The 55,840-nt window shown below is 67.2% G+C and carries 53 protein-coding genes and 1 tRNA gene (1 of these 54 only partly in view); 24 read left to right on the forward strand and 30 right to left on the reverse strand.

Features of this window, described 5'->3' with window-relative positions:
* Positions 1-254 precede the first annotated feature (254 nt).
* The 6 genes from RH90_RS13840 to RH90_RS13865 form a co-directional block, all read right to left on the reverse strand.
* A tRNA-Lys gene (locus tag RH90_RS13840) sits at positions 255-330 on the reverse strand.
* A 111-nt stretch (positions 331-441) separates the two neighbouring features.
* Positions 442-1,560 carry a rod shape-determining protein RodA gene (rodA, locus tag RH90_RS13845; RefSeq protein WP_010186322.1) on the reverse strand — a complete coding sequence of 373 codons (1,119 nt, stop codon included), beginning with the start codon at positions 1,558-1,560 and terminating at the stop codon, positions 442-444.
* Complete coding sequence (gene mrdA, locus RH90_RS13850) at positions 1,557-3,581, reverse strand: penicillin-binding protein 2 (protein ID WP_086011222.1); 2,025 nt, start codon at positions 3,579-3,581, stop codon at positions 1,557-1,559. Before mrdA ends, rodA begins: the two co-directional genes overlap by 4 nt.
* An 80-nt stretch (positions 3,582-3,661) precedes the next feature.
* Positions 3,662-4,171 (reverse strand): rod shape-determining protein MreD, encoded by a 510-nt coding sequence (mreD, locus tag RH90_RS13855; protein ID WP_010186324.1) that lies wholly within the window; start codon positions 4,169-4,171, stop codon positions 3,662-3,664.
* A gap of 7 nt (positions 4,172-4,178) precedes the next feature.
* Complete coding sequence (gene mreC / locus RH90_RS13860) at positions 4,179-5,096, reverse strand: rod shape-determining protein MreC (protein ID WP_010186325.1); 918 nt, start codon at positions 5,094-5,096, stop codon at positions 4,179-4,181.
* A 119-nt stretch (positions 5,097-5,215) separates the two neighbouring features.
* A complete protein-coding gene (locus RH90_RS13865) occupies positions 5,216-6,262 on the reverse strand; it encodes a rod shape-determining protein (RefSeq protein WP_010186326.1) in 1,047 nt (348 codons plus the stop codon).
* 157 nt (positions 6,263-6,419) lie between these two features.
* Between RH90_RS13865 and mutL the strand changes: the two genes are divergently transcribed.
* Complete coding sequence (mutL, locus tag RH90_RS13870; protein WP_010186327.1) at positions 6,420-8,258, forward strand: DNA mismatch repair endonuclease MutL; 1,839 nt, start codon at positions 6,420-6,422, stop codon at positions 8,256-8,258.
* An 18-nt stretch (positions 8,259-8,276) separates the two neighbouring features.
* On the opposite strand, the gene RH90_RS13875 is transcribed toward mutL, so the two are convergent.
* The 5 genes from RH90_RS13875 to RH90_RS13895 form a co-directional block, all read right to left on the reverse strand.
* The gene (locus RH90_RS13875; RefSeq protein ID WP_010186329.1) at positions 8,277-9,110 is read right to left on the reverse strand and encodes a hypothetical protein; all 834 of its coding nucleotides are present in this window, start codon (positions 9,108-9,110) and stop codon (positions 8,277-8,279) included.
* Positions 9,111-9,543: 433 nt separating this feature from the next.
* Positions 9,544-10,143 carry a 50S ribosomal protein L9 gene (rplI, locus tag RH90_RS13880; protein WP_010186330.1) on the reverse strand — a complete coding sequence of 200 codons (600 nt, stop codon included), beginning with the start codon at positions 10,141-10,143 and terminating at the stop codon, positions 9,544-9,546.
* Between the two features lie 12 nt (positions 10,144-10,155).
* Complete coding sequence (gene rpsR, locus RH90_RS13885) at positions 10,156-10,380, reverse strand: 30S ribosomal protein S18 (RefSeq protein WP_010186331.1); 225 nt, start codon at positions 10,378-10,380, stop codon at positions 10,156-10,158.
* 14 nt (positions 10,381-10,394) lie between these two features.
* Positions 10,395-10,829 carry a 30S ribosomal protein S6 gene (rpsF, locus tag RH90_RS13890; RefSeq protein ID WP_010186332.1) on the reverse strand — a complete coding sequence of 145 codons (435 nt, stop codon included), beginning with the start codon at positions 10,827-10,829 and terminating at the stop codon, positions 10,395-10,397.
* A gap of 310 nt (positions 10,830-11,139) precedes the next feature.
* Positions 11,140-11,511, reverse strand: coding sequence for an RcnB family protein (locus RH90_RS13895; RefSeq protein WP_010186333.1), 372 nt, complete (start codon positions 11,509-11,511; stop codon positions 11,140-11,142).
* Positions 11,512-11,716: 205 nt separating this feature from the next.
* Between RH90_RS13895 and fabD the strand changes: the two genes are divergently transcribed.
* The 6 genes from fabD (at position 11,717) to mltG (ending at position 16,638) form a co-directional block, all read left to right on the forward strand.
* On the forward strand, positions 11,717-12,652 hold the full coding sequence (gene fabD, locus RH90_RS13900) for an ACP S-malonyltransferase (protein WP_010186334.1): 936 nt from the start codon (positions 11,717-11,719) through the stop codon (positions 12,650-12,652).
* Between the two features lie 45 nt (positions 12,653-12,697).
* Positions 12,698-13,126: a GxxExxY protein gene (locus RH90_RS13905; protein WP_010186336.1), complete on the forward strand. Its 429-nt coding sequence runs from the start codon at positions 12,698-12,700 to the stop codon at positions 13,124-13,126.
* 3 nt (positions 13,127-13,129) lie between these two features.
* Complete coding sequence (gene fabG / locus RH90_RS13910; RefSeq protein ID WP_010186337.1) at positions 13,130-13,870, forward strand: 3-oxoacyl-[acyl-carrier-protein] reductase; 741 nt, start codon at positions 13,130-13,132, stop codon at positions 13,868-13,870.
* A 105-nt stretch (positions 13,871-13,975) separates the two neighbouring features.
* Positions 13,976-14,212 carry an acyl carrier protein gene (locus RH90_RS13915; protein ID WP_010186338.1) on the forward strand — a complete coding sequence of 79 codons (237 nt, stop codon included), beginning with the start codon at positions 13,976-13,978 and terminating at the stop codon, positions 14,210-14,212.
* 125 nt (positions 14,213-14,337) lie between these two features.
* Positions 14,338-15,597 (forward strand): beta-ketoacyl-ACP synthase II, encoded by a 1,260-nt coding sequence (fabF, locus tag RH90_RS13920; RefSeq protein ID WP_010186342.1) that lies wholly within the window; start codon positions 14,338-14,340, stop codon positions 15,595-15,597.
* A gap of 75 nt (positions 15,598-15,672) precedes the next feature.
* Positions 15,673-16,638, forward strand: a complete 966-nt coding sequence (mltG, locus tag RH90_RS13925) for an endolytic transglycosylase MltG (protein ID WP_010186343.1) — start codon at positions 15,673-15,675, stop codon at positions 16,636-16,638.
* 80 nt (positions 16,639-16,718) lie between these two features.
* On the opposite strand, the gene RH90_RS13930 is transcribed toward mltG, so the two are convergent.
* The 9 genes from RH90_RS13930 to RH90_RS13970 all read right to left on the reverse strand — a co-directional run bounded on the left by RH90_RS13930 (position 16,719) and on the right by RH90_RS13970 (position 24,640).
* Positions 16,719-16,928 (reverse strand): hypothetical protein, encoded by a 210-nt coding sequence (locus RH90_RS13930; RefSeq protein ID WP_010186344.1) that lies wholly within the window; start codon positions 16,926-16,928, stop codon positions 16,719-16,721.
* Between the two features lie 131 nt (positions 16,929-17,059).
* Positions 17,060-17,683, reverse strand: a complete 624-nt coding sequence (gene eda / locus RH90_RS13935) for a bifunctional 4-hydroxy-2-oxoglutarate aldolase/2-dehydro-3-deoxy-phosphogluconate aldolase (protein ID WP_010186345.1) — start codon at positions 17,681-17,683, stop codon at positions 17,060-17,062.
* The gene (glk, locus tag RH90_RS13940) at positions 17,680-18,648 is read right to left on the reverse strand and encodes a glucokinase (protein ID WP_010186346.1); all 969 of its coding nucleotides are present in this window, start codon (positions 18,646-18,648) and stop codon (positions 17,680-17,682) included. Before glk ends, eda begins: the two co-directional genes overlap by 4 nt.
* Positions 18,649-18,817: 169 nt before the next feature.
* Positions 18,818-20,638: a phosphogluconate dehydratase gene (gene edd, locus RH90_RS13945; protein ID WP_010186347.1), complete on the reverse strand. Its 1,821-nt coding sequence runs from the start codon at positions 20,636-20,638 to the stop codon at positions 18,818-18,820.
* Between the two features lie 28 nt (positions 20,639-20,666).
* The gene (gene pgl, locus RH90_RS13950; RefSeq protein ID WP_010186348.1) at positions 20,667-21,383 is read right to left on the reverse strand and encodes a 6-phosphogluconolactonase; all 717 of its coding nucleotides are present in this window, start codon (positions 21,381-21,383) and stop codon (positions 20,667-20,669) included.
* 145 nt (positions 21,384-21,528) lie between these two features.
* Complete coding sequence (gene zwf / locus RH90_RS13955; RefSeq protein WP_010186349.1) at positions 21,529-22,995, reverse strand: glucose-6-phosphate dehydrogenase; 1,467 nt, start codon at positions 22,993-22,995, stop codon at positions 21,529-21,531.
* Positions 22,996-23,065: 70 nt separating this feature from the next.
* Positions 23,066-23,995, reverse strand: a complete 930-nt coding sequence (gene argC, locus RH90_RS13960; RefSeq protein ID WP_010186350.1) for an N-acetyl-gamma-glutamyl-phosphate reductase — start codon at positions 23,993-23,995, stop codon at positions 23,066-23,068.
* Positions 23,992-24,252, reverse strand: coding sequence for an SH3 domain-containing protein (locus tag RH90_RS13965; RefSeq protein WP_010186352.1), 261 nt, complete (start codon positions 24,250-24,252; stop codon positions 23,992-23,994). Before RH90_RS13965 ends, argC begins: the two co-directional genes overlap by 4 nt.
* A gap of 52 nt (positions 24,253-24,304) precedes the next feature.
* Entirely contained in the window at positions 24,305-24,640 is a 336-nt protein-coding gene (locus tag RH90_RS13970; RefSeq protein ID WP_029625324.1) for a MarR family transcriptional regulator, read from the reverse strand.
* Positions 24,641-24,887: 247 nt separating this feature from the next.
* On the opposite strand from RH90_RS13970, the gene secG reads away from it, so the two are divergent.
* Entirely contained in the window at positions 24,888-25,292 is a 405-nt protein-coding gene (gene secG / locus RH90_RS13975; RefSeq protein WP_010186354.1) for a preprotein translocase subunit SecG, read from the forward strand.
* Positions 25,293-25,398: 106 nt separating this feature from the next.
* Complete coding sequence (locus RH90_RS13980; protein WP_010186355.1) at positions 25,399-27,033, forward strand: CTP synthase; 1,635 nt, start codon at positions 25,399-25,401, stop codon at positions 27,031-27,033.
* A 24-nt stretch (positions 27,034-27,057) separates the two neighbouring features.
* Here the strand turns inward: RH90_RS13980 and RH90_RS13985 are convergent, their stop codons facing one another.
* Both RH90_RS13985 and RH90_RS13990 read right to left on the reverse strand, forming a co-directional pair.
* A complete protein-coding gene (locus RH90_RS13985; protein WP_010186356.1) occupies positions 27,058-28,206 on the reverse strand; it encodes an aspartyl/asparaginyl beta-hydroxylase domain-containing protein in 1,149 nt (382 codons plus the stop codon).
* 156 nt (positions 28,207-28,362) lie between these two features.
* A complete protein-coding gene (locus tag RH90_RS13990) occupies positions 28,363-28,833 on the reverse strand; it encodes an Hsp20 family protein (protein ID WP_010186357.1) in 471 nt (156 codons plus the stop codon).
* 263 nt (positions 28,834-29,096) lie between these two features.
* On the opposite strand from RH90_RS13990, the gene RH90_RS13995 reads away from it, so the two are divergent.
* From RH90_RS13995 to RH90_RS14015, 5 genes are all read left to right on the forward strand, one after another.
* The gene (locus tag RH90_RS13995; protein WP_010186358.1) at positions 29,097-31,568 is read left to right on the forward strand and encodes a TonB-dependent receptor; all 2,472 of its coding nucleotides are present in this window, start codon (positions 29,097-29,099) and stop codon (positions 31,566-31,568) included.
* A gap of 489 nt (positions 31,569-32,057) precedes the next feature.
* A complete protein-coding gene (locus tag RH90_RS14000) occupies positions 32,058-33,308 on the forward strand; it encodes a lipoprotein-releasing ABC transporter permease subunit (RefSeq protein ID WP_010186359.1) in 1,251 nt (416 codons plus the stop codon).
* Positions 33,301-33,975 carry an ABC transporter ATP-binding protein gene (locus RH90_RS14005; RefSeq protein ID WP_010186361.1) on the forward strand — a complete coding sequence of 225 codons (675 nt, stop codon included), beginning with the start codon at positions 33,301-33,303 and terminating at the stop codon, positions 33,973-33,975. Before RH90_RS14000 ends, RH90_RS14005 begins: the two co-directional genes overlap by 8 nt.
* Before the next feature lie 20 nt (positions 33,976-33,995).
* A complete protein-coding gene (locus RH90_RS14010) occupies positions 33,996-34,571 on the forward strand; it encodes a GNAT family N-acetyltransferase (protein ID WP_037493467.1) in 576 nt (191 codons plus the stop codon).
* Positions 34,568-35,047, forward strand: a complete 480-nt coding sequence (locus tag RH90_RS14015; RefSeq protein ID WP_010186364.1) for a glutathione peroxidase — start codon at positions 34,568-34,570, stop codon at positions 35,045-35,047. Before RH90_RS14010 ends, RH90_RS14015 begins: the two co-directional genes overlap by 4 nt.
* 6 nt (positions 35,048-35,053) lie before the next feature.
* On the opposite strand, the gene RH90_RS14020 is transcribed toward RH90_RS14015, so the two are convergent.
* Positions 35,054-36,049: an SDR family NAD(P)-dependent oxidoreductase gene (locus RH90_RS14020; protein WP_010186365.1), complete on the reverse strand. Its 996-nt coding sequence runs from the start codon at positions 36,047-36,049 to the stop codon at positions 35,054-35,056.
* A gap of 230 nt (positions 36,050-36,279) precedes the next feature.
* Here RH90_RS14020 and dnaE point away from each other — a divergent pair, with 230 nt between their 5' ends.
* Both dnaE and RH90_RS14030 read left to right on the forward strand, forming a co-directional pair.
* Positions 36,280-39,894 carry a DNA polymerase III subunit alpha gene (gene dnaE / locus RH90_RS14025; protein ID WP_010186366.1) on the forward strand — a complete coding sequence of 1,205 codons (3,615 nt, stop codon included), beginning with the start codon at positions 36,280-36,282 and terminating at the stop codon, positions 39,892-39,894.
* Between the two features lie 135 nt (positions 39,895-40,029).
* Complete coding sequence (locus RH90_RS14030; RefSeq protein ID WP_029625326.1) at positions 40,030-41,610, forward strand: long-chain fatty acid--CoA ligase; 1,581 nt, start codon at positions 40,030-40,032, stop codon at positions 41,608-41,610.
* 163 nt (positions 41,611-41,773) lie between these two features.
* On the opposite strand, the gene RH90_RS14035 is transcribed toward RH90_RS14030, so the two are convergent.
* Together RH90_RS14035 and RH90_RS14040 are read right to left on the reverse strand one after the other, a co-directional pair.
* A complete protein-coding gene (locus RH90_RS14035) occupies positions 41,774-42,067 on the reverse strand; it encodes a DUF167 domain-containing protein (protein ID WP_010186368.1) in 294 nt (97 codons plus the stop codon).
* Positions 42,064-43,137 carry a PA0069 family radical SAM protein gene (locus tag RH90_RS14040; RefSeq protein ID WP_010186369.1) on the reverse strand — a complete coding sequence of 358 codons (1,074 nt, stop codon included), beginning with the start codon at positions 43,135-43,137 and terminating at the stop codon, positions 42,064-42,066. The genes RH90_RS14035 and RH90_RS14040 overlap by 4 nt, the downstream gene beginning before the upstream one ends.
* A 55-nt stretch (positions 43,138-43,192) precedes the next feature.
* On the opposite strand from RH90_RS14040, the gene RH90_RS14045 reads away from it, so the two are divergent.
* Positions 43,193-43,531, forward strand: a complete 339-nt coding sequence (locus RH90_RS14045) for a VOC family protein (RefSeq protein ID WP_010186370.1) — start codon at positions 43,193-43,195, stop codon at positions 43,529-43,531.
* A 9-nt stretch (positions 43,532-43,540) separates the two neighbouring features.
* On the opposite strand, the gene RH90_RS14050 is transcribed toward RH90_RS14045, so the two are convergent.
* From RH90_RS14050 to RH90_RS14065, 4 genes are read right to left on the reverse strand one after another with little or no spacing between them, the layout of a single operon-like run.
* A complete protein-coding gene (locus RH90_RS14050; RefSeq protein WP_010186372.1) occupies positions 43,541-43,867 on the reverse strand; it encodes a hypothetical protein in 327 nt (108 codons plus the stop codon).
* A 2-nt stretch (positions 43,868-43,869) separates the two neighbouring features.
* Complete coding sequence (gene moaB / locus RH90_RS14055; RefSeq protein WP_010186373.1) at positions 43,870-44,397, reverse strand: molybdenum cofactor biosynthesis protein B; 528 nt, start codon at positions 44,395-44,397, stop codon at positions 43,870-43,872.
* Positions 44,387-46,189 carry a lytic transglycosylase domain-containing protein gene (locus RH90_RS14060; protein ID WP_029625327.1) on the reverse strand — a complete coding sequence of 601 codons (1,803 nt, stop codon included), beginning with the start codon at positions 46,187-46,189 and terminating at the stop codon, positions 44,387-44,389. Before RH90_RS14060 ends, moaB begins: the two co-directional genes overlap by 11 nt.
* Positions 46,186-46,938, reverse strand: coding sequence for a uracil-DNA glycosylase (locus RH90_RS14065; RefSeq protein WP_029625328.1), 753 nt, complete (start codon positions 46,936-46,938; stop codon positions 46,186-46,188). The genes RH90_RS14060 and RH90_RS14065 overlap by 4 nt, the downstream gene beginning before the upstream one ends.
* A gap of 147 nt (positions 46,939-47,085) precedes the next feature.
* Between RH90_RS14065 and RH90_RS14070 the strand changes: the two genes are divergently transcribed.
* The 7 genes from RH90_RS14070 (at position 47,086) to RH90_RS14100 (ending at position 55,376) form a co-directional block, all read left to right on the forward strand.
* Positions 47,086-48,729, forward strand: a complete 1,644-nt coding sequence (locus RH90_RS14070; protein ID WP_010186376.1) for an electron transfer flavoprotein-ubiquinone oxidoreductase — start codon at positions 47,086-47,088, stop codon at positions 48,727-48,729.
* A 132-nt stretch (positions 48,730-48,861) separates the two neighbouring features.
* Positions 48,862-49,701 carry a 4-(cytidine 5'-diphospho)-2-C-methyl-D-erythritol kinase gene (locus RH90_RS14075; RefSeq protein WP_010186378.1) on the forward strand — a complete coding sequence of 280 codons (840 nt, stop codon included), beginning with the start codon at positions 48,862-48,864 and terminating at the stop codon, positions 49,699-49,701.
* Between the two features lie 205 nt (positions 49,702-49,906).
* Complete coding sequence (locus tag RH90_RS14080) at positions 49,907-50,647, forward strand: N-formylglutamate amidohydrolase (protein WP_037492808.1); 741 nt, start codon at positions 49,907-49,909, stop codon at positions 50,645-50,647.
* Positions 50,648-50,655: 8 nt separating this feature from the next.
* Positions 50,656-52,377 carry a dihydroxy-acid dehydratase gene (ilvD, locus tag RH90_RS14085; protein WP_010186380.1) on the forward strand — a complete coding sequence of 574 codons (1,722 nt, stop codon included), beginning with the start codon at positions 50,656-50,658 and terminating at the stop codon, positions 52,375-52,377.
* Positions 52,364-52,759, forward strand: a complete 396-nt coding sequence (locus tag RH90_RS14090; RefSeq protein WP_332306566.1) for a hypothetical protein — start codon at positions 52,364-52,366, stop codon at positions 52,757-52,759. Before ilvD ends, RH90_RS14090 begins: the two co-directional genes overlap by 14 nt.
* The gene (locus RH90_RS14095) at positions 52,756-54,180 is read left to right on the forward strand and encodes an NAD(P)H-hydrate epimerase (RefSeq protein ID WP_010186382.1); all 1,425 of its coding nucleotides are present in this window, start codon (positions 52,756-52,758) and stop codon (positions 54,178-54,180) included. The genes RH90_RS14090 and RH90_RS14095 overlap by 4 nt, the downstream gene beginning before the upstream one ends.
* Positions 54,177-55,376: a class I SAM-dependent RNA methyltransferase gene (locus RH90_RS14100; protein WP_010186384.1), complete on the forward strand. Its 1,200-nt coding sequence runs from the start codon at positions 54,177-54,179 to the stop codon at positions 55,374-55,376. The genes RH90_RS14095 and RH90_RS14100 overlap by 4 nt, the downstream gene beginning before the upstream one ends.
* Here RH90_RS14100 and truA read toward each other — a convergent pair.
* On the reverse strand, positions 55,367-55,840 hold the 3' portion of the coding sequence (truA, locus tag RH90_RS14105; RefSeq protein WP_010186385.1) for a tRNA pseudouridine(38-40) synthase TruA. It continues 267 nt past the right edge of the window; 474 of the gene's 741 nt are visible here — the last part of the coding sequence; its start codon lies off the right edge, out of view; it ends in the stop codon at positions 55,367-55,369. The genes RH90_RS14100 and truA overlap by 10 nt on opposite strands.

Genomic DNA, 55,840 nt, shown 5'->3' on the forward strand with positions numbered 1-55,840 from the left:
TAAAAGTGGACGGCTCACTCAATCTATCTGCGGCGCCCCATCGCTGAGCCAGGCCTCTGCTGCTTTGAAGATAGACATGAACGGATGTCCGAATCTGGGAAGCAGGCAGTGGGCTTTGAATGACCGATTGTGGGTCCAACTGGTGTTCAGCCACCGCAATCGCAGCCGACAGACCTGGACACCTAACTGTTACCCGTGGCGTTACCCCGCAAGGTAAATCAACACCACCAGATCGCGCTAACGTATTGAAAATATGGTGGACGCACTTGGGCTCGAACCAAGGACCCGCTGATTAAGAGTCAGCTGCTCTACCAACTGAGCTATGCGTCCAAAGTCCCGGCGATTTCAAGGGCGCTTGGTGGCGCCGCCGCTGCGGGAGGCGGTCGATTAGCAGCGTCGCCGGACGATGCAAACCCTTTTTGTGCGCAGCTTACGAAAAAATCACCAGCGCACCGGTGACCGCCGATTGCTGCGGTCGATCGACATCAGAATGCCAAGACACAACATGAAGGTCATCTGACTCGATCCGCCATTGCTGATCAGCGGCAGCGGCACGCCGACCACCGGCGCCATCCCCATCACCATCGCCATGTTGATCGACACGTAATAGAAGATCGTCGCCGCCAGCCCCGCCGCGGTCAGCTTGGCGAAGCGCGTCTGCGCCTGCAGCGCCGCCGACAGCCCCCATTGCACGATCAGCAGGAAGGCAAGGATCAGCAGCACGCCGCCAACCAGACCCCATTCCTCCATCATCGTCGCGAGCGCGAAATCGGTATGGCCTTCCGGGAGATAGTCGAGATGGCTTTGCGTGCCGTTGAGGAAGCCCTTGCCGAAGATCCCGCCCGAGCCGATCGCGATCTTCGACTGGCTGATGTGGTAGCCGATCCCGAGCGGATCGCTTTCGGGGTCGAGGAACACCAGGATGCGGTTGCGCTGATAGCCATGGAGCACGAAATTGACCGCCAGCGGTATCGCCGCACTCAGCCCCAGCGCGCCGCCGATGAACAACCGCAACGGAACGCCCGCTAGGAACATCACCGTCACTCCGCCGATCACGATCATCAGCGCGGTGCCGAGATCGGGCTGTTTCATCACCAGCGCCGCAGGCACCAGGATCAGCAGCGCCGCGGGCCAGATCGCGCCGAAGCGGCGCGTCTCGTTGGGCGGCAGCATGTCGTAGAATTTGGCGCAGGTCAGCACGATGCACGGCTTCATCAGCTCGGACGGCTGCAGCCGGAAGCCGATCCCGAGATCAAGCCAGCGCTGCCCGCCGCCGCGGATCGCGCCGACCAGTTCGACCAGCACGAGCATCACGCACAATACGCCGTACGCCGGCAGCGCGATGTTGCTCCATATGCGTTCGGGGATGCGCGACAGGATCATCGCGCCGGTCAGGAACACGAAGAAGCGGATGCCCTGCGACAGCGCCCATGGCCGGATGCTGCCGCCCGCCGCAGAATAGAGCACGAGCAGATCGAAACAGCCGATCGCCAGCACGAGCAGCAGGATTTTCCACGGCAATTGCGCGAGCGGCGCGGGGACGAAGCTGAGGCCGCTCATGGCGCGTCGCGCTCGGTCGTGCCGTCCTCGGCGACGGTGTTGCCGTGCGCCGCGGTGTTGGCGAGCTCCTCGGCGGTCGCGACGTCCGCGTCGGCGGCGGCGCGGACGGCCGGCGCATCGGTCGGCGCGCTGGCGTTGAACTCGGTCTGCGCGCCGACCGCGATCGGCGGGGCGCTGGCGGCGGCGCGGTAGGCCGCGGTCTCCGCCGCCATCCGCGTGCGGATGTCGCCGCCCCAGGTCTTTTCGCCCTCGAGCAGCGACGCCATCGCGCGGTCGCGGTCGAACAGATAGGTCATCACGTCGCGCGCGATCGCCGGCGTATCGAGGTTGCGGACGGTGTGGCCGCCATGTTCGAGCACCACGGCGATCGCATAGCGCGGCTTGTCGTGCGGCGCGAAGCCCTGGAACAGCGCGTGATCGCGCATCTTGAAGGGGAGCGACCCGTTCTTGAGCACGCCCCCGGCGCGCTCGGCCATGGTGATGCGGCGGACCTGCGCGGTACCGGTCTTGCCGGCGAGCGCGACGCCCGGGATCAGCATCCGCGCGGCGCCACCGGTGCCGCCGCCATTAACCACGCCCCACATCGCCTCGTGGACGGTCTGGAGATGGTCGGGCGCGAACGGAAGCGGCGGGGCGTCATGGCGGACGTCGGCGGCGAGAATGGTCGGCTGGAGCGCGCGGCCCGAAGCAAGCCGCGACGCCATCACCGCGAGTTGCAACGGGTTCGACAGGACATAGCCCTGGCCGATCGACGCGTTGAGCGAATCGGCGACGGTCCAGGGCTGCTTGTAGCGGCGCAGCTTCCACGCCGGGTCGGGAACGGTGCCGTAGCGCTGGCTGTTGAACGGCAGCACGAACTTCTGCCCGAGCCCGAGCGTGCGCGCGACCGGCGCCACGTGGTCGTAGCCGAGCCGCCGCACCATCTCGTAGAAATAGATATCGCAGCTCTGCATGATCGCGTTCTTGAGATCGAGCGCGCCGTGCCCGCTCTTCTTGTGGCAGTGGAAGATGCCGGTGCCGACGCGCAGCGCGCCCGAGCACACGACGCGATCGGACGCCGGGACGCCCGCGCCGAGCAAGGCCATCCCGTTCATCGGCTTGACCGTCGAGCCGGGTGGATAGAGCCCTTGCAGCACCTTGTTCATGAGGGGTACGTGATCGTTCTCCGACAGCATCTTCCATTCGAGATGGCTGATCCCGTCGGAGAAATTGTTGGGGTCGTACGCCGGCATCGATACCATCGCGAGCATCTCGCCGGTCAGGCAGTCGATCACCACGACCGAGCCGGACTGCGTGCCGAGCCGGCGCGCGGCATAGTCCTGCAGCCCCGCGTCGATCGTCAGGCGCGCATTGGCGCCGGGCTGGTCGGGCCTGGTGGCGAGCTCGGCGACCAGCTTGCCCCGCGCGGTGACCTCGACGCGCTTCTGCCCGGCGACGCCGCGCAACTGCTTTTCGAGCGTCTTTTCAAGCCCGTCCTTGCCGAGCTTGAAACCCGGTGTGACCATCAATTGATCGTGCGTCTGCTTGTACTGCTCGGCGGACGCTGCACCGACATAGCCGGTGAGATGCGCGACCGCCGCGCCGGCCGGATAGCTGCGCGAAAAGCCGCGCGTCGGGGCGACGCCGGGCAGTTCGGGCAGCCGCACGCTGACCGCGGCGAAACGCTCCCAGTCGAGATTCTCGGCGACCTGAACCGGCTGGAACCCCGCGGCGTGCTCGAGATCGGCAACGAGCCGATCCATCTCCTCGGGCGGCAGCTTGAGCAGATCGCGCAGCAGCGCGAGGACATGGTCCTTGTTCTCGAGCCGGTCGGGGATGATGTCGACGCGGAAATCGGTGCGGTTGTTGGCGATCGGCGCGCCGTGGCGATCGACGATCCAACCGCGGCGCGGCGGCACCAGCGTCATGTTGACGCGGTTGCTCTCGGATTTGAGCGTATATTGCTCGTTCTCGACCACCGCGAGCCACGTCATCCGTCCGGCAAGCGCCAAGCCAAACACGCCCTGCGCCGCGCCGAGCATCACGGTGCGGCGCGAAAAGCTGTAGCTTTGCGCGGCCTCGGTCGCGGCGCGTCCGCTAGGACGGAAGGTCGCGCCGCCGCTCACGTCTCCTCCTCATCGTCGCTGATCAGCCTGCAGATCCGCACCACCAGCGGGAAGAGCAGGATCGACACCGCGATCTGCAGCATCAGCGCGGTATCGACATGCGCGCCGATCGGCGACGCAACAAGCCGCCCAAGGATCAGGCAGAAAGCGATCCCGCCCCCCGCGATCAGCCAATCCTGCCAGAAATCGCGGTAGACGATACGCTGGTCGATCAAGTCGATCATGAAGAGGCACAACGTCCAGAACAGCATCGCGTTGCCGAGCGGCTGTCCGCTGACGAGATCGTCGAAGAAGCCGAGCGGAAGCGGAGCCCAAATGCGCAGGCTTTCGGGCTTGGTCAGCCGCCAGCCGAGCAGCATCAGCAGCCCGAACGGCGGCAGCACCGGGAAGCTCGCGACCATCGGCCATAGCGTCAGCGCCGAGCCGATCGCGACGGTGATCGCGGGCACGAAGCGCCGGAAGCTCTGGTCGGGGACCTCGTCGAACGGGCCGCGGGCTTGCCTCATCGCCGGCTCACGGCTTCTTCTTGAGCGGACGCGGCGCGGCCGCGGGCTTGGGCGCGGGGATCGGCACCGGGATCGGCGGGGCAGGGGGCATGAAGGCGCGCTGGACGAGCGCATAGTCGATCGTGTCGGCCTGGGTGAAGGCGCGCGAGATCGACGTATCGCGGCCGCGCCGCAACACCCGCGCGACGGGCACGTCGGGCGGATAGATGCCGCCGATACCCGAGGTCACGAACACGTCGCCCGGCGCGAAATCGGTCGCGGCGGTCGCGACCGACTTCACGTCGATCAGCCCGTCGCCGCGTCCCGTCGCGAGCGCGGGAACGCCGTCGCGCGTCCGCCGCACCGGCACGACGCTCTCGGGATCGGTGAGCAGCAGCACGCGCGCGCTGTTCGGGCCGGTTTCGAGCACGCGGCCGATCAGCCCTTCGGGACCGCGGACCGGCTGGCCGCTCGCGACGCCCTGCCACGACCCGGCGTTGAGCACCGCGACGCGGCGCGTGCTTGACGCCGACGAACTGACGAGGCGCGCGGTGACGACGGGCTCCGAAATCCGCTCGCGGACCTGGAGCAGAGCGAGCAGGCGGCGGTTCTCATACGAAAGCGAGCGCGCGCGCAGGAACAAGGCATGCTGCGCGGCGAGTTGCTTGCGGAGCGCCGCATTCTGGTCGTGCACCGCGAAATAGTCGCCGATTCCGCCCGGAACCGACCCGATCCCGCGTCCGATCGCCGACAGTCCCGAGGACAGCGGCGTGCTCACTTCGGCGACGCTCGCGCGAAGGGCTGCAAAGGCGACAGGGTCCAAAGTCGACAAGGCAAGCAGCACCGCCCCGACGAGCGACCCCGCTACGGCGACGACATATCCTGCAAAAAGGCTGTATTGCGCCCGCCGCGAAAACCCCGGACGCCGATTGCGAGGCGGCGCCATCATACCCCCATCAAAAAGCCCGAGGGCCAGTAAAACCTTGGATCGCCTTACGCCAAGCGCCGCGGCGTGAGTAGGGTCAATCCCTCGACCCGGGCCGCGTCAGCGCTCGCTTCGTCGCGTCACGCGCTGTGCAGCACGCCGCGATAGACCGGATCCTCGAGCGCGCGCCCGGTGCCGAGCGCGACGCAGGTGAGCGGGTCGTCGGCGATCGTGACGGGCAGGCCGGTTTCGTCGCGCAGCACCTCGTCGATGCCCTTGAGCAACGCGCCGCCGCCCGTGAGGACGATGCCCTGGTCGACGATGTCGGCGGCGAGTTCCGGCGCGGTGTTCTCGAGCGCGATGCGGACGCCCTCGACGATCTGGCCGACGGGCTCGGAGAGCGCTTCGGCGATCTGGCCCTGGTTGATCTGGATCTCCTTGGGAACGCCGTTGACGAGATCGCGGCCCTTGACGTGGATCGTCAAGCCGATGCCGTCCGCGGGCGGCTTGGCGACGCCGACTTCCTGCTTGATCCGCTCGGCGGTCGCATCGCCGATCAGGAGGTTGTGGTTGCGGCGGACGTAGGAGACGATCGCCTCGTCCATCTTGTCGCCGCCGACGCGCACGGAAGTGGTGTAGGCGAGACCGCGCAGCGAGAGCACCGCGACTTCGGTCGTGCCGCCGCCGATATCGACCACCATCGAACCGATCGGCTCGGTCACGGGCATGTCGGCGCCGATCGCGGCGGCCATCGGCTCTTCGATCAGCCAGACCTGCGAGGCACCGGCGTTCGACGCGGCATCGCGGATCGCGCGGCGCTCGACCGAGGTCGATCCCGACGGCACGCAGATCACGATCTGCGGCCAGCGCATGAAGCGGCGCTGCCCGCCATGCACCTTGTGGATGAAGTGCTTGATCATCTGCTCGGCGACGTCGATGTCGGCGATGACGCCGTCGCGCAATGGGCGGATCGCCTGAATGCTGTCGGGGGTCTTGCCCATCATCAGCTTGGCGTCGTCGCCGACCGCCTTGACGCGCTTGACGCCGTTGAGCGTCTCGACCGCGACGACCGACGGTTCGTTGAGCACGATGCCCTTGCCGCGCAGATAGACCACCGTGTTGGCGGTCCCCAGATCGATCGCCATGTCATGGGAGGAAAAGCGGAAGAGATTCGAGAAAAAGCCCATGGATCGTTCCGTTTCACGCCGGACTGAGTATCTGCCGACAGGTCGCACAAGGTCAGGACGCCGCTTGCAACCGGGGCTTTCAGAGCGATGCGCTTTGCTCTGAAGGTTGGTTGAATGCGGGTCGCGGGAGGCCTGCGATTGGGCTAGACGATTGTGCATGTCAATACGCCGCCTGCCCGAACATCTCGTCAATCGTATCGCTGCCGGTGAAGTGGTCGAAAGGCCCGCCAGCGCGTTGAAGGAACTCGTCGAAAACGCGGTCGACGCAGGGGCGACGCGCATCGCTGTACGCTTGGGCGGCGGGGGCACAGACCTGGTCGAAGTGACCGACGACGGCTGTGGGATGGCGCCCGCCGACATGGCACTGGCGCTCGAGCGGCATGCCACCTCGAAGCTTCCCGACGAGGCGATCGAAAACGTCAGCACGCTCGGCTTTCGCGGCGAGGCGTTGCCCTCGATCGCGAGCGTCGCGCGGATGACGCTCGAGAGCCGAGTGCGCGGGAGCGAGGGCTGGTCGCGCGTGGTCGATAACGGTGTGGTCGTGTCCGAAGGCCCCGCCGCGATTCCCCCGGGTACGCGCGTACGGGTCGAGGCTTTGTTCGAGCGCGTGCCCGCGCGGCGCAAGTTCCTGCGCTCGCCGCGCAGCGAGTTCGCGGCGTGCCTCGACGTGGTCAAGCGGCTCGCGATGGCGCGGCCCGATATCGGCTTCTCGGTCGAGCATGACGGACGGCGCTCGCTCGGCGTGACCGGCGGCGAAACGCTCCCCGACCGGGTGGCGGCGCTGACCGATCGTGGGTTGGTCGATAACGGCGTGGGGATCGACTTCGTCCGCGAAGGGATCGGGCTCGGCGGGATCGCCGGCCTGCCGACCTTCAACCGCGGCGTGGCGGATCATCAATATCTGTTCGTCAACGGGCGGCCGGTGAAGGATCGGCTGCTGATCGGCGCGATCCGCGGCGCCTATGCCGAGATGATGCCGCGGGACCGGCATGCCGTGGTGGCGCTGTTCCTCGATGTCCCGCCCGATGCGGTCGATGTGAACGTCCATCCCGCGAAGACCGAGGTGCGCTTTCGCGATCCGGCGATGGTGCGCGGGTTGATCGTCAGCGGATTGCGGCGGGCGTTGGACGAGGCGGGGCACCGTAGCCAGTCGGCGCCGCAAAGTTCGCTGGCGGCGTGGACACAAGAACCCGACCGTCATCCCCGCGAAAGCGGGGATCCCGCTTCTTCCGTCTTCGGGATGTCGCCCGGTCTGGAGACCCCCGCTTTCGCGGGGGTGACGAAAATGGGGGCGGGCGGCCTGGCGGGATTGGGGGCGGGGGCCGGGTACCAACTCAACGAGCGCCGCAGCTTCTTCACCCCGCCGCCGCAAGCCCGCGCCGAACCCGCCTACGCGCCCCCGCCCGAAACGATCGACTTCCCGCTCGGCGTCGCCCGCGGTCAGGTCGCGAAAACCTATATCGTTGCCGAGAGCCCCGACGGGCTGATCCTCGTCGATCAGCACGCCGCGCATGAACGGCTCGTGCTCGAACGGATGCGCAAGGCGATGGCGAGCGGCGGCGTCGCCAGCCAGGCGCTGCTCCTCCCCGAAGTGATCGAACTCGACGAACCCGCCTGCGACCGGCTCGAGGCGCGCGCCGCCGAGCTGAGCGAGTTCGGCCTCGACCTCGACCGCTTCGGCCCGCACGCGATGCTCGTGCGCGGCGTGCCCGCGATGCTCGGGCAGAGCGACGTGACCGGCCTCGTCACCGATCTCGCCGACGAGCTCGCCGCGTTCGACGAGGCGCTGTCGCTGCGCGAACGCCTCGACCATGTCGCCGCGACGATGGCGTGCCACGGCTCGGTCCGCGCCGGGCGGATCCTGTCGGTCGCCGAGATGAACGCGCTGCTGCGCGAGATGGAGGTTACGCCGCATTCGGGGCAGTGCAACCACGGCCGCCCGACCTGGGTGAAGCTCGCGCACGGCGATATCGAACGGTTGTTCGGGCGCAAATAGCGCTCGGTCGGTCGCGCGTTACTTGGGGAGAGCGATCGATGCGAGATAGGCGCGCAGCGCGAGCCAGTGGTTCGCGCCGGCTTCCACCAGCACCACGGTTCCCGGCTTGGCAGTCGCGTCGATCTGCGCGGCGAGCAACTGGGTTCGCCGGACGCTTTCCGCTTTGACGATCGCGCTGGCAACGCCGGTGCCGCACGGCGTTACAGCGGCCGGGTCGAAGGTCGGGCCGTAAGCCGCGCGATACCAGGCGGCGTAATCGAAGCGTTCGGGGCGACGCGCAGCCGGCACTGCGGCCAGCTCGCTGTCGAGCGCGGCGGGGGCGGGGGCGCCGAACGGATCGACGTGCGCGCGGAGCAGATGCGCGCCGATCGCGTCGCGGAAATCGAATCCGGCGGCGATGTCGCCGACATATTCGTCGTTCGGACTCAAATCCCAGCCGCGGTAGCGGACGTGGCGCTCGCGGGCGAGCGTCACCGCGTACAGATTTTCCTGGATATGCCCGTCCGCCAATTGCCGTTCCGCGCGGGTGGCGAGGAACGCGAGATACGCATCGCTGGCGCTCTTGTCGGCGGATGCCGCTTCGACCAGTATCGTGTCCGGCGTGTATTGCGCCACGGCCGTCTTGATCTGCGCGTGCGTTGCCGATCGCGGATCTTTCGTGTGGAGCGTGGCGACGAACACCAGCGTGGCGCCGTTGCGCAGATGATAGAGTCGCGTGAAGGGCGGCGCCCAGTCGCGCGGCGGAGTGCAAAGATCGCCGACGCTCGCGATTGCGTCGGGCGAGGGGCGAGCGAGCGAGGCATCGGCAAGCAGGCCGGCCAGCATGGCGAATGCGAGCGTAAATCCGGGCATCGTCTTGCCTCCGAGTCGAGCTGATGCCTCTCGAAATCACAAAGAATTTCGTCCGAAATGCGACCTTTAATCCCCAATTGCGGTGCATTCGGGAGCGGCCGGATTGCGGTAAGAGACTTTCGACTTGAATCGATCGTAATTCGGCTCCTGAAGAAAAGCTTACAGAAAGCTGAACCTTTCGCAGCGTTGCGCATTTTACTCGGCAAGACGCGCGATGGCGCTCCTACTGAAGAAGCGATCTGATCATGACCAAAGTTCTCCCCGTCGTGCTTGCCCTGATCCCGTTCGCCGCGCTCGTCGGCGCCTGCGCGGTCACGGGCTAACCGCCTCCGCCCCAGCATCCCCCCAATCCCCCCCGCTGGGGCGGAGACACACGGAAAGGGCCGCCCGGATCACTCCGGACGGCCCTTTCTTTTGCCATACGGCCCGAAGCTTACGCCTGAGCAGGCGCTTCCGGCTCGTCGTTCGACACTTCGGCGGTCGCACCAGGTTCGGCGTTGGGATCGTAATCCTCGACGAAACCAGCCTCGTCCTTCTCGAACATCGCTTCCATGACGTTGACGCCATCGGCCTGCATCTTCGCCTCTTCGGGCGAGCGGGCGATGTTGATCTTGATCGTTACCGACACTTCCGGGTGGAGCGAAACCTTGACCTCATAGAGGCCGATCGCCTTGATCGGCTTGTTGAGCACGATCGCCGACTTCGGCACCTTGTGGCCTTCAGCCTCGAGCCCGTCGATCAGATCGCGAACCGCGACCGAACCGTAGAGCTGACCGGTGTTCGACGACTGGCGGATCAGCGTCAGCGTGATGCCGTCGATCGTCTTGGCTTCGGCTTCGGCCTCGGTGCGCTTCACGGCGTTGTCGGCGACGATCTTCTCGCGGTTCTTCTCGAAGACCTTGCGGTTGGCTTCGTTCGAACGGAGCGCCTTCTTGTTCGGCAGCAGGAAGTTGCGGGCGAACCCGTCCTTCACCTTGACGACGTCGCCGATGTTGCCGAGCTTCTCGACACGTTCCAGCAGGATGATATCCATCTGTTGGGCCCCTTACTTAACGATGTAGGGCAGCAGGCCCAGATGGCGCGAACGCTTGATCGCCTGGGCGAGCTCACGCTGCTTCTTGCCGCTCACCGAGGTGATGCGGCTGGGGACGATCTTGCCACGCTCGGACACGAAGCCCTGGAGCAACCGGACGTCCTTATAGTCGATCCGGGGGGCATCCTTGGCCGAGAACGGGCAGGACTTGCGGCGGCGGAAAAATGGGCGTGCCATTGTCTATACCTTCCTTATTCGCCGTCGAAGCTGCGGCGGGGGCGATCTTCACGATCACCACGGTCCGGGCGATCGCCACGGCCTTCACGGCCGCCTTCGCGATCACCACGACGCTCACGGTCGCGGTCCGACTTGCGCATCATGACGCTGGGGCCTTCCTCGGCCGCATCGATCTTGACGGTCATGTAGCGGATGATGTCTTCGTTGATCTGCGTCTGGCGCTCCAACTCGGCGATCACATTGCCCGGGGCATCGATCTCGAGCATGACATAATGCGCCTTGCGGTTCTTCGCGATCTTGTACGCGAGGCTACGCAGACCCCAGCTCTCGGTCTTGATGACCCGGCCTTCGTTGTCGTTCACGATCTTGGTGGCGATTTCCGCCAGAGCGTCCACCTGCGCCTGTGCCAGATCCTGGCGCGCAAGGAACACGTGCTCGTATAGAGCCATGTGTCTCGTCTTTCATTCTTGGCCGATCGCTGACGCCCGCACCATGCGAAACGCCCCTCCGGCTATCGTCTTCAATAGCAACCGGGGCGGAAAGCTGTGCTCTCCACCCCGATCGGTGTGCCATAGCGAAATCGGCGCGGAAGGCAAGTGCGTTCCCAAGGTGCGCGGCGTTCCCGATCCTCCCCCGCCAGGGGAAGGTGGCAGGCGCAGCCTGACGGAGGGGGCGGTAAGAGGAACGTTCGTTGCGCTTCCTCCCCCTCCGTCGCCTTCGGCGCCACCTCCCCCTGGCGGGGGAGGATTTGCGCTAGGCTCAGTTGAACGCGCCGCCGAGCACCGCGCCGATCAGGCCGCCGCTGAGCGCGACGAGCACCGCGTCGTTACCCGAGCGCACCCAGTGATAACCGCGTGGCGGGGCGTAGAGGCGACGGCCGCGATACTGCTGCCAGTTGCCGATTTCCTGATAGTTGCTGGCATAGCGGCGATCGAAACGCTGGCCGCGCGCCCAGCGGCGGTTCTGCTGCGGGCGCACAACGCGACGCTCGGTGACGACGGTACGGCCATTGGGCTGCTGGCGGATGACCGTTGTGCGGCGTTCGTCGCGCTGCTGGGCCGACGCGCCGGTCGCGGCGAGCGGGCTTAGGATCGACGATGCCGCCAATGCGGCGATGATGAACTTCTTCATGATGAAACTCCTGTTTCTGACGGCGCCTTAACTCCCGGCGTCGAAGACTATCTAGGAAGCGTTTGTCGCGCATCCGCGACGATCAGAACCCGAAATGGTCGCAAAGTGTCCCGGCCGGACCGGCCGCGTTCAGCTTCGCGCCGCCGCGCCGTTCTTGACGCGGGTTTGACCGAGCGCCTAACCGCGCGGGCAAAGGAGTATCATGATGCGCGCGTTTATCTTCCCGGGGCAGGGCAGCCAGTCGGTCGGCATGGGCAAGGCGCTCGCCGAAGCGAGCGCGGTCGCGCGCGCGGTGTTTCAGGAGGTCGATGAGGCGCTCGGCCAGCATCTCTTCCGGCTGATGACCGACGGCCCCGAGGACCAGTTGCAGCTGACCGAGAACGCGCAGCCCGCGATCATGGCCAATGCGATCGCGACGCTCCGCGTGCTCGAGGAGGAGGGCGGTGTCCGCCTCGCCGACAAGGCGGATTATGTCGCGGGGCATTCGCTCGGCGAATATAGCGCGCTGTGCGCGGCGGGTGCGATCGATCTGGCGACGACCGCCAAGCTGCTCAAGCTGCGCGGGCAGGCGATGCAGGCGGCGGTGCCCGTCGGCATCGGCGCGATGGCGGCGCTGCTCGGCGCCGATGTCGAGAAGGCGCGCGCGATCGCCGAGGCGGCGGCTGAGGGCGAGGTGTGCACCGTCGCCAACGACAATGATCCGTCGCAGGTGGTGATCTCGGGGCATCGCGGGGCGATCGAGCGTGCGGTCGCGCTCGCAAAGGAAATGGGCGCCAAGCGCGCGGTTTTGCTGCCGGTGTCGGCGCCGTTCCACTGTGTTTTGATGCAGCCTGCCGCCGATGCGATGGAAACGGCGCTGGCCGAGGCGCGGATCCACGCGCCGCTGGTGCCTTTGTTCGCCAATGTCACGGCGGCGGCGGTCGGCGATGCCGACACGATCCGGCGGCTGCTGGTCGAGCAGGTGACGGGCATGGTGCGCTGGCGCGAATCGGTGCTGGCGCTGCAGGTGGCGGGGGTCGAGCGGTTCGTCGAGTTCGGCGGCAAGGTGTTAACGCCGATGGTCAAGCGCATCGCGGGCGATGTCGAGGCGGTGAGCGTGGTGACGATGGACGATGTCGAGGCTTTGGCTAAGGTGCTTTAAGGAGAAGGTTTGTTCGCGCAGAGGCGCGGAGGACGCGGAGAAGAAGTGAGGGACATCGACGAGATCAGCGGTGACGTGCTGAACGTTGCGGTGCGCTTGCATCGCGATCTCGGCCCCGGCCTTATGGAAAGCGTCTACGAGGCGTTGATGGCAGGCCGGCTGGCTAAGATGGGATACGCAGTCGCGCGACAGCAGCCTATCGACATTGATTTCGACGGCATGCGGTTCGAAGGCGCTTTCAAGATCGACTTGATGGTCGATCAGCGATTGGTCGTGGAAATCAAATCGATCGAGCGATTGCTGCCTGTCCACGCGAAGCAACTGCTGACCTATCTGAGACTTACAAAGCAGCCCGTTGGGCTGCTTATCAATTTCGGCGGAGATACGCTCAAGGAGGGAATACGCAGATTGGTGAACAACCACATCTCTGCGTCCTCTGCGCCTCTGCGCGAACCCATCAACCCTGGAGATTAAGAGATGTTCGACCTTACAGGCATGACCGCCCTCGTCACCGGAGCCTCCGGCGGGATCGGATCGGCGATCGCACAGGCGCTCGCGGCGCAAGGTGCGCGGCTGGCGGTTTCGGGGTCCAATGTGGCCAAGCTCGAGGCGTTTCGCGACAGCTTGGGCGGCGATCACGTCGCGTTGCCGTGCGACCTGTCGGATGGCGCGGCGGTCGATGCGCTCGTGCCTGCCGCGGTCGAGGCGCTCGGCGGCAAGCTCGATATCCTCGTCAACAATGGCGGCATCACGCGCGACAATCTCGTCATGCGGATGAAGGATGACGAATGGGATCAGGTGATCCGCGTCAACCTAGAGGCCGCCTTCCGGCTCGCGCGCGCGGCGGCGCGGCCGATGATGAAGGCGCGCTTCGGGCGAATCGTTTCGATCACCTCGGTCGTCGGGACGACCGGAAATCCGGGCCAGGCGAATTACGCTGCGTCGAAGGGTGCGCTCACCGCAATGTCGAAGGCGCTTGCGCAGGAACTCGCCAGCCGCGGCATCACCGTCAATTGCGTCGCGCCGGGCTTCATCGCCTCGCCGATGACCGAAAGCCTGCCAGACGCACAGAAAGACGCGCTCAACGCCCGCATTCCGATGGGAAAAATGGGCACGGGGGCAGACATCGGCGCCGCAGTCGTCTATCTCTCCAGCCGCGAGGCGGGCTATGTCACCGGGCAGACGGTCCACGTCAACGGCGGCATGGCCATGATCTAATAGGGATCTAATGGGGATCTGAGTGTCCCTACTTGCAAGCCTCGGACGCGCGTTCTACGTGCGTTCAGGAATACCAACACCCCCATCGATAGAGGGACGATACACATGAGCGAGACCGCAGACCGCGTTAAGAAAATCGTCGTCGAGCATCTCGGCGTTGAAGCCGACAAGGTGACCGAAGACGCGAGCTTCATCGACGATCTGGGCGCGGACAGCCTCGACATCGTCGAGCTCGTCATGGCCTTCGAAGAAGAATTCGAAGTCGAGATCCCCGACGATGCCGCCGAGAAGATCACGACCGTCAAGGACGCGATCACCTTCATCGACGAGCATAAGAGCTGAGCCACAGCGCTTTTAGCGCGGCCGCACGGCTATACTAAAGGAACGGCTCCCCGTCCCAGGGCAATGACCGGGGGTGGGGGGCCGTTCCCATTTACGAAGATCAAGATTTTTAGACGGAGATGGCCATGCGGCGTGTTGTCGTAACCGGACTGGGGCTCGTGACGCCGCTCGGCGCCGATGTCGAAACCGCCTGGGCGAATATCCTCGCGGCGAAATCGGGCGCGGGGACGATCACGCGTTTCGACGCGACCGATTATGCCTGCACGATCGCGTGCGAGGTCAAGCCCGCCGACCATCCGTACGGCTTCGATCCCGGCAAGCGTGTCGACCACAAGGTCCAGCGCCAGGTCGACCCGTTCATCATCTACGGCATCGATGCCGCCGGCCAGGCGCTCGAGGATGCCGGGCTGCTCGACATGACGCTCGAACAGAAATATCGCGCCGGCTGCTCGATCGGCGCCGGTATCGGCGGCCTTCCGGGAATCGCCAGCGAATCGATCGTGTTGCACGAAAAGGGCCCGCGTCGCGTCAGCCCGCACTTCGTCCATGGTCGCCTGATCAACCTGATCACCGGCCAGGTGCAGATCAAATACGGCCTGATGGGCCCCAACCATGCGGTCGTCACCGCCTGCTCGACCGGCGCGCATTCGATCGGCGATGCCGCGCGGATGATCGCGATGGACGATGCCGACGTGATGCTGGCAGGCGGCGCCGAGGGCGCGATCTGCCCGCTCGGCATCGCTGGCTTCTCGCAGGCGCGCGCGCTGTCGACCGGGTTCAACGCGACGCCCGAGAAGGCCAGCCGCCCGTACGACAAGGATCGCGACGGCTTCGTGATGGGCGAGGGCGCCGGCGTCGTCTGCCTCGAGGAATATGAGCATGCCAAGGCGCGCGGCGCGAAGATCTATGCCGAGGTGATCGGCTATGGCCTGTCGGGCGATGCCTATCACGTGACCGCACCGCATCCCGAAGGCTCGGGCGCGTTCCGCTCGATGGAAATGGCGATGAAGAAGTCGGGGCTCCAGCTCTCCGACATCGATTACATCAACGCCCACGGCACCTCGACCCCGCTCGGCGACGAGCTCGAGCTCAACGCGGTGCGCCGCCTGTTCGGCGACAATATCCAGACCATGTCGATGAGCTCGACCAAGTCGGCGATCGGGCATCTGCTCGGCGGCGCGGGCGCGGTCGAGAGCATCTTCTGCATCCTCGCGATGCGCGACCAGATTGTCCCGCCGACGCTCAACCTCGACAATCCGAGCGACAATTGCGCGGGCGTCGATCTGGTGCCGCATGTCGCGAAGAAGCGTTCCGTCAAGGCGGTGCTCAACAATTCGTTCGGCTTCGGCGGGACGAATGCGAGCCTCGTCCTGCGCGCGATGTGATCGTTGGCCGTGCGCCCGCCCAAACGTGGTGCACGGCGCCCGGCGCGCCGCGCCGCCCGCAGCAAGGATAGCCCGTTGCGCAGGGTCGGCTGCCTGGGATTGCTGCTCGGCCTTGGCGCGATCGTCGCGCTGTTCGCCGTCGTCCAGATGTGGGGCGGACGCGGTCCGCTCGCCCGCCCGATCAGCGTGCAGATCGCCCCCGGCTCGAGTCTGGCCGGCGCGTCGGTAGTGCTCGAGAAATCGGGGGCGATCGCCTCGGCAAGCCGCTTCCGCCTGTTCGCCAAACTGTTCGGCTCGGACGCGCCGATCAAGGCCGGAGAATATCGCATTCCGGCGCATCTTAGCCAGGCCGATATCCTCAAGGTGCTGCAGGGCACCAAGACGATCCAGCGTTTCGTCACGATCCCGGAAGGCTGGCCCTCGGTAATGGTCAAGGATGCGCTCGACCGCGCGACCGAACTCAAGGGCAGCATCGATGTCCCCGCCGAGGGCAGCGTGCTTCCCGACAGTTATGCGTTCCAGCGTGGCGACACGCGCGCCTTCATCCTCCAGCGGATGCAGAGCGTGCGCAAACGCTATCTCGCCGCCGCCTGGGCCAAGCGCGCGCCGGGGCTGGCAGTGACCACCCCCGAGCAGGCGCTGATCCTCGCCTCGATCGTCGAGAAGGAAACCGGGAAACCGAGCGAGCGCGCGATGGTCGCGGCGGTCTATGCGAACCGGTTGAAGCGCGGGATGATGCTGCAGGCCGATCCGACGATCATCTATCCGATCACCAAGGGCCGTCCGCTCGGGCGCAAGATCCTGCTGTCCGAGGTCCATGCGGTGAATGCGTACAACACCTATGCGATGGTCGGGCTGCCGGTCGGGCCGATCTGCAACCCCGGGCGCGCGTCGATCGACGCGGTGCTCCACCCGGCGCAATCGAACGCGCTGTACTTCGTCGCGGACGGGTCGGGCGGGCATGTCTTCGCCGACACGCTTGAACAGCATAACGCCAATGTCGTGAAGTGGCGCGCGTATCGCGCGGCGCACGGGATCTAGCGCGAGACACCCCTTTTTTGGGGACGGTATCTCGGCGGAGGGCGTTCGGGCGGCGCGCTAAGGCGCCGCCCGCCGCTCGATCAGCAGTGGTGGTTGAACTTACCGACATGGCCGCGGCAGCGCACGACCTTGACCGGATGATGGGCTTTCAGGTTGATGCGCGGCGCGAGCACGCCGTGGCACTTGAACACCTTGCCATGGCTGTTGCGGCAGACTTTGGCGTCGGCGGGCGCGGCTGCGCCGATCGCGGCGACGGAGATCAGCAGTGCAGCGGTGAGGGTCTTGATCATAGCATCGTCTCCATTGTGGATAGCTCACGCTATCGTCGATGGGGCAGGCGGTGTCCAACGCCCGCCCCTGTATGAAGCAATTGTCATCTCGGGGCTTCGCGGCGACGGCGCGGATGGCGCTGGAACCCGCGCTATCCCCGCAGCCCGCTCGCCGTGCGCGCAAGCGCCTCGACCTCGGCCATCGACGCACCCTTGGGCGTCACCCAACTCCCGCCGACGCATAGCACCGGCTTGAAGCTCAGCCATTCGGAAGCGCTAGCTTCGGTGATACCGCCGGTCGGGCAGAAACTGCACTGATAGAATGGCGCGGCGAGCGCCTTGAGCGCCTTGAGCCCGCCATTCGCTTCGGCCGGGAAGAACTTGAAGTTGCTGAGGCCGAGATCCATGCCGAGCATGATGTCGGCGGCATTGGCGATGCCGGGCAGGAACGGCACGCCGCTCGGGATGATCGTCCTGCCGAGCCGTTCGGTCAGGCCGGGCGAGACGATGAATTCGGCGCCGGCGTCGACCGCCTGCTGGAACTGGTCGGGGTTTACCACCGTGCCCGCGCCGACGATCGCGCCGGGCACCTTCTTCATCTCGGCGATCGCCTCGAGCGCGGCGCCGGTGCGCAGCGTGACCTCGAGCACCTTCAAACCGCCCGCGACGAGCGCCTCGGCGAGCGGACGTGCGGTCGCGGCGTCGTCGATTACCAGCACCGGGATGACGGCGCTGGTGCGCATGATGTCGGTGATGGATGGTACGGAGGGGGTCATCGTGTGTGCTCCTGGGCAAAGGCGGCCGCTGCGCCGAAAAGGCCCGGCTGCGGATAGGTGATCAGTTTGACCGGGATCGCCGCCATGCGCGCCTGGAAGCGGCCTTTGGCGGCGAAGCGCTCGGCAAAGCCCGATTTGCGGATATGGTCCTTGAGCCGCAGCCCGAGCCCGCCGGCAATGACGACGCCGTTCGACCCGTGCGCCAGCGCGAGGTCGCCGGCGACCGCGCCGAGGCTCATGCAGAAGCGGTCGAGCGCGGCGACCGCGAGGCTTTCGCCTTCGTCGAGCGCGGCGCTCCAGATCGCCTTGTCGTCGAGCCGCGGCACGGTGCGATGCTCGAGATCGGCGAGCGTCTCGTAGATCGCGACGATGCCCGGGCCCGAGACGACGCGCTCGGCCGAGACGCGCGTGTAGTTGGTGCGCAGCCGCTTGGTGAGGCGGTCCTCGATCGCGTCGAGCGGCGCGAAATCGACATGGCCGCCCTCGGTCTCGAGCACATGATAGCGCTCGGCCGTACGCAGCACCTGCGCCACGCCGAGCCCGGTGCCGGGGCCGCACACCGTCAGGACGCCGTGTTCGGGGAAGGGGACGTCGGGGCCGCAGAGGTGGAAGAAGTCCTGATGATCGACCTGTGCCACCGCCTGGCCGACCGCGCCGAAATCATTGATCAGGACGAAGTCGTCGATATCGAGCCGCTCCTTGAACAGCGGCGGGCGGATCACCCAGGAGTTGTTGGTCAGTTTGATCACGTCGCCGCTGATCGGCGAGGCGACCGCGACCGCGGCGAAGCGGGGAAGGGTGCGGCCGCTCTGTGCGCTGAACGCCTGCCAGGCGGTCTGGAAACCGGCATAGTCCGCGGTCTTGAGCGTGACCGGCTCGCCGAGCGCGACGACGCGGCCGCCCTCGACCTCGGCAATCGCGAAGCGGGCATGCGTGCCGCCGATATCGACCGAAACGACTTCCATTCTATCTCTCTCCGTTTTGGCGCGCGAAACTGGCGACCAATATAAGCCCCTCCCCTTCAGGGGAGGGGTTAGGGGTGGGGACGTGCCTCAAATCCGAGGTCCGCTTTCGCGGAACGGCCCCACCCAACCCCTCCCCTAAAGGGGAGGGGCTTGCGCGCTTTGCAGGCGTTCACCACCCCATGCCGGTCAGCAGCGGTGACGCGCCGCGTTCGGCTTCGTTGGCATTGGCGCGGAACAGGCCGAACAGTTCGCGGCCCATGCCGTCGGCCTCGGGCGGCGCGGTCGCGGGGACGCGCGCGGTCCATTCGGCCGGCTCGACCAAAGCCTCCAGCACCCCCGCCTCGGCATCGAGCCGGATGATGTCGCCGTCGCGCACGCGCGACAGCGGACCGTCGCCCAAGGCTTCCGGCGAGCAATGGATCGCCGCGGGCACCTTGCCGCTCGCGCCCGACATGCGCCCGTCGGTGACGAGCGCGACGCGGTAACCCCGGTTCTGGAGCACGCCGAGCGCAGGCGTGAGCTTGTGCAGCTCGGGCATGCCGTTGGCGCGCGGGCCCTGGAAGCGCATCACCACGACGACGTCGCGCGTCAGCTCGCCCGCCTGGAAGGCGGCGAGTACCGCGGCCTGATCGTGGAACACCGCCGCCGGCGCCTCGATCGTCCAGCGGTCGCGCTCGACCGCCGAGACCTTGATGCAGGCGCGACCGAGGTTGCCGGTGAGGATGCGGAAGCCGCCCTCGGGCGCGAACGGCGCTGCGGGGGTGCGCAGGATCGTGTCGTCGCCGCTCCCGCCGGGGTCGTCCCAGGTCAGCGCGTCGTTCTCGTCGAGCCGTGGCTTGCGCCCGTAATCGGTCATGTCCTCGCCCGCGACGGTCAGCAGGTCGCGGTGGAGCAGCCCGGCATCGGCGAGTTCGCGGATGACATAGGGCATGCCGCCGGCATCCTCGAAGCCGTTCACGTCGGCCGACCCGTTGGGATAGACGCGCGCTACGAGCGGGACGGCCTTCGACAGGCGATCGAAATCCTCCCAGTCGATCACGATCCCGGCGCACGCCGCGATCGCGGGGAGGTGCAGCAGATGGTTGGTCGATCCGCCGGTCGCGAGCAGGCCGATCGCGGCGTTGACGATCGCCTTCTCGTCGACGCACAGGCCGATCGGGCGGTAGCTGTCGCCGTGCCAGCCGATCTGCGTGACGCGGTGGACCGCGGCGCGCGTCAGTTCCTGGCGCAGCTTCGTGCCGGGATTGATGAAGGCGGCGCCGGGCATGTGCAGGCCCATCATCTCCATCATCATCTGGTTCGAATTGGCGGTGCCGAAGAAGGTGCAGGTGCCCTTCGAATGGTAGGCGCCGATCTCGGCTTCGAGCAAAGCATCGCGGCCGACCTTGCCTTCGGCATAGGCTTCGCGGACCTCGACCTTGGCCTTGTTGGGAAGGCCCGAAGGCATCGGCCCGGCGGGGATCAGCACCATCGGGAGGTGACCGAAGCGCAACGCGCCCATCAGCAGGCCCGGCACGATCTTGTCGCAGATGCCGAGCAGCGCCGCGCCCTCGAACATGCCATGGCTGAGCGCGATCGCGGTCGACAGCGCGATCGTGTCGCGGCTGAACAGCGACAGCTCCATGCCGGCATAGCCCTGCGTCACGCCGTCGCACATCGCGGGCACGCCGCCCGCGACCTGCGCGGTCGCCCCCGCTTCGCGTGCCCAGATCTTCATCTGCTCGGGGTAGCGATAATACGGCGCGTGCGCCGAGAGCATGTCGTTGTACGAGGTGACGATGCCGATGTTCATCGCCTTGGCGGCGGTGAGCGCGGGGCGATCCTCCTCGGTGCCGGCATAGGCATGCGCCGCGTTGGCGCAGCCCATCGCCGGGCGCTCGATATGCGTGTCGCGCGCCCGGCCGATCAGCGACAAATAGGCGTCGCGGGTCGGCTTGGAGCGGGTGATGATGCGGTCGGTGACCGCGGCGATTTCAGAATGGAGGGTCACGACAATCTTCCCGGGGAGGGGTTGGAGATCATTCGGCGGCCCAGTGAATATCTACCGGCAGCTCGGCATCGGCAAGCACCCGACCGATCGGATATTTCGACGACGGACCCTGCTTGATCGCATCCTCGATCACCTTCTTCTTGGCGTCGCCGGTCACCGCGATGAGCAGCGCGCGCGCCGAGACGATCGCCGCGCGGCTGAGCGTGACGCGCGGGACGGGGGCTTCCTTGGGGAGCGGATCGGGCATCACGCCGAGCGCGCGACGTTCGGTCGGGCCCGACAGGGCCTCGTCGTAATCGGGGCCGGGGAAGATCGAGCCGGTATGCCCGTCGGCGCCGACGCCGAGCAGGCACAGATCGAGCGGCCAGTGCAGATCCTGCATCAGCGCATCGGCCGAGCGGCCGGCGGCCTTGTAGTCGGCGGTCGCGGTCGGGACGATCGGCATGACGCGCGCGCCCTTGGGCAGGAACGCCTTGGCGATCATCGTGACGTTCGACAGCGGATCGCCGAGCGGCACGATACGCTCGTCGACCGGGACGATCGTGACGCGCTTCCAGTCGTGCTTGGCGGCGGCGAGCTTGGCGTAGATCGGGATCGGCGTCTTGCCGCCCGACAGTGCGATCACCGCTGCGCCGCGCGCGTCGATCGCGCTGTCGATGATGAAGCCGATATCGCCGGCGACGGCGGCTGCCATCTCCTCGGAATCTTCATAGTCCCACCATTCGATTTCGTGGTCGTCGCTCATGTCTTTTCCTTTTCCTTCTCCCTCTCCCGCTGGCGGGAGAGGGCCGGGGAGAGGGGCGTGCCTCACGAACCAGCGTCCGCGTGACTGCCCTCTCCCGCCTTCGCTTCGCTCGGCACCCTCTCCCGCAAGCGGGAGAGGGAGATTTCTACTCGTCCAGCCAGGTGACGCCGTCGCGCTCGGTGAGCGCGATCGCGGCGCTCGGGCCCCAGCTGCCCGAGGCATAGCTCTTGGGCTTCATGTCGTTCGCCACCCAGCCGGCGCGGATCGCGTCGATCCAGGTCCATTGCGCCTCGACCTCGTCGCGGCGCACGAACAGCGTCTGGTCGCCCTCGATCAGATCGAGCAGCAGCCGCTCGTACGCAATGCGGCGGCGCGTGCCGGCGAATTCCGAATCGAGGCTGAGGTTGAGCGGCACTTCGCGCAGGCGGATGCCATCGCGATCGAGCCCGGGCTCCTTCGCCATCACCAGCAGCTGGACATATTCCTCGGGCTGCAGCCGGATCACCAGGACGTTCGGCTGGAGCAATCCGCCACGGTTCGAGAACATCGAATGCGGGACGGGCTTGAACTGGATCGCGATCTCGCTGCGTCGCGTCGGCATGCGCTTGCCGGTGCGCAGGTAGAAGGGCACGCCCTGCCAGCGCCAATTATCGACATGCGCCTTGATCGCGACGAACGTCTCGGTGGTCGAGGGCTTGGTCAACTCGTCGATATAGCCCTTGACGATTTCGCCGCCGCTCGCGCCTGCGCCGTATTGGCCGGTGACGGTGTCGCGCGGCGCATCCTCGGGCGCAATCGTGCGCAGCGAGCGGAACACCTTGGCCTTTTCGTCGCGGATCGCATTGCCGTCGAAGCGGGCCGGGGGCTCCATCGCGATCAGCGCGAGGAGCTGCAGCATGTGGTTGGCGACCATGTCGCGCAAAGCGCCCGCGCCATCGTAATAAGCGGCGCGCTCCTCCAGCCCGACGGTCTCGGAAATGGTGATCTGGACGTTGTCGATCCCGCGTGCATTCCACACCGGCTCGAAGAACGAATTGCCGAAGCGCAGCGCGAGGATGTTCTGCACCGTCTCCTTGCCGAGATAGTGATCGATCCGGAAGGTGCGCTCCTCGGGAAAGGCGGTCGCGACGGTGTCGTTGATCTCGCGGCTCGATTCGAGATCGTAGCCGAGCGGCTTCTCGAGCCCGATCCGGACCGTCGGCCCGGCGAGCCCGGCCGATTCGAGCCCGCGAATCACCGGCTCGAACAGCGACGGCGCGGTCGACAGGAAGATCGCGAGACCGCCCGCCACGTCGCCGACCTTGGCCGAAAGATCCTTGTAATGCTCCATGTCGGTCGCATCGAGCGCCTGATACTGGACGCGCTCGAGGAACGATTTGATCGCCTTGGCGTCCATCCGGTCCTTGGGGACGAACTTCTCGAGCGCCTCCTTGGCGAACTTGCGATAGCTCTCGTCGCTATTCTCCGAGCGCGCGGTGCCGGTGATCGTCAGCCCTTCGGGCAACAGGCCGTCGGCGTGCAAGCCGTAGAGCGAGGGCAGCAACATGCGCTGGGCAAGATCGCCGGTCGCGCCGAACAGAAGGAGTTTGCCGACAGGCGTGCGGTTGGCCATGCGAATTCGAGCTCCTGGGGGAGGCCTCACCTAGGGAACGCCGCGCGCTTCGCCAAGGTGAAACCATAGATTACACGGTCAGGCCGGAGAGCGGATCGAGCCCGGCCATGATATTGAGGTTCTGCACGGCGGCCCCCGCCGCCCCCTTGCCGAGATTGTCGAGCGTGGCGATCAGCCGTGCCTGGCCGATGTCGCTATTGCCGCAGACGCGCAGCGTCAGCCGGTCGGTGCCGGCATCGTCCTCGATCTGCACCGCGCCGACATCGCCGTCGGCGATGCGGATCAAGCCGCCCTCGGGATAGGCCTCGCGCAGCGCGGTCTCGCACGCGAGCAGCGTCGGCCGTCGCGGGAAACGGTACAGCGCAAGCGGCACCTCGACGATCATCCCGCGATAGGTGTTGGCGACCGACGGCGTGAAGATTGGCGGATGTTCCAGCCGGGCATGCTTCTGCATCTCGGGGACATGCTTGTGTGCGAGGGCGAGCGCGTACGCACGCGACGCCGATGGCGCGTTGGCGCCTTCATATTCCGCGATCATCGCCTTGCCGCCGCCCGAATAGCCCGACACCGCGTTGACGCTGATCCCCCAGTCGACCGGGACGAGCCCGGCGCGAATCAACGGGCGGAGCAAGGCGAGGAAGCCGGTCGGGTAGCAGCCCGGGTTCGACACGCGCTTCGCCTCGGCGATCGCGGCGGCCTGCCCGGGTTCGACCTCGGCGAAGCCATAGGTCCAGCCCTCGGCGACGCGGAACGCGGTCGAGGCGTCGATCACGCGGGTGCGGTCGTTGGCGATCAACGAGACTGCTTCGCGCGCGGCATCGTCGGGCAGGCACAGGATGACGAAGTCGCTGTCGTTGAGCGCTTCGGCGCGCGCCGCCGGGTCCTTGCGCCGCGCGTCGTCGAGCAGCACGATGTCGATATCACTGCGGTTGGCCAGCCGCTCGCGGATCTCGAGCCCGGTCGTGCCCGCCGCGCCGTCGATGAAGACCGAGACGCTCATTCCGTCGGCCAGGAAAGTGTATCAGCATCGACATAGCCGACCAGCCCGGCGCCGGGCGCTAGCCCCCAGGCGCGGCCTTTGACGAATTCGAGAACTTCGAAAACGTCGCCCGTCTTGAGATCGGTCAGCACGGCAGACTCCGGATCAGCGCCTTCGCGAAGGCCCGTAGCGCTGATCACGACGCGTTGCACGCACGAAGCGTAATGCGGCGCGAAGACCCGGTCGGCGAGGCGGATGTCGGCGAGGTCGCGCCGCACCGCGTGCGTTCGCGGATCGAGCGCAACCGACTGGCCGGAAAGCGCGAAGCTCCTACGCGGCGGCGTGCCGGACGATCCGCTGACGCGCGGGTTGGGGCGTGGTGTCGCCGATAAATTGGCCGAAATCGTCAAGAAAACTTGCCCCCTCGGACGTGCGCGCAACAAAGATGTTGCGCTTGTCATTGTCGTCCCGTTGGCGGCGCAGATAGCCCAGGGTGCCAAGCCTGTTCAAGGCGCGCGTGACGACAGGCTTGGAGACGTTGAGCATCGCCGCCAATCCGCGCACGGTATGCGGCCCCGGTTTGAGATATACCACCAGCAGCAGCGCCATCTGGCGATTGGTCAGATCAGGTTCACCCGACCGGACGTAATCGACCAGGGTATGCATCCAGTCGGCAAGCGCATGATCTGTCTGTATCGCCACAGCTAGTGTCCGCAAATTACTCGGCAACCCCCACCAGCGGGGATATTCCTGGTCCACTAACGTTCCGGGAAGCCACAGGTTTCAGTTCGATCGCGAAATGTGACGGGTTGGTTGCGATGACGGTCGTTGCGCGCGCGGTTGATCGCGGGGGCGACCTCGCCTATGTGCCCGGCATCGCTGTCAAAGCGCCCCCAAGGAATCAGCCCGCTTCATGTTTCTGTTCCAGTTTCTCCTCGTGGTCCATTTCGTCGTCGCCCTCGGGCTGGTGACGGTCGTCCTGATGCAGCGCTCGGAGGGCGGCGGGCTCGGCATGGGCGGCAGCCCGGCGGGGCTGATGTCGGCCCGCGGCGCGGCGGACTTCCTCACGCGCGCGACCTCGATCCTCGGTGGGCTGTTTATCGCACTCAGCATCCTGCTCGCGGTGCTCGCCGCGCAGGGCAAGTCGGTCAAGGTCGATGCCAGCGCCAAGCCCGCTGCGGTGACCGCGCCGGTCCAGGCGCCGGTTGCGCCGGGTGATCCCAACGTGCCGTTCGCCTCGGGCGCCCGCAGCGCGCTTCAGACTGCGCCCAACAGCACGGCGCCGGCGAGCAACGGCTCGGTTCCGCTCGCGCAGTAACGCGCTCGGCCTGATCGCGCGCGGCTCTTTCGGTCGCGCTTATCCTTCCTTTTACGGAGTCGCGCGCTTGCCGCGCCACCCGTTTTGACGCTAGGCCTTTTCTCCCATGGCGCGGTTCATCTTTATCACCGGCGGCGTGGTCTCCTCGCTCGGCAAGGGACTCATGGCGGCGAGCCTCGCGGCGCTGCTGCAGGCGCGCGGCTATCGCGTGCGGATTCGCAAGTTCGATCCCTATCTCAACGTCGATCCCGGGACGATGTCGCCGTACCAGCACGGCGAAGTCTATGTGACCGACGACGGGGCGGAGACCGATCTCGATCTCGGCCATTACGAACGCTTCACCGGCGTCGCGTCGCGCCAGTCGGACAACATCACGTCCGGCCGGATCTACCAGCAGATCATCACGCGCGAGCGCCGCGGCGATTATCTCGGCGCGACCGTCCAGGTCATCCCGCACGTCACCGATGCGATCAAGGAGTTCGCGCAGAACGAGACCGACGATCTCGATTTCGTGCTGTGCGAGATCGGCGGCACCGTCGGCGATATCGAATCGCTGCCGTTCATCGAGGCGATCCGTCAGCTGCGCAACGATCTCGGTCGCGGCAATTCGGTCAGCATCCACGTCACGCTGGTGCCTTATATCGCGGCGGCGGGCGAGCTGAAGACCAAGCCGACACAGCATTCGGTGCGCGAGCTCGCCGCGCTCGGCGTCCAGCCCGACGTGCTGGTGTGCCGCTGCGAGCAGCCCTTGCCCGAGAGCGACCGCGCCAAGATCGCCTTGTTCTGCAACGTCCCCAAGGAAGCCGTGATCCCGGCGCTCGATGCGAAGAGCATCTACGCCGTGCCGGTGCAATATCATGAGGAAGGCCTCGACAACGCGGTGCTCAACGCGTTCGGCATCCTGCCGGGCAGCGCTCCCGATCTGTCGCGCTGGACCGACATCATGGACCGCGTGACCAATCCCGAGGGCGAAGTCACCGTCGGCGTGGTCGGCAAATATGTCGGGCTGCAGGACGCCTACAAGTCGCTCGGCGAGGCGCTGGTGCATGGCGGCATCGCCAACAAGGTCAAGGTCAACGTCGAGTGGATCGACGCCGAGCTGTTCGAGGCCGACGATGCCGACATCACCGCTAGGCTCGAACCGCTGCACGCGATCCTCGTTCCCGGCGCGTTCGGATCGCGCGGCGCGGAAGGCAAGATCGCCAGCGTCCGCTTCGCGCGCGAGCGCGAGATCCCGTATTTCGGCATTTGCTTCGGAATGCAGATGGCGTGCGTCGAAGGCGCGCGCGATCTTGCCGGCATTCCGGACGCCAGCTCGACCGAATTCGGCGAGACTGAAGAGCCCGTCGTCGGCATGATCACCGAATGGATGAGTGCCGCGGGAATCGAAAAGCGCGAGCATGGCGGCGATCTCGGCGGGACGATGCGGCTCGGCGCCTATCCGGCGAAGCTCGACGGGAACAGCGTGGTCTCGACCATCTATGGCGAGACCGACATTTCGGAGCGCCATCGTCACCGCTACGAGGTGAATACGGCCTATCGCGAGCGGCTCGAAAAGGGCGGACTCGTGTTCAGCGGCATGTCGCCCGACGGTATGCTCCCCGAGATCGTCGAGCGGCCCGATCACCCCTGGTTCGTCGGCGTCCAGTTCCACCCGGAACTGAAGAGCAAGCCGTTCGACCCGCATCCGCTGTTCAAGAGCTTCATCGCGGCGGCGGTAAAGCAGTCGCGCTTGGTCTGAGGCGAAGGTCGGGGTGAACGCGCTTCACCCCTGATCGACGAACGCCTCGACCGCGCCGAACAGCACCGCCAGCGCCTCGCGCTCGGGCGGCGTCAACTCCGGTCGCCAGATCTCGAACAGCAGGACCACGCGCGTCGTCGTCCCGCGATTCCACGCTTCATGTTCGATCGAATCGTCGAACACCAGCGCTTCCCCGACGCGCCAGGCGCGCGTCTCCGCCCCGACACGCAGCGCGCAGTCGGGCGGGGCGATCAGCGGCAGATGGACGATCAGCCGGGTATTGAGCATCCCGTGATGCGGGGTGATGTGCGTGCCGGGCTTGAGCAGCGAGAACAATGCCATCGGCGCACGCTGCGCGATCAGCGGCATGGGTGTCTGCCCGAGCGCCGCCATCGTCGCGGGGCAGCGGTCTGCATTGCCCGCGACGGGGGCGCCCGCGCGGAGCAAATGAAACGCGCCCCAGCGTGGATCGTCGCGGAGCGGATTGGGCGGGGGCGGGCGGTCGAGGGGTGTTGCGACATAGGGCGGAAATCCGCCATCTGCGGCCAGTACCGCGCGCAGCTCGCCGAGAATGTCGCCGGTCGCGGCTTCGAGCGCTGGAAGCCACGCGAACTCGGCTCGCTCGAAAAAGGCGCGTTGCGGCAGGCCGGGAAAGTAGAAGCTCGACGGTCGCTGGACGAAGATTTCGGTCTGACCGGTCAGCAGGTCGATCGCGTGCTGGACCCGGCGGTGCGCCTCGCCCAGCCGGATGCCGCTCGCGGCGAGGTGATCGTGGAGAAACGCTCCATAGTCGCGCGACGTGGCGGCGACGACCGCGCCCACGCGGTCGAGATCGGCTTGGAGTTCGGGCGGTAGCGAGGCGCGCTGTGCTGCAGCGTTGACGAGCGCGGCTTGGTAATAGGCCGCAGCCCCGCGCTGGTCGGTGCGGGCGACGATGTCGCCCGTCATGATCAGCGCCGGGATATGATCGGGCTGGAGCGCCAGCAGCCGCTGCAGCACGCCGCGCGCCGCGTGTTCGTCGCCCAGCGCGCCACACGCAAAGGCCAGCGGAAAAAGCGCGCGCGGATCGTCTTCGATCGCGGTGAGCAACGCCCGCCCGCGCGTCGCATCGCCGCGGCGCAGCGCCGCGATGCCTTCGTCGAGATAGCGCTCGACCGGCGGGGTGGATGCCATCAGATCGTACCGCGCAATCGGGGCAGCATGGCGGGGCGCTCCTGCTAGGCCGGGTTCGGCCTTAACAGGCTAGCAGGCCGGGACCGATCCGCAACCGACCAAAATAAGGACGGCGCCGGGATCGCTCCCGACGCCGCCATCTTACCCTCGAGTGGCTTACGCCGCCTTGGCGGTATCCGCCGCCTCGACCGCGACCAGCGGGGTGCCGGTCTTGATCGCGATGCTCTTGGGCTTCATCGCTTCGGGCACTTCGCGGAGCAGGTCGATCACCAGCAGGCCGTCGTTGAGCCGGGCGTCCTCGACCCGCACGAAGTCGGCGAGTTCGAAGCGGCGCTCGAAGCTGCGATTGGCGATGCCGATGTGGAGGAACGCTGCAGAGGCGTCATCCTGCGCGTCCTTGCGGCCCTTCACCTGCAGCAGGTTCTGCTGCGCGGTGATCTCGATGTCGTCGCGACCGAAGCCGGCAACGGCGAGCGTGATGCGATAGCGGTCGCCGTCGAGTCGCTCGAGATTGAAGGGCGGATAATTGTCGGCGCTCGCCTGGCGCGCATTGGCCTCGAGCATGTCGAACAGCCGGTCGAAGCCGACGGTCGAGCGGCGATAGGGGGTCAGATCGAACGTACGCATGGCTAACTCCTTCGATAAAGCGAGTGTCGTTTACCTCGAGCCAGGTCCGCTGCTGCGCGACCTGCCCGGTGCGGCCTCCAACCGAGCACCGCACGCGATAAATCTGGTTCGCCGCGATCGAGGTTCAAGAGGGGTTGACGCCAAATTTCGCCGTCCGGCTAAAGCGCATCTATCCCCGCCCCAAGAAGGAGGGTGAGTGATACTCCCCGCAATTGGTGGGCATATGCATTCGACTCGGGAACAACCCGATACAGGGGACCTTCATGCTCGCTTCCTTTCCGGCCTTGCTGCTCGCTTCGTCCGCGCTGGGAGGCCCCGCCGTCGTCACCGATCCACCGGTCGCGGCCCCCGCGCAACCGCAGGCCGCGGCGCTAGCCCAGAGCGAGAACAGCGGCGACATCCTCGTCACCGCGCGCCGTCGCGCCGAGACGCAGCAGACCGTGCCGATCGCGCTGTCGGTGCTGACCGGCAAGTCGCTCGCCGAAAGCGGGGCGTTCAACGTCAACCGGCTCCAGCAACAAGTCCCTTCGCTGCAATTCTATTCGAGCAACCCGCGCAACTCGGCGATCAACATCCGCGGGCTCGGCGCGCCGTTCGGGCTGACCAATGACGGGATCGAGCAGGGCGTCGGCTTCTATATCGACGGCGTCTATATCGGACGCGTCGGCGCGGCGACCTTCGACTTCATCGATGTCGACCGGGTCGAGGTGCTGCGCGGGCCGCAGGGCACGCTCTACGGCAAGAACACCACCTCGGGCGCGCTCAATATCACCACGCGGGCGCCGAGCTTCACCCCCGAGGTGCGCGCCGAGGCGAGCGTCGGCAATTACAATTTCGGCCAGCTCAAGACGTCGGTGTCGGGACCGATCACCGACACGCTCGCGATCCGCCTGTCGACCTCGGCGACGACGCGCGACGGCACGATCTATGACGTGACGAGCAAGACCGACCTCCACCGTCAACGCAATATCGGCTTCCGCGGGCAGGCGCTGTACAAGCCGACCGACACGCTGAGCCTGACGCTGTCGGGCGATTTCAACGTGCAGAACCCGCTGTGCTGCGCCCAATATTACGCGCGCGTCGGCACCACGCAGCGCGCGGCGAACCGGCAATATCCCGCGCTCGCCGCAGCGTTCGGCTATCGCCCGCCGAGCACCAATCCGTTCGACCGCGTCACCGATCTCGACGCCAGCATCAACTCGCGCCAGGAAGTCGGCGGCGCCTCGCTCGTCGCCAATTGGGATCTCGGGCCCGCGACGCTCACCTCGGTCAGCGCGTGGCGCTATTGGGACTGGCAGCCCGCCAACGACCGCGATTTCATCGGTCTGCCGATCACCACCGTGTCGCAGAACCCGTCGCAGCAGGAACAGCTCTCGCAGGAATTCCGGCTTGCCTCGAACGGCAAGAACCGGCTCGATTATACCGTCGGCGCCTTCCTGTTCCACCAGACGATCAACACCCAGGGCTCGCAGGTACAGGGCTCGGCGGCGAGCCGCTTCCTGCTGTCGGGCACCGACGCCAACAATCCCAATGTGCTCAACGGGCTGACCTCGACCAACACGATCGCGTTCGACAACACCAGCTTCGCGGTGTTCGGCAAGCTCAACTGGGCACTGACCGACAAATTCCACGTCCAGCCGGGCCTGCGCGTCAATTACGACCGCAAGTCGGGGACGTACGATGCCGTCGTCAGCATCGCCAACAGCCAGTACAATTTCGTCGCGACCGGCGCGAACGTCGCCTCGCTGCTCGCCGCCACCCCGGCAGGGGCGGCGCGCACGACCTTCCAGAACCAGATCAACACGCTTGCCCCGCAGCATTACAGTCCGCGCTTCAGCGCGTGGAACGTCTCGGGCGATCTCACGCTGTCCTACGATTTCGCCTCGGACGTGCACGGCTACGCCACTTATGCGCGCAGCTTCAAATCGGGCGGGATCAACTTGTCGGGTCTGCCGCTTAATGCAACGAGCACCGGAGTCGATCTGACGACGCAGACCGTCAAGCCCGAGAACGTCAATGCCTATGAGATCGGCCTCAAGACGCAGTTCCTCGATCGCCGCCTGACGCTCAACCTCGCGGGCTTCTGGACCGACATCAAGGATTACCAGGCGACCGTGAACAACAACGCGATCAACGTGATTCGCGGCTATCTCGCCAATGCCGGCAAGGTCCGCTCGCGCGGGTTCGAGTTCGATTCGAGCTTCCGCCCGAGTCGGCGCTTCTCGGTCTATGCCAATGGCGCCTTTACCGACGCCAAATATGTCGATTTCAAGAACGCGCCGTGCCCGCCCGAACTGACCGGCGGGAGCGCCGCCAGCGCAACCAGCCCGGCAACCGCGGCCGGCGTGGCAGGCGGGGTCAGCCCGGCGGCGTGCGACATTTCGGGGCAGCGGCTGCCGGGGATCTCGAAATGGTCCTTCTCCTACGGCGGCGAATATGCCGTGCCGGTCGGCGGATCGGGCGGGCAGGTGTATCTTGGCTATGACGGCAGCTATCGTTCGCGTTTCTCGTCGAACCCGTCCCCCTCGGCCTATACCTATATCGACGGCTATGCGCTTTCGAGCTTCCGGCTCGGCTATCGCAAGAAGGATTTCAACGTCTACGCGTGGGTGCGCAACGCGTTTAACCAGAACTATTTCGAACTGCTCTCGACGCAGTCAGGAAGCACCGGGCTGATCGTCGGCCAGCCGGGCGATCCCAGGACGTTCGGGGGGACGATCTCCAAGACGTTCTGACGCTGCGTCGCCCCGGCGGAGGCCGGGGCCGTTGGAGGCATGTCCGGTGGGTGCCACACTCGCAGCGGCCCCGGCCTGCGCCGGGGCGACGGATGGGGGAGCGCCGGTCGGCAAAGCCGCCGTCGGACGGGTTCGCCTGAAGAGGCGACCCGCCGTCCGGTTTGGGCGATCCGCTTTGCGCATCGGCGCGTGGCGCACGCGCCTTCGCCCAAATGCAAACGTCCGGGCCGTTTCCGACCCGGACGCCTGCGTGACGATCGCTCGTCAGCCCCCATTTCGACCTCCGCTGCCAGCCCTGCGGCGGCGCTGAAGGCCAGTCCCCGAACCACGGCCGTTGCCTGTGTGTCAGTGACAAAAGCGTTACGAGCGCGTCGGGTGCTTGTCATCGGGAATGTGGCCGCGCCGTACCGATTGCGGCGCCGCTGTGGCGCTTGCGCAACAGGGGGGTAACAGTTGCCAGCAGGGGAGGTCGGCCGTAGAGCGAGCGCCATGATCCTCTCCCGTTATGAACGCATGATCGCCCGGCGCTATTTGCTGCCCGGCAAGGGCGAGGGGTTCATCTTCCTCGTCGCCGGTATCAGTCTGGTCGCGGTAATGCTCGGCGTCGCCGCGCTCGTCATCGTGATGAGTGTGATGAACGGCTTCCGCGCCGAACTGTTCGACAAGATCGTCGGGCTCAACGGCCACGCCGTCGTCCAGGCTTATGGCGGCCAGATGCGCGACTGGCGTCAAGTCGTCGGGTTCGCCGATACGACCAAGGGCGTGACGAGCGCCACACCGCTGATCGAGCAGCCGCTGATGGCGACGTATAACGGCCGCGTCGAAGGCGTGCTGGTGCGCGGCATGCGCGTGTCCGACATCCGCTCGAACAAGACGATCGGCAGCAAGGTGGTGATGGGTTCGCTGTCGTCGCTGATGCCCGGCAGCGGGCAGATCGCGATCGGATCGGGGCTCGCCGACCAATTGGGCGCGGTGGTGGGCAGCCAGATCTCGCTGATCAGCCCGCAGGGCCAGACCACGCCGTTCGGCACCGTGCCGCGGATCGTGCAATATACCGTCGGCGCGATCTTCACGATCGGCGTCTATGACTACGACAAGGCCTATATCGTCATGCCGATGGAGGATGCGCAGACGCTCCTCATGCTCGGCGACTCGGTCAACATGGTCGAACTCCAGACCAATGATGCCGACCGGGTCGGACCGATCCTCGCGCCGCTCGCCGCGCAGGTCGGCAAGATGGGGGTGATCCAGGACTGGCGGCAGATGAACGCGCAATTGTTCGAGGCATTGGCGGTCGAGCGCGTCGCGATGTTCACCGTGCTGTCGATCATCATCCTCGTCGCGGTGTTCAACATCCTGTCGTCGCTGATCATGCTGGTGCGCGCCAAGACACGCGACATCGCGATCTTGCGGACGATGGGGGCGAGCAGGGGCGGCATGATCCGAATCTTCATGACCGTCGGCACGACGATCGGCGCATTGGGCGTCGTCGCCGGGCTGATCCTCGGCTTCATCTTCCTCTATTTCCGCCAGAGCGTGGTCGATTTCGTCCAGCTCGTGACGGGTCAGAATCTGTGGGATCCCTCGATCCGCTTCTTGAGCGAACTGCCGTCGAAGACCGACCCGGTCGAAGTGACGGTGATCGCGCTGATGGCGCTGCTGTTCAGCTTCCTCGCCACGCTCTACCCCGCGCTCAAGGCGGCGAGCACCGACCCGGTCCAGGTTCTGCGCTATGAATAACCCGGTTCTCGGTGTCTCGGATCTGACGCGCAGCTTCAGCCAGGGCGGCCAGACGATCGAAGTGCTGCGCGGTGTGGATCTTCAGGTCGGCGCCGGCGAGATCGTCGCCCTGCTCGGACCGTCGGGCTCGGGCAAGTCGACGCTGCTCCAGGCGGTCGGCCTGCTCGAAGGCGGCTTCGGCGGCTCGATCCTGATCGACGGCGAGGAAACCGCGCGGCTCAACGCCGACGGGCGCACGCGCGTGCGGCGCGACAAGCTCGGCTTCGTCTATCAGTTTCATCACCTGCTGCCCGATTTCAACGCGACCGAGAATGTCGTCTTGCCGCAGATGATCCGCGACAAGACCCGCGCAGAGGCCAACGACCGCGCGACGTCACTGCTCACCGCGCTCGGCCTCGGCCACCGCCTGACGCACCGCCCGAGCCAGCTTTCGGGCGGCGAGCAGCAGCGCGTCGCGGTCGCGCGCGCGCTCGCCAACCAGCCCGCGCTGGTGCTGGCGGACGAGCCGACCGGCAATCTTGACGAGGCGACCGCCGACGTGGTGCTCGCCGAATTCCTCCGGCTGGTGCGCGGCGAGGGGACAGCGGCTTTGGTCGCGACGCATAACGAGCGGATGGCGCTCAAGATGGACCGCGTGGTGCGGCTGCACGAAGGCCGGCTGGCGTGAGCTGGACCAAGGCGCCGACGATGGTCGGGCGGCACGTCACGCTCCGCCCGACCCAGCCCGAGGACCGCGACGCGATCGTCGCAGCGGCGGCAGATGGCAATATCAGCGAACTGTTCTTCACCAACGTCTCGACGCTGACCGATCCCGAAGCCTTCATGGCGGTGTTGTTCAAGGAACGCGATTTCGGCCGCGCGATGCCATTTACCGTCTGCACCCCCGATGGCCGCGTCGTCGGCCTGACGCGCTACATGCGGATGAGCGCCGGCCATAAGCGGCTCGAGATCGGCGGGACCTTCTATGCCAAGTCGGTCCAGCGCAGCGGCGTCAACACCGAAGCCAAGCTGCTGTTGTTGCGCCATGCCTTCGAGGTGCTCGGCTGCAACGTCGTGCAGATCCGCACCGACTGGTTCAACAAACGCTCGCAGGCCGCGATCGAACGGCTCGGCGCCAAGCGCGACGGCATCCTTCGCAACCATCAGGTGTTGGATGGCCGGGTGCGCGATCTTGTGGTCTATTCGATCATCGCCAGCGAATGGGCCGGGGTCGAGCGCAATCTGCGCTTCCTGCTCGCGCGCAACGAAGGGAAACCGGCATGACCGCTATCACCGACCTCACCGTCAAGGCCGCCGACGGCTCGCCGGTCGATCTTTCGACCTATGCCGGCAAGGTGCTGCTAATCGTCAACACCGCGTCGAAATGCGTCTTCACCCCGCAATATGAAGGGCTCGAGGCGCTGCATCGCAAGTTCGCCGGGCAGCCGTTCGAGGTGCTGGGCTTTCCGTGCAACCAGTTCGGCGCGCAGGAGCCGGGCGATGCGGCGGAGATCGCCAATTTCTGCTCGCTGACCTACGACGCGACCTTCCCGGTGTTCGCCAAGATCGATGTCAATGGATCGAACGCCGATCCGCTGTTCACCGAACTCAAGAAGCAGGCGCCGGGGCTGCTCGGCTTGCAAGCGATCAAGTGGAACTTTACCAAGTTCCTCGTCGGCAAGGACGGACGCGTGGTCGAGCGCTATGCGCCGACGACCAAGCCCGCCGATATCGAAGCCGATATCGCCAAGCTGCTCTAGCGCAGTTTACACGTCCTGCGCGCTGTCGCCGCCGGTGACCTCGAAATTGGCGCCGCTGCACAGCGCCGACGCGTCGGACGCCAGGAACACCGCCATCGGCGAGACGTCCTCCGGTCGCAGCCAGGCAACGCGCAGCGGAACGCGCGGCGCGCGGTTGGCCCAGGTCTCGGCTTCGCTCGGGTTCTTCGGCGGATTGTCCTGCGTTTCGCCGATGACATGGCTCCAGCGCGCCGGGTAGCGCGTCAGCGCGGTGTCGATCAGGCCGGGCAGGATGCAGTTGACGGTGACCTTGTGCTTACCGAATTCCTCGGCGGCGGATTTCATGAGCCCGATAATCGCATGCTTCGACGCCGAATACGACGCGGCGCCGGCGGTGCCGTGCTTGCCCTGCATCGACGAGATCAGGATGATCCGGCCGCTCTTCTGCGCGCAGAGCGTCGGCGCGAAGGCGCGGACGGTGTTGGCGGTGCCGTTCACGTTGTTGTCGATCACGTCGTACCAGTCGGCATCCTCCATCTCGAGCAGATCCTTCCAGCGCTGGATCGCGGCGTCGGCGACGACCACGTCGATCCGCCCGAGTTCCTTCAGCACGCGGTCGTGCGCCGCGCGGAGCTGCGCGATCTTGCGGATATCGCCCTTGATCGCGAGGCATTTGCGGCCGAGCGCCTCGATTTGGCGCTTGGTCTCGGCGAGGTCGGCCGGGGTCGCGGGCGTGGCGTTCGACGCGGTCGAGACGAAACCCGCGATATCGAAGATCGCGACGTCGGCGCCGTTGGCGGCGAGTTCGACCGCGATCGCGCGACCGATGCCGCGCGCGGCCCCGGTGACGAACGCGACCTTGCCCGTCAGCGCCGAATCGCGCCCGGCGGTGATCGGCCCGGCGGTGGTTGGCGGGGCGGGGGCCTGCGCATTCGCCGCAGCGCCCGCCGCCAACGCCCCGATCGCGCCCGCGCCGATCATCACGGTGCGGCGATCGGGTCGGCCTTCGTTGCCTTTATCCATGAAATCAGATCCTTGGTCGCTCACGACGTCAACCGTGCGGCGGCGGCAAAGGTTGCGGCGCGAAGGGGAGATGACACGAATTTCATCCTCCACTCGCCTTAGCCTGCCGGAGCCGGACGATGGCGGCCACGGATCGGCGATGCCGGACAGGTTGCAGATTTGCGACAGGCCCCCGCTGGGGCTGCGATCCGACAGTTCCCCGAATCGCTTCGCATCCCCATAATGGAGCGATGTCGCATTCCGGTTTCGTCCCTCTTCGTATCTTCTCCTCCTTCACCATGCTCGACGGCGCGATCGAGCCGAAAGCCATCGCCAAGCGCGCGCAGGAACTCGGCTTCCCCGCCGCCGCGCTGACCGATCGCAACGGCCTCTACGCCGCGATGGCCTATTCCGACGCCGCGCGCGCCGCGGGCGTCCAGCCGATCATCGGTGCGATGCTCGGCGTGTGTCGCCCGGGGATGCCGGAGGGCATGACGCCGGTGCTCGACTGGATCGCGCTCTATGCGCAGGACGAGGTCGGCTATCGGAACCTGTGCGTGCTCGTCTCGCAGGCGCATCTGGATCGCCCGCTCGAGCTCAACGCGCATGTCGATTTTGCGGCGCTCGAGGGGCGGACCGACGGCCTGATCGCGCTGACTGCGGGCCGCGAGGGTGGGCTGGCCAAGCTGTTCGCCGAAGACCAGCCCGATCGCGCGCGGGCGTATTGCGAACGCCTCGAGGCGCTGTTTCCCGACCGGCTCTATATCGAGCTGACTCGGCGCGGCGACGAGATCGAGACCAAGGCCGAGGGCCCGCTGATCGACCTGGCGTATGACCGCGACCTGCCGATCGTCGCGACCAACCCGTGCTGCTTCGCCGAACCCGGGTTCAGCGAAGCGCACGACATCCTGCTGTGCATCGCCAGCTCGACCTATATCGCGAGCGAAGACCGCGTGCGCAGCTCGCCCGATGCGTGGATGAAGCCCGCCAAGGACATGCGCGAACTGTTTGCCGATCTGCCCGAGGCGATCGCCAATACGCTGGTGGTCGCGCAGCGCTGCGGCGTCGCCGCGCCGAAACGCAAACCGATCCTGCCGAGTCTGGCGGGTGATCCGACGGCGGAAGCGGCGAAGCTGCGCGCGGATGCGCATGCGGGGTTGGAGCGGCGGCTGGACCGGATCGCGGAACTCGCCGTTTCTGCTCCCCTCCCGCTTGCGGGAGGGGCCGGGGGTGGGCGCCCGACCTCCACCAGCGGTACGACAGCCGGAGAGCGCGAGCCCACCCCCAACCCCTCCCGCAAGCGGGAGGGGGGTGAAGAAGGGAATAGCGACTGGCGCGCCGCCTACCGCACCCGGCTCGACTTCGAGCTCGACGTCATCATCCAGATGGGCTTCCCCGGCTACTTCCTGATCGTCGCCGACTTCATCAAATGGGCGAAGGACCACGACATTCCGGTCGGTCCGGGGCGTGGTTCGGGCGCAGGCTCGGTCGTCGCCTGGGCGCTCACCATCACCGATCTCGATCCGATCAAGCTCGGCCTGCTGTTCGAGCGCTTCCTCAACCCCGAACGCGTGTCGATGCCCGACTTCGACATCGACTTCTGCGAAACCCGCCGCGGCGAGGTGATCCGCTACGTCCAGGAGAAATATGGCCGCGACCAGGTCGCGCAGATCATCACCTTCGGGCGCCTGAAGGCGCGCGCGGTGCTCAAGGACACCGGGCGCGTGCTGCAGATGGGCTATGGCCAGATCGACCGGCTCGCCAAGCTGATCCCGAACTTGCCTGCCGACCCCTGGACCCTGAAGCGCGCGCTCGACGGTGTCGTGGAGCTTCACGCCGAGTACAAGTCGGACAGCAACGTCCGCCATCTGCTAGATCTCGCGATGCAGCTCGAAGGGCTCCCGCGGCACAGCTCGACGCACGCCGCGGGCGTGGTGATCGGCGACCGGCCGCTCGCCGATCTCGTGCCGCTCTACCGCGATCCGCGCTCGGACATGCCCGTCACCCAGTTCGACATGAAATATGTCGAGGGTGCGGGCCTCGTGAAGTTCGACTTTCTCGGCCTCAAGACGCTGTCGGTGCTCAAGAAGGCGATCGACCTGCTCGCGGCGCGCGGCGTGGTGCTCGATCTCGATGCGCTCGAATGGGATGACGAGGGCGTCTACAAGCTGCTCCAGAAGGGCGACACGGTCGGCGTGTTCCAGCTCGAATCCGAGGGGATGCGGCGCACGCTGTCCGCCGTCCGCCCGTCGAACTTCGGCGACATCATCGCGCTCGTCTCGCTCTATCGCCCGGGCCCGATGGACAACATCCCGATGTTCGGCCGCCGCAAGAACGGGCTCGAACCGATCGAATATCCGCATCCGCTGCTCGAGGGGATCCTGTCAGAGACCTACGGCATCTTCGTCTACCAGGAACAGGTGATGCAGGCCGCGCAGACTCTGGCGGGCTATTCGCTCGGCCAGGCCGACATGCTGCGCCGCGCGATGGGCAAGAAGAACCAGGCCGAGATGGACGCGCAAAGAGCCCATTTCGCCGAAGGGTGTCTGACGATCAACGGCATCAACGCCGCGAAGGCGAACGAGCTGTTCGACTTGATCGACAAGTTCGCCGGCTACGGCTTCAACAAGTCGCACGCCGCCGCCTATGCGCTGCTGTCGTACCAGACGGCGTGGTTGAAAGCGCATCACCCGCACGAATTCTTCGCGGCCTCGATGTGCTTCGATCTCACGCTGACCGACAAGCTCAGCATCTTCGTCGACGACATGCGGCGGCTTGGCGTCAAATTGCTGCCGCCATGCATCGTGCGCAGCGAGGCCGACTTTACCGTCGAGGATAGCGGCGACGGGCTGGCGGTGCGCTATGCGCTCGCAGCGTTGAAATCGGTCGGCGAGGGGGCGATGGAAAAGGTCGTCGCTGAGCGCGATGCGAACGGCCGGTTCGAGTCGATCGACGACGTCGCCCGCCGGATCGATCCGCGCGTGATGAACAAGCGCCAGCTCGAGACGCTCGCCGCGGCGGGCGCGTTCGACGGGCTCAACGACAATCGCGCGGGCATCCTCGCCTGCGCCGAGACGATCCTCGCCACCGCCGCGCGGATCCACGAGCAGAAGACCAGCGGGCAGGGCGGTCTGTTCGGCACTGCGGAAGCCTCCGAGCCGCCGATCAAGCTGCCGCTCTCGGCGCGCTGGACGCTGGCGCAGCGGATGGACCAGGAGCGCGAGGCGTTCGGCTTCTATTTCTCGGCGCATCCGGTCGATCGTCACAGCCATCTCGCCAAGATGCACGGCGCGCGCAGCTTCGCGACCTTGGGCGAGCTCAACATCCCCGACGACGGCACGCGCACCGGCGCAACGATGGCGGCTTTGGTCGAGGATGCGCGCTGGCGCACCTCGGCGCGCGGGAAACGCTATCTGATGGCGACGCTGTCCGATCCGTCGGGGCAGTTCGTCGCGACCTGTTTCGACGATTCGGTCGCCGCCAATCTCGAGGAAGCGGCGCGCAACGGCGGGTGTGGCCTCGTGACGGTCGAGCTCGACCGCCGACCCGGCGAGGAAACGCCGCGCGTCTCGGTCAAGCGGATCCAGCCGTTCGAGGAGCTCGCCAATGACGCGCGCTTCAGCCTCGATCTGACGATCGATACGCCCGCCGGCATGGCGTCGCTCGCCGCGCTGCTCGGCGATGCGCGCGGCGCGCGCGGCGAAGTGTGGGCGACGGTCGCGGTTCCGGGCGGCAATACCGCGCGCGTCCTGCTCGGGCGCGACTTCCTGCTCGACGGCGAGCTTGTCGGGCGGATCGAAGCGCTGCAGGATGTCGGCAATGTGGTGCTGCGCACCGGCGGCGCGCAGCTGTCGCTGGTGGGGTAGGCTGACTTGCTCCCCTCCCGCTTGCGGGAGGGGTTGGGGGTGGGCTCGCGCTCCATTGCATAAGATACCGCTTGAGATTGGCGTCGAGCCCACCCCTCGATCCCCTCCCGCAAGCGGGAGGGGAGGAAGAAGAAAATGCTCGGTGGAATGCAGGATTTCGAATTGCGGGTGCCGCGGCTGCTCGATCATGCCGCGCGCGAGCATGGCCGCCGCGAGATCGTCACACGCTGGGCCGATGGCAGCGAGACGCGCAGCTCCTGGGCCGGCGTTGCCCACGACGCCAAACGTCTCGCTCAGGCGCTAGACCGCCTCGGCATCGCCCCCGGAGACCGCGTCGCGACGCTCGGCATGAACCATGCCGCGCACCTGATTGCCTGGTACGGCACGATCGGGATGGGCGGGGTGGTCCACACGATCAACCCGCGGCTGTTCGACGAACAGCTCGTCTATATCGCCAACCATGCCGAGGACCGCGTGCTGCTCTACGACAAGCAGTTCCAGCCGCTGGTCGACCGCCTCAGGCCGCTCTGGACGAGCATCGAGCACTATATCTGCTTCGACGACGGCGCATTCGACGCGTTGCTCGACGCCGAGACCGGCGCCTATGCCTGGGTCGAAGGCGGCGAGCGCGAGCCGTGCATGCTCTGCTATACCAGCGGCACAACGGGCAACCCCAAGGGCGTGCTCTACACGCACCGCTCGACGCTGCTCCATGCGATGCATGCCGCATCGCCCGCGGTGATGACGCTCAGCGCGCGCGAAACCGTGCTGCCGATCGTGCCCTTGTTCCACGCCGCCGCCTGGGGCCTGTGCTTCGCCGCGCCGCTCGCCGGCACCAAGCTCGTCTTCTCGGCGGTCAACGATGCCGCGGTGCTGTGCGGCCTGATGAACCGCGAGCGCGTCACGCTCGCGGGCGGCGTGCCGACCGTGTGGCTGGCGCTGTTCCAGCATATCGACGCGACCGGCGAACTTCCGCGCACGCTCGAGACGATCACCGTCGGCGGATCGGCGGCGCCGCGCGCGATGATCGCGCGCTTCCTCGATCTGGGGATCAAGGTGATCCACCTGTGGGGGATGACCGAGACCTCGCCCGTCGCCACCGCCGCCGCGCCGCCGGCCGAGTGGGACGAGATGTCGCGCGACGACCAGCTCGACCTGCTCCAGAAACAGGGCAGCGTGCCGTTCGGGGTCGAGCTGCGCGTGCTCGACGACGATGACCGCGAGCAGCCGCGCGACGGCGTTTCTTCGGGACGGCTGCAGGTGCGCGGACCGTGGATCGTCCAGCGCTATTTCGGCGCGGAGGAAGACACGGTCGATGCCGAAAACTGGTTCGACACGGGCGATGTCGCGGTGCTCCATCCCGACGGCACGATGCAGATCACCGATCGCGCCAAGGACGTGATCAAGTCGGGCGGCGAGTGGATCTCGTCGGTCGATCTGGAGAACGCCGCGGTCGGTTGCCCGGGCGTCGCCGAAGCCGCGGCGATCGGCATCTATCATCCGAAATGGGACGAGCGCCCGCTGCTGGTGGTGGTGCGCAAGCCCGACAGCATGGTCGAAGCGGCCGAGATCCGCGCGCATCTCGGCGCGCATGTCGCGAAATGGTGGCTCCCCGACGAGATCGTCTTCGTCGATGACCTGCCGCACACCGCGACGGGCAAGATCCTCAAGACCGCGCTGCGCGCACGCTTCAAGGATCATGTGCTGGCGGGGTGAAGCTGGGCCTGCGCCCACGAGCACCCCTAACTCTCGCTTCCCCGGCGCAGGCCGGGGCCCAGGAGTAGAGCGAGCGAAGGCGTGCGGTGCGTTCGATGATCTCGGCCATCGCTCCTGGGCCCCGGCCTTCGCCGGGGAAGCTACAGGGTTCGAAGCGACTGCCCTAGCGCGCGATCTGCACCAGCTTGTCGCGCGCGGTCGCCCCGCGCACCAGCGTCAGCGCCGATTTCGGGCAACCGAGCGCTTCGGCAAGCAAGGTGAGGATCGCGTCATTCGCCTTGCCATCCTCGGGCGTGACCGTCGTGCGCACCGCGAGCACGCGCGGAGCGCCATCGGCAGGCAGCACCACCGCGTTCGCGCTCGCATTGGGCGTCGCACGCACCGCGAGCTGGCCGCGCGCGTCGACCAAAGCGAGCACCGCCGCGCGATCGGGAAGGAGGTTTCTGACGCGGCTCATCCGAACAAATCCCCCTGCGGCCCCGCCGGCGGGCGGAACAGATCGCTGCGTAGCGCAATCCGCGCGCCATTCATGCCATGTTTGCGACACGCGATCTGGAAGCGCGTCCGCAGCAGCTCGGCCCACGGCCCGCTCCCGCGCATCCGCGTGAAGAAGCCGGGATCGTTCTCGCGCCCCTCGCGGATCGAGCCGATGATCGCCATCACCTTGCTCGCGCGATCGGGGAAATGCGCGTCGAGCCACGCCTTGAACAGCGGCGCCACCTCCCAAGGGAGCCGCACCGGAATGAACGACACCGAACGCGCGCCCGCCTCGGCGGCGCGCTCGATCAGACGTTCGATCTCGTGATCGGTGATCGCCGGGATTACCGGCGCGATCGAGACGTGCGTCGGGATCCCCGCCGCGACCAGCGCGCGCACTGCCGCCAGCCGTCGTGTCGGCGTCGGCGCGCGCGGCTCGAGCGTCATCGCGATCTTCGGGTCGAGCGAGGTGATCGAGATCGCCACCGCGGCGAGTCCCTTCGCCGCCATCGGCGCGAGCAGATCGATGTCGCGCACGACGCGGTCGGACTTGGTGGTGATCGTCAGCGGATGATTGGTCTCGGCAAGCACGTCGAGACAGGCGCGCGTGATCCGCCAGTCGGTCTCGATCGGCTGGTAGGGATCGGTGTTGGTGCCGAGCGCGATCGGCTGCGCGACATAGCCACGCTTGCCGAGCTCGACGCGGAGCAGCGCAGCGGCATCGGGCTTGGCGAACAGCTTGCTCTCGAAATCGAGCCCCGGCGAGAGATCGTGAAACGCGTGGGTCGGCCGTGCGAAGCAGTAGATGCAGCCATGCTCGCACCCGCGATACGGGTTGATCGAGCGATCGAAGCCGATGTCGGGCGAGCTGTTGCGGCTGATGATCGTCCGCGCGCGCTCGACCGTCACCGTGGTGCGCAGCCGCGGGAGCGCACCGTCGAGCCCTTCGCGGTCATCGAGCCAGTCGCCATCCATCGCGCGCTCGGGCAGATGGAAACGCGCGCTCTCGCGGTTGAGCGTCGCGCCGCGTTGGGGACGTTTGTCAGCCATTGACAGCCTGTAGCAGGCGAGCAAGAACGGACCAAGAACATTAAGGAGATGCAGAATGGCGCGACTGAACTATCTCGAGCTGCCGGTGCGCGACACCGCCACCGCCAAGGCCTTTTATGCGGCGGCGTTCGGCTGGCAGTTCAGCGATTTCGGGCCGAGCTATGCCGCGACGACGACCGGCGACACCGAGATCGGTTTCCAGGCGGATCGGGCCGAGGCCACCGCTGCCGCGCTCGCGGTGATCCAGGTCGAGGATCTCGAAGCCACCGAGGCCGCGGTCCGCGCAGCGGGCGGGGAGATCACGCGCGCGGCATTCGATTTTCCCGGCGGGCGGCGCTTCCATTTCCGCGATGTCGCCGGGCACGAACTGGCCGCGATGCAAGCGGACGATTGATCGCGCCGGTCAGCTATGCGCGTTGAGATAGGCGCGCGCATTGCGCGCCAGATCGCACTTCTGGCGCTGGCGCTCGCACGCGCGTTCGAGCGCCTCGACCAGCTTGCGCTGCTCCTCCAGAACGTGCTGGTCGGAGGTCACCGAAGGCGAGAAGACGTCGCGGAAGCGGGGCGTCGGGGATCCGCGCGTCGCACTGGGGGATTGGTGCGGCGGCGGTCGTGTGTCCGCTTGGTGTCGTCCCAGCAGAATGCCGGCGCAAAACACGATCAGGCCGCCGAGACCGGCCAGGCAGAGGAGAATCCAGCGCCGGGCCGCCCGTGGGACCGGCGGGTTCATCGTTAGCGCTCGCGCAGCCGCGGCATCAGTTCGACGAAGTTGCAGGGCTTGTGCCGGCTGTCGAGCTGGCTCGCGAGGATCCCGTCCCAGCCATCCTTGACCGCGCCGGTCGAGCCCGGCAGCGCGAAGATATAGGTCCCGCGCGTCACGCACGCGCACGCGCGCGACTGGACGGTCGAGGTGCCGATCGTCGCGAAGCTCAGCCAGCGGAACAGCTCGCCAAAGCCCGGTATCATCTTGTCGGCGACGCGTTCGATCGCCTCGGGCGTGACGTCGCGCCCGGTCACGCCGGTGCCGCCGGTCGAGATGATGCAGTCGATTTCGGGATCGTCGATCCAGCGATGCAGCGTGCCGACCAGCAGATCGGCATCGTCTTTGACGATCTCACGCGCCGCCAGGACGTGCCCCGCATCGGTCAGCCGCGCGACGAGCGTGTCGCCCGAACGATCATCGGCGAGACCGCGCGTGTCGGAGACGGTGAGGACGGCAATGCGGACAGGCAGAAACGTCGCGGCTTCGTCAATTGGCACTGGCGACCGCCTTGTCGGGAAGGCTCGCCGAGGCGCGATAGCCGTTGCTCGAGGTCAGTCGCACCGCGGTCGCGCCGGGCAGGCCCGGGAAGCGCGGCCACATGCCCTGCGCGAGCGCCGCGCGGCTGACCGAGGCCGGCTTGCCGGTCTGCGCCTCATAGACCCAGTAATTGCGCAGCACCGTGGTGACATAGCCGCGCGTCTCCCAATAGGGGATCGATTCGATGTAGAGCAACGGATCGCCGCCATCGCGGGTCTGCGCGTTCCACAGCTCGACCGGGCCGGGACCGGCATTGTACGCCGCGATGACCTTGGGCAGCAGCCCTTCGGTGCAATGCTGGTCGCGCAATTGCTCGAGATAGCTCTGGCCGACCTCGAAATTGGTGCCGGGGCGCGACAGCGCGCTGCGGTCGAAGCTGCGGCCCTGCTTGCGCGCGATGTCGGTTGCGGCGCGCGGCATCACCTGCATCAGGCCATAGGCGCCCGCCGGGCTCACCACATCGGTGCGGAAGCGCGATTCCTGCAGCGTGTGCGCGAACACCAGCGCCTTGTCGACGCGCCAGCCGCCATCGGGCGCCCAGTTCGGCGCGGGGAAGCGCGCCTCGAGCGGCGGGGTCGCGCCGACCGGGCCGTTATGCGACAGCCACACCTGCGTCGCGGGCAGATCGAGTGCCGCGGTCAGCCGAACGAGCGCGGGATATTCCGAAGGATCTCCGATCCGCGCCTGCTGGCGGATCACCGTATCGGCGAGGCCATTCTCGCCAATCTCGACCAGGGCCGCGGCGACGCGGACGTTGGGACGCCGGCCGAGCGTCTGCCAGTCGCTCGCCGCCGACAAGGTCGCGGCGCGGTTGGGCGCTTCCTTGATGCCGAGCGCCTGGCGCGCGAGCAGGCCGTAGAAGGTCTCGCGATATTGCGCGGCGTTCTTGAGGCGGTTCTCGACCCGGTCGGGGCGGCCGCACTGCATGTCGGCGCGTGCGGTCCAATAGAGACCGGCGGCGCGCAGCTCGATATCGCTCGCGCGCGCGGCGACGCTCTGGAACAGGTCGCCGGATGCGGCGCAATCGTGCTGGCGCCAGGCGGCTAGCGCACCGACCCAGATCGCCTCGACCGCGAAATCGCCATAGCCGCTGCCGGCGCGCGCCGCCATCGTGCGGGCATTGCTGTCGTCGCCCGCGAGATAATACATCCAGGCGATCTTGCGCTGCCATTCGGTGATCGAATCCGACGACAGGCCGGGGGTCGATTCGAGCAATTGCTGCGCCGCGAACCCCTGATCGTCCTTGATCAACGGCTGCATCTTGAGCGCGAGCTCGACCGCGACCATGTCGCCATTGCCGAAGCTCTTGGCGCGCTTGCGCGCCGGTGCGCCGTCGATCCAGCGCAGCGCGCGCGCTTCGGGCAGCGGCGGCAGGCCGACGCCGCCGCGCGACGCCGCCATCGTCAGGATCTGCTTGGCCTGCGGCAGTTCGGGCGCGTCGGTGAGCAGCTTCATCAGCGGGTCGAGATCGGCCTTGGGCGATCCCTTCGCGGTGAGCAGCTCGGCCTCGGCGATCGCATGCAGCGGCCCCGGCTTCATCGAGCTGAGCAGGAGCTGCGCGTCCTGCCACTTCTGGTCGCGAATATTGGCGAACACTGCGCGATAGCCTTCGCGCTGTTCGGGATCGAGCTGTTGCGGGATGATGCTGCGCTGCGTCGTCTGGGTCGCGCCCATCGGCGGTTCGCCCGCCGCCTGCGCCACGCCTGGTACCGCGAGCCCGAGCGCCACCAGGAAAGCCAGTCTTGCGCTCATGCGCCCAACCCCGCGATCAACATCTGTAAATCCTTCCACGCCCGCGCCTTGTCGGCCGGGCGTTCGAGCAAGAGCCGCGGATGGAAGCTGGCCACCACATCGACCGACACCCCCGGCATGCCATCATCGAGGTTAATGGGGTGTAAACTACCGCGGGCATGCGCGACGTCCATCCCCGTCAGCGCACGGCTCGGCGCATTTCCCAGCACGAGCAGCCGCGGCGGCTTCACCAGCGCGACGTGATGCCGCGCGACCTCGACGATCCGCTGCTCGATCTCGGGCGCGATCCGCCCCGCGGTCGGGCGCTTGCTGCACATCGGCACGAGATAGACCGAATCGCGACTCCGCCCGATCGCGGCGAGCATCCGGTCGAACAGTTTGCCCACCGGCCCACCGAACAGGCTTCCCAAGTCGCCATCTTCGCGATCGGGCACGTCGGTCAAAATCATGATGTCGGCGGACGGATCGCCCGATGCGCCGATCGGATCGCCGCGCCATTCGGCCTCGGGCGCATCGCCCCCGGCGCGCCACGTCAGGAAATCCTCGAGCGTGCGCGGCAGCGGCAGGACGACCGGTTCCGCTACGGCGGCAACGCGTGCGCGCTGCTCGGGCACGACGACGGGCGCGGTCGGGGCGGCGGTCCAGTCGCGCGGATCCTCCTCGACCAGCGCATCGATGCCGGCGTCGCGCCACCATTCGAGCGCGCTCGCCGCGGCCATCCGCCAGTCGATATTTTGGTCAGCCCCCATAGAGGCCTATAGCTACGATGTTGACGCGAAGGTCAATTCGCTGGCACGCGCAGCAGGACAGGAAGTGCCGCGCGCGCGACGAGACCGACGCGACGGCGCCCCGGATGGAGAAATACCGTGAGTGAAGGCGAAAACCATCGCGAGTCCATGCCGTACGATGTCGTCATCGTCGGCGCCGGCCCCTCGGGCCTGTCGGCCGCGATCCGGCTGAAACAGGTCGCGGCCGAGAAGGGCGCCGAGCTGTCGGTCTGCGTGCTCGAAAAGGGTTCGGAAGTCGGCGCGCACATCCTCTCGGGCGCGGTGATCGATCCCAAGAGCCTCGACGAATTGCTGCCGAACTGGCGCGAAGACGGCTGCCCGCTCGCCGAGGTGCCCGTCACCGAAAACCATCACTGGATTCTGAGCAAGGGCGGCAAGCGCAACCTGCCGCACTTCCTCACGCCGTCGTTCCTCCACAACAAGGGCACCTATACCGGCAGCCTCGGCAATCTGTGCCGCTGGCTCGCGGGCAAGGCCGAGGAGCTCGGCGTCGAGATCTTCCCGGGCTTCGCGGCCGCCGAGATCCTCTACAATGACGACGGCTCGGTGAAGGGCGTCGCGACCGGCGACATGGGCGTCGCGCGCGATGGCAGCCACAAGGGCGATTACACGCCGGGGCTCGAGCTGCATGCGAAATACACCTTCTTTTCCGAGGGTTGCCGTGGACACCTTACAAAGCAGCTGCTCCGCACCTTCGACCTTGCGAAGGACAGCGACCCGCAGGTCTACGGCCTCGGCGTCAAGGAATTGTGGGACATCGACCCCGCGCTGCATTCGCCGGGCCGGGTGATCCACACCCAGGGCTGGCCGCTCAGCGAGACGCACGGGTCGAACGGCGGCGGCTGGATCTATCACCAGGCCAACGGCCAGGTGTCGATCGGGTTCGTGACGTGGCTCAACTACACCAACCCGTATCTCTCGCCGTTCCAGGAGATGCAGCGCTGGAAGACGCATCCCGAGATCGCGGCGTTGCTCAAGGGCGCCAAGCGCGTCAGCTACGGCGCGCGCGCGATCAGCGATGGCGGGCTGCAGTCGATCCCCAAGCTGGTGATGCCCGGCGCCGCGCTGATCGGCGACAGCGCGGGCTTCCTCAACGTACCGCGGATCAAGGGCACGCATACCGCGATGAAATCGGGCATGCTTGCCGCCGAGGCCGCCGCCGAGGCGATCCTGAGCCAGCGCGAACATGACGAGCTCGCCGCTTACCCCGCGGCGTTCGAGCACAGCTGGGTGAAGAAGGAGCTGTCGGTCGTCCGCAACGTCGTGCCGCTGGTCAAGAAGTTTGGCGATTTCCTAGGGTCGGGGCTCGCCGGCGTGACGATGTGGCTCGAGCATTGGGGGCTCAAGGTGCCGTTCACGCTGCACCATCACCCCGATCACGAGAGCCTGTGGCGCAAGGATCAGGTCCAGCCGATCGTCTATCCCAAGGCCGACGGCGTGCTGACCTTCGATCGGCTGTCCTCGGTGTTCATCTCGAACACCAATCACGAGGAGGACCAGCCGGTCCATCTGACGCTCAAGGATCCGGATGTTCCGGTGCAGTACAATCTGCCGACCTATGACGAGCCGGCGCAGCGCTATTGCCCGGCGGGCGTGTACGAGATCGTCGGCGAGGAGACGGGCGACCCCAAGTTCGTGATCAACGCGCAGAACTGCGTCCACTGCAAGACCTGCGACATCAAGGACCCGACGCAGAACATCAACTGGGTCGTGCCGGAAGGCGGCGGGGGGCCGAACTACCCGAATATGTAAGGGCGTATGTTCCCCGGCGAAGGCCGGGGCCCAGTCGCGAAGGGCATTGTTCTCGAGAGCGTCGCTCGCCATAGAGCGGCTACGACTGGGCCCCGGCCTTCGCCGGGGAGCACTAACGGTTACATACGCCCAATGATCACCGAAACCGCGGTCACCGAGAACGCCCCCGCCAAGATCAACCTCGCGCTCCACGTCCGCGCGCGGCGGTCTGACGGCTATCACGAGCTCGAGACGCTGTTCGCTTTCGTGACCGATGGCGACACGGTGACGCTCGCGCCGGGGCCGCTTTCGCTGGCGATCACCGGGCCGTTCTCGGCGGGCTTGAGCGGGGAGGGCGACAATCTGGTCCTCCGCGCCGCCCGCGCGTTTGCCGCCGCGTTCGATCGGCCCGAAAGCGGCACCTTTACGCTCGACAAGCATCTGCCGGTCGCTTCCGGGATCGGCGGCGGCTCGGCCGATGCGGCGGCAGCACTGCGCGCGCTCGCCCGTGCCAATGCCATCGCGACCGACGACCCGAGACTGTTCGAGATCGCCGCCGCGCTCGGCTCCGATATTCCCGCGTGCCTGCTCGGCCGGACCGCTATCGGACGCGGGCGGGGCGAGCGGCTCGTTCCGCTCGACGGCCCCACCGGAATGCCGGTGCTGCTCGTCAATCCCGGCGTTGCGGTCTCGACCGCCGCGGTGTTCAAGGCCTGGGACGGACTCGATCTCGGACCGATGCCCGACGGTGAAGCGCTTCATGTCGCGCTGGACGCCCGCAACGACCTCGAGCCGTCGGCGCGCCGGCTCGCGCCGGAAATCGATGGGGTGCTGGCCTTGCTGAGCGTTGGGGATCCGCTGCTCGCGCGGATGTCGGGGTCGGGCGCGACCTGCTTCGCGCTTTACGCGACCGTGGCGGACCGCGCCGCCGCCGCCGAGCGCATCCGTGCGGCGCAGCCCGGCTATTGGTGTCTCGAAACGGCACTCGCATGACACGAGACCGCATCGTTCTGGGACAGTGCCGGCCCCCCAGCGTCACGCAACGGCGGAAAACCGCGAGTGGCCCATGGCTTGCTGTGATAGGGAAAGATGGGTCCGCCGCGCTGAGCGGAACGCCCGTCGATGGTCCATGGCCCAGCCTTGCGCCATTCCCCGGCCGGGGTGGTGATACCCAGTTCACCGCCCCGGTCGTGTCCGCATGATCGCGCACCACCCCCGCAGAATTCCGGGCGAACCCGGCGGCGTGCTGCTGATCTGCGATCACGCCTCGAACGCCGTCCCCGCCGGGATCGATCTCGGCGTGCCGCCCGAGCTGCTCGGCAAGCATATCGCGATCGATATCGGCAGCGCCGCGTTGACCGAGGCGCTCGCCGCCGCGCTCGGCGCGCCGGCATTGCTCGCCACGGTCTCGCGGCTGGTGATCGACCTCAACCGCGCTACCGACCAACCCGGCCTGATCCCGCAGACCAGCGACGGACACGCGATCCCCGGCAACGCCGCCGCCGACCGCGCCGAGCGGATCGCGCGCTTCCACGCGCCATATCACGATGCGCTAGCCGCGCTGATCGTCGCCACGCGCCCCGTGCTGATCGCGGCGATTCACAGCTTCACGCCGCGGCTCGAGCAAGGCGACGGTGCGGATCGCCCGTGGGAGATCGGTATCTTGTCGAACACCGATCGCCGCGCGGCCGAGCTCGCGCTGCCGCTGCTCGCGGCGCAGGGGCTCGTCACCGGCGACAACGAACCCTATTCGGGCCAGTCGCTCAACGCGACGCTCGACCGGCATGGCGAAGGCAACGGCATCGCCAGCCTGTCGATCGAAGTCCGCAACGACCTCATCGCGGATGCGGCGGGGGTCGCGCACTGGGCTGCGATCCTCACGCCGATCTTGCACGAGAGCAGCAACAGACTTGCGTCCGACGACCATCCTACGCAATAGCCTGTCGCATGACTCGCACCTTCGACAAATCCAAGCTTCCCAGCCGCCACGTCTCGGTCGGCCCCGAGCGCGCCCCGCACCGCAGCTATTATTACGCGATGGGAATCGCCGAGGAGGATATCGCCAAGCCGTTCGTCGCGCTTGCGTCCGCCGGCAACAACTCGGCGCCGTGCAACACCACGCTCGACGCGCAGGCCGATGCCGCGCAGGCGGGCGTCATCTCGGGCGGCGGCATGCCGCGGCGTTTCAACACGATCACCGTCACCGACGGGATCGCGATGGGGCATCAGGGGATGAAATCCTCGCTCGTCAGCCGCGAAGTGATCGCCGATTCGGTCGAGCTGTCGGTGCGCGGGCATTGCTACGACGCGCTGGTCGGCTTTGCCGGCTGCGACAAATCGCTCCCCGGCATGATGATGGCGATGCTCCGGCTCAACATCCCGAGCATCTTCGTCTATGGCGGCTCGATCCTGCCCGGCAGCTATCACGGCAAGGACGTCACCGTCGTCGACGTGTTCGAGGCGGTCGGCCAGTTCGCCGCGGGGTCGTGCCCGCTGCAGGAGCTGATCGAGCTCGAAAAGGTCGCATGCCCGGGCCACGGCGCGTGCGGCGGCCAGTTCACCGCCAACACGATGGCGTGCGTCGGCGAGGCGATCGGCCTGTCGCTGCCCAATTCGAACATGATGCCTGCGCCCTATCGCGGCCGCGACGAGATCGCGCGCGCCGCCGGCGACCAGGTGATGGAGCTCGTCGCCCGCAACATCCGCCCGCGCGACATCTGCACGCGGGCGGCGTTCATCAACGCCGCCCGCGTCGTCGCGGCGACCGGCGGCTCGACCAACGCCGCGCTGCATCTGCCCGCGATGGCGAACGAGGCGGGGATCGAATTCGACCTGTTCGACGTGGCGGAGGCTTTCAAATCGACACCGTACATCGCCGACCTCAAGCCCGGTGGTAAGTATGTGGCGAAGGACATGTACGAGGCCGGCGGTGTCTACATGCTGATGAAGACGATGCTCGCGGGTGGTTTCCTCGACGGCAATTGCCTGACCGTCACCGGCAAGACGCTCGGCGAGAATATCGATCAGGTCACCTGGAACCCCGACCAGAAGGTCATCTACGACGTCAAGACGCCGCTCTCGGCGACCGGCGGCGTGGTGGGCTTGCGCGGTTCGCTCGCCCCCGATGGCGCGATCGTCAAGGTCGCGGGCATGCACCGCCTCCAGTTCACCGGCCCGGCGCGCGTCTTCGATTGCGAGGAAGACTGTTTCGCCGCGGTCGAAGCGCGCTCGATCAACGAAGGCGAAGTTCTCGTTATCCGCTACGAAGGCCCTAAGGGCGGCCCGGGGATGCGCGAAATGCTGTCGACCACCGCCGCGCTCTACGGCCTTGGCATGGGCGAGAAGGTGGCATTGATCACCGACGGGCGCTTTTCGGGCGGCACGCGCGGCTTCTGCATCGGCCATGTCGGCCCCGAGGCTGCCGATGGCGGGCCGATCGCGTTGATCGAGAACGGCGATACGATCCGGATCGACGCCGAGGCCGGCACGATCGACTTGGACGTTCCCCCTGAAATGCTCGCCGCGCGCAAGGCCGCGTGGCAAGCGCGCACCAACGATTACCAATCGGGTGTGCTGTGGCGCTATGCCAAGACCGTCGGCCCGGCCTATAGGGGCGCGGTCACGCACCCAGGAGCCAGTGCCGAAACCCATGTTTATGCGGATATCTAGCGGAGCCTTGCTGCTGCTCGCGCTCGCCGGCTGCGGCGAGCCCAAGACCGACAAGGCGACGCTCGCCAGGGCCGAAGCCGAGCAGCGCAGGCGCGCCGACGACAGCGGCAATATCGTCTGCGCGCAGCGCGGCTCGAGCGATTTCGCGCGCGTCTGCACGGTCGACCGCACGCAGAGCGCTGACGGGCTGGTGCTGACGCTGCGCCATCCCGACGGCGCGTTCCACCGCCTGCTGGTGACGCGCGACGGCCGCGGCGTGATCGCCGCCGATGGGGCGGAGAAGGCCGTGGTCAGCGTGATCGGCAGCGGCGAGATCGAGGTTGCGCTCGGCGGCGATCGCTATCGCCTGCCTGCTACGGTCAAGGGCAAGGCCGCGAAATGATCCCGATCGAAGGGCGGCCGATCGTCGGTGCGGCCGCGATGCGCGCGGTCGAGCAGCGCGCGATCGATGCCGGCAGCAGCGTCGAAGCATTGATGGACCGTGCCGGCGTGGCCGTTGCCGAGGCGGTGCGGCGGCTTGCGGGCGGCGCGCCGGTGCTGGTCGTGTGCGGGCCGGGCAACAATGGCGGCGACGGCTATGTCGCCGCGCGGCTGCTCGAGGCGAACGGAGTTTCGGTCCGGGTCGCCGCGCTGGGCGTGCCCAGGACCGACGCGGCGCGCGCTGCACGCGCGCTGTGGGATGGGCCGGTCGCGGACTTCGCGACGCTTCCCAGCGATGCCAGCCACGGCGCGGTGCTGGTCGATGCGCTCTTCGGCACCGGCCTGACGCGCGCGATCGCGGCGGACACGGCCGACGTGCTCGCGACGCTCACCCGGCACGCGCACCTTGCAATGACGGTCGATGTGCCGAGCGGGGTCGATACCGACACGGGTACGGTGCTAGGACACGGGAACTTCGCTCCCTTCGACCTGACGCTCGCGCTCGGCGCGGTGAAGCCCGCGCACGTCCTGCAGCCATCGGCAGCGCTGTGCGGCGCGGTCCGGTTGCTCGATCTCGGGCTCGATGCCAGCGCGAGCCCCGACTGGACGCTCGCGCGACCCGAACTCGCCCGCCCGACACCAGCGATGCACAAATATTCGCGCGGGCTGGTCGTGGTGATCGGCGGTGCGATGCCGGGCGCGGCCGCGCTCGCCGCGAGTGCCGCGATTCAGGTCGGCGCGGGCTATACCACGCTGCTCGGAGCGGCGCCCGACATGCCGCACGCGCTCGTCCAGCGTGACTGGTCGCGCGACGCCTTGAAGACGACGCTCGACGGCAAGCGGCGCGAGACGACGGCGATCGTCGTCGGCCCCGGGCTCGGCACGGGCGCCGCCGCCGCCGAAAAGCTCGAAAGCGCGGTGGCGAGCGGCTATCGCCTCGTCATCGACGGCGATGCGCTGCGTCTGCTCGACGATGCGCTGTTCGATCGGATCAAGACGCGCGATGCCGCCGCGCCCGTCGTCCTGACCCCGCATGCGGGCGAGTTCGACGCGGTGTTCGGCCCCTATACCGGCAGCAAGATCGACGCCGCGCGCGCGGCCGCCGCGCGTTCGGGCGCGATCGTGGTGTTCAAGGGGGCCGATACCGTGATCGCGCATCCCGGCGGGCACACCGTCACCGCGACCCATGCCAATTCCTGGCTCTCGACCGCCGGCACGGGCGACGTGCTCGCGGGAACGATCGGTGCGATGCTCGCGGGCGGCGCGGAGCGTCCGGCCGAGGCGGGGGTATGGCTCCACGCCGAGGCGGCGCGCCGGCTCGGCGCGGCGTTCCTCGCCGACGATCTCGCGCGCGCGCTTTCCAAGGTAAGGGCCGCGCTGTGAGCGACGTCATCGTTCGAGTCGCCGCGCGTGGCGACGGGATCACCGCCGATGGCCGCCACGCCGCTCATGCCGCGCCGGGCGACACGCTCGCGCCCGATGGCAGCGTCATCCCCGGCGCGCATCACCAGACGCCGCCGTGCCGCCACTTCCCGATCTGCGGCGGCTGCCAGCTCCAGCATCTCGACGATGCGAGCTATGCCGCGTTCCTCACCGACCGGATCGCCGGTGCGCTCGCCGCGCAGGGGTTGAGCGCGCCGATTCGCCCGCCCGTGCTGTCGCCGTCGCACACCCGGCGCCGCGCGACGCTCCACGCCGAGGCGAAGGGCGGGGGGCTCCAGCTCGGCTTTAGCGAGCAGGCGAGCCATGCGATCGTCGATCTGCGCGAATGCTGGATCCTGACGCCTACGCTGTTCGCGCTGATCGCGCCGCTGCGCAAATTGCTGTCGCGCGCGCTGAAGGGCCGCGCGCGCGTCCACCTTACCGAGCTCGACCAGGGCGTGGACGTGCTGATCGAAGGCACGATCGCCGACGGCCTCGCGATCGCCGAGGCGATCACCGCCTTCTGCAGCGCGAACGGCGTCGCGCGGCTCGCGATCGACGACGGGATCGGCCCCGAGACGCGCTGGGAGCCAGAGGCGGTGACGATCACGCTCGGCGGTGTCGCGGTGCCGTTCCCCGCCGGCAGCTTCCTCCAGGCGACGCAGGAAGGCGAGGCGGCGCTGGTCGCGGCCGTACGCGAGGCGATCGGCGATGCCAGGATCAGCGCCGATCTGTTCGCCGGGCTCGGGACGTTCGCTTTGTCCCTGCCCGGCAAGGTCTATGCCGCCGAAGCCGGGCGCGACGCAATCCTCGCGCTCAAGGCCGGCGCGGCGCACGCAGGCCGCGCGGTGTTCGCCGAGCATCGTGACCTGTTCCGCCGCCCGCTGACCGCGGCCGAATGCGACCGTTTCACCGCGATCGTGCTCGATCCGCCGCGCGCCGGCGCAAAGGAGCAGATCGCACAACTGGCCGGATCGAAAGTGCCGGTGATCGCCTATGTCTCGTGCAATCCCAGCAGCTTCGCGCGCGATGCCGAGATCCTGTCGAAGGGTGGCTACACGCTCGACTGGATCCAGCCGGTCGGCCAGTTCCGCTGGTCGACGCATGCCGAACTCGCCGCGCGGTTCAGCCGTCAGGGCCCAACCTCTCAAGGGTAATCCGCGCGCAGGAAGTAGAGCCCGTCGGGCGGTGCATTGAGCCCGAGCCGGGTGCGGTCGCACGCGGCGAGCGCTGCCGCCATGTCGTCGGGCGACCATTTGCCCAGCCCGACGAGCGACAGGCTCCCGACCATCGAACGCACCTGATGATGCAGGAACGACCGCGCCGAGGCGAACACGCTGATCCGGTCCCCGTCCGCGACGACATCGAGCCGGTCGAGCGTGCGAACCGGGCTGTCGGCCTGGCATTGCGCCGCGCGAAAGGTGGTGAAGTCATGCCGCCCGACGAGGTGCGCCGCGCCCGCAGCCATCGCCGCCGCATCGAGCGGCGCGGGAACGCGCCACGCCAGCCCGCGCTCGACCGTCAGCGGCGCACGCCGCGTGACGATGCGAAATTCGTAATGCCGCCGAATGCACGAAAAGCGCGCATGCCAGTCGTCGGGCACGACTTCGCAAGCGACGAT

It is taken from the genome of Sphingomonas sp. PAMC 26605, from assembly GCF_000241485.1.
Classification (GTDB): domain Bacteria; phylum Pseudomonadota; class Alphaproteobacteria; order Sphingomonadales; family Sphingomonadaceae; genus Sphingomonas.

Excerpts from the sequence above, each read along its gene's own strand:
- RH90_RS14060 (WP_029625327.1), bottom strand. The coding sequence starts at position 46,189 with ATGAGCGCAAGACTGGCTTTCCTGGTGGCGCTCGGGCTCGCGGTACCA.
- RH90_RS14090 (WP_332306566.1), top strand. The coding sequence starts at position 52,364 with ATGCGGATATCTAGCGGAGCCTTGCTGCTGCTCGCGCTCGCCGGCTGC.
- RH90_RS14005 (WP_010186361.1), top strand. The coding sequence starts at position 33,301 with ATGAATAACCCGGTTCTCGGTGTCTCGGATCTGACGCGCAGCTTCAGC.
- RH90_RS13995 (WP_010186358.1), top strand. The coding sequence starts at position 29,097 with ATGCTCGCTTCCTTTCCGGCCTTGCTGCTCGCTTCGTCCGCGCTGGGA.
- RH90_RS14080 (WP_037492808.1), top strand. The coding sequence starts at position 49,907 with ATGATCGCGCACCACCCCCGCAGAATTCCGGGCGAACCCGGCGGCGTG.
- RH90_RS14045 (WP_010186370.1), top strand. The coding sequence starts at position 43,193 with ATGGCGCGACTGAACTATCTCGAGCTGCCGGTGCGCGACACCGCCACC.
- RH90_RS14040 (WP_010186369.1), bottom strand. The coding sequence starts at position 43,137 with ATGGCTGACAAACGTCCCCAACGCGGCGCGACGCTCAACCGCGAGAGC.
- rodA (WP_010186322.1), bottom strand. The coding sequence starts at position 1,560 with ATGAGCGGCCTCAGCTTCGTCCCCGCGCCGCTCGCGCAATTGCCGTGG.
- rplI (WP_010186330.1), bottom strand. The coding sequence starts at position 10,143 with ATGGATATCATCCTGCTGGAACGTGTCGAGAAGCTCGGCAACATCGGC.
- RH90_RS13875 (WP_010186329.1), bottom strand. The coding sequence starts at position 9,110 with ATGCCCGGATTTACGCTCGCATTCGCCATGCTGGCCGGCCTGCTTGCC.
- dnaE (WP_010186366.1), top strand. The coding sequence starts at position 36,280 with ATGTCGCATTCCGGTTTCGTCCCTCTTCGTATCTTCTCCTCCTTCACC.
- RH90_RS14030 (WP_029625326.1), top strand. The coding sequence starts at position 40,030 with ATGCTCGGTGGAATGCAGGATTTCGAATTGCGGGTGCCGCGGCTGCTC.
- rpsR (WP_010186331.1), bottom strand. The coding sequence starts at position 10,380 with ATGGCACGCCCATTTTTCCGCCGCCGCAAGTCCTGCCCGTTCTCGGCC.
- mrdA (WP_086011222.1), bottom strand. The coding sequence starts at position 3,581 with ATGCTCGGCGCGGCGCAGGGCGTGTTTGGCTTGGCGCTTGCCGGACGG.
- mreD (WP_010186324.1), bottom strand. The coding sequence starts at position 4,171 with ATGAGGCAAGCCCGCGGCCCGTTCGACGAGGTCCCCGACCAGAGCTTC.
- fabG (WP_010186337.1), top strand. The coding sequence starts at position 13,130 with ATGTTCGACCTTACAGGCATGACCGCCCTCGTCACCGGAGCCTCCGGC.
- RH90_RS13990 (WP_010186357.1), bottom strand. The coding sequence starts at position 28,833 with ATGCGTACGTTCGATCTGACCCCCTATCGCCGCTCGACCGTCGGCTTC.
- glk (WP_010186346.1), bottom strand. The coding sequence starts at position 18,648 with ATGGAAGTCGTTTCGGTCGATATCGGCGGCACGCATGCCCGCTTCGCG.
- fabF (WP_010186342.1), top strand. The coding sequence starts at position 14,338 with ATGCGGCGTGTTGTCGTAACCGGACTGGGGCTCGTGACGCCGCTCGGC.
- RH90_RS13980 (WP_010186355.1), top strand. The coding sequence starts at position 25,399 with ATGGCGCGGTTCATCTTTATCACCGGCGGCGTGGTCTCCTCGCTCGGC.
- zwf (WP_010186349.1), bottom strand. The coding sequence starts at position 22,995 with ATGGCCAACCGCACGCCTGTCGGCAAACTCCTTCTGTTCGGCGCGACC.
- rpsF (WP_010186332.1), bottom strand. The coding sequence starts at position 10,829 with ATGGCTCTATACGAGCACGTGTTCCTTGCGCGCCAGGATCTGGCACAG.
- RH90_RS14075 (WP_010186378.1), top strand. The coding sequence starts at position 48,862 with ATGATCACCGAAACCGCGGTCACCGAGAACGCCCCCGCCAAGATCAAC.
- mreC (WP_010186325.1), bottom strand. The coding sequence starts at position 5,096 with ATGGCGCCGCCTCGCAATCGGCGTCCGGGGTTTTCGCGGCGGGCGCAA.
- RH90_RS14095 (WP_010186382.1), top strand. The coding sequence starts at position 52,756 with ATGATCCCGATCGAAGGGCGGCCGATCGTCGGTGCGGCCGCGATGCGC.
- RH90_RS13915 (WP_010186338.1), top strand. The coding sequence starts at position 13,976 with ATGAGCGAGACCGCAGACCGCGTTAAGAAAATCGTCGTCGAGCATCTC.
- pgl (WP_010186348.1), bottom strand. The coding sequence starts at position 21,383 with ATGAGCGACGACCACGAAATCGAATGGTGGGACTATGAAGATTCCGAG.
- RH90_RS13985 (WP_010186356.1), bottom strand. The coding sequence starts at position 28,206 with ATGGCATCCACCCCGCCGGTCGAGCGCTATCTCGACGAAGGCATCGCG.
- RH90_RS13970 (WP_029625324.1), bottom strand. The coding sequence starts at position 24,640 with ATGCATACCCTGGTCGATTACGTCCGGTCGGGTGAACCTGATCTGACC.
- fabD (WP_010186334.1), top strand. The coding sequence starts at position 11,717 with ATGCGCGCGTTTATCTTCCCGGGGCAGGGCAGCCAGTCGGTCGGCATG.
- RH90_RS14065 (WP_029625328.1), bottom strand. The coding sequence starts at position 46,938 with ATGGGGGCTGACCAAAATATCGACTGGCGGATGGCCGCGGCGAGCGCG.
- mutL (WP_010186327.1), top strand. The coding sequence starts at position 6,420 with ATGTCAATACGCCGCCTGCCCGAACATCTCGTCAATCGTATCGCTGCC.
- RH90_RS13895 (WP_010186333.1), bottom strand. The coding sequence starts at position 11,511 with ATGAAGAAGTTCATCATCGCCGCATTGGCGGCATCGTCGATCCTAAGC.
- RH90_RS14020 (WP_010186365.1), bottom strand. The coding sequence starts at position 36,049 with ATGGATAAAGGCAACGAAGGCCGACCCGATCGCCGCACCGTGATGATC.
- secG (WP_010186354.1), top strand. The coding sequence starts at position 24,888 with ATGTTTCTGTTCCAGTTTCTCCTCGTGGTCCATTTCGTCGTCGCCCTC.
- ilvD (WP_010186380.1), top strand. The coding sequence starts at position 50,656 with ATGACTCGCACCTTCGACAAATCCAAGCTTCCCAGCCGCCACGTCTCG.
- RH90_RS14015 (WP_010186364.1), top strand. The coding sequence starts at position 34,568 with ATGACCGCTATCACCGACCTCACCGTCAAGGCCGCCGACGGCTCGCCG.
- RH90_RS14035 (WP_010186368.1), bottom strand. The coding sequence starts at position 42,067 with ATGAGCCGCGTCAGAAACCTCCTTCCCGATCGCGCGGCGGTGCTCGCT.
- eda (WP_010186345.1), bottom strand. The coding sequence starts at position 17,683 with ATGACCCCCTCCGTACCATCCATCACCGACATCATGCGCACCAGCGCC.
- RH90_RS14010 (WP_037493467.1), top strand. The coding sequence starts at position 33,996 with ATGGTCGGGCGGCACGTCACGCTCCGCCCGACCCAGCCCGAGGACCGC.
- RH90_RS13865 (WP_010186326.1), bottom strand. The coding sequence starts at position 6,262 with ATGGGCTTTTTCTCGAATCTCTTCCGCTTTTCCTCCCATGACATGGCG.
- RH90_RS14000 (WP_010186359.1), top strand. The coding sequence starts at position 32,058 with ATGATCCTCTCCCGTTATGAACGCATGATCGCCCGGCGCTATTTGCTG.
- RH90_RS14050 (WP_010186372.1), bottom strand. The coding sequence starts at position 43,867 with ATGAACCCGCCGGTCCCACGGGCGGCCCGGCGCTGGATTCTCCTCTGC.
- argC (WP_010186350.1), bottom strand. The coding sequence starts at position 23,995 with ATGAGCGTCTCGGTCTTCATCGACGGCGCGGCGGGCACGACCGGGCTC.
- RH90_RS13930 (WP_010186344.1), bottom strand. The coding sequence starts at position 16,928 with ATGATCAAGACCCTCACCGCTGCACTGCTGATCTCCGTCGCCGCGATC.
- RH90_RS14070 (WP_010186376.1), top strand. The coding sequence starts at position 47,086 with ATGCCGTACGATGTCGTCATCGTCGGCGCCGGCCCCTCGGGCCTGTCG.